The sequence below is a fragment of the Rathayibacter sp. VKM Ac-2926 genome (assembly GCF_022815565.1).
GTDB lineage: Bacteria > Actinomycetota > Actinomycetes > Actinomycetales > Microbacteriaceae > Rathayibacter > Rathayibacter festucae.
In genome coordinates this window covers 57,244-113,563 of sequence record NZ_JALGRS010000006.1, presented here as the reverse complement: position 1 = coordinate 113,563, position 56,320 = coordinate 57,244, and the positions used below count along the sequence as shown (strand labels likewise).

Genomic DNA, 56,320 nt, shown 5'->3' with positions numbered 1-56,320 from the left:
GCGTAGGTCGAGATCGCCTCGGCGCCGCGCATCACGTTGATCGCGTTGACGTAGAACTCGCCGGCGACGCGGGCGGTCTGCTTGTTCGCGCCGTAGGAGAACATGCCCACGCCGGGCACGAGCACGATCAGCGGGTCGGCGCCGCGGATCGCGGGGCTCTCCGGCGTCGCGTGCGCGTCGTAGTAGGCCTGGTAGTCGGCGCGGTAGGCCTCGTGCAGCGCGGGGAGGCGCTCGACGATCTCCTCGACCGTGGCCGTGGCCGGCAGGTCGACGAGCAGCGGCTTCACCTTGGTGCGGAGGAAATGGTCGGGGCAGGAGGTGCCGAGCGCGGCCAGGCGCGGGTGCTCGGTGCTCGCGAGGAAGTCGAGGACCTCGGCGGAGTCGGTGAAGTGGCCGACCTGGGGGCGGTCGTGCGAGGCGATCGAGCGCAGGTGGGCGGCGAGGGCGGCGGCCTTGGCGCGGCGCTCCTCCTCGGGCAGGGCGGCGTAGCCGTCGAGGGCGGGACCGAAGGGCTCGGGGCGGCCGTGCTCGGCGATGTACGCGCTGGCCGTCTCGATGATGCGGAGCGAGTTCGCCTCCGCCTCCTCGCTGGTGTCACCCCAGGCGGTGATGCCGTGGCCGCCGAGGATCGCGCCGATGACCTCGGGGTTCGCCTCCTTGATCGCGGCGATGTCGAGGCCGAGCTGGAAGCCCGGGCGGCGCCACGGGACCCAGGCGACGGTGCCGCCGAAGGCCTCCGCGGTGAGGCGCTCGCCGTCGGCGGCGGTCGCGAAGGCGATGCCGGAGTCGGGGTGCAGGTGGTCGACGTGCGCGGCGTCGACGAGGCCGTGCATCGCGGTGTCGATCGAGGGGGCGGCGCCGCCCTTGCCGTGCAGCGTGTAGTCGAACGCGGCGACCATCTCGTCCTCGCGGTCGACGCCGGGGTAGACGTTCACCAGCGCGCGGAGGCGGTCCATGCGGAGGACCGCGAGGCCCGACTCCTTCAGGGTGCCGAGGTCGCCGCCGGAGCCCTTGACCCAGAGCAGCTCGACGGGCTCGCCGGTGACCGGATCGGTCTCGAGGCCCTTCGCGGAGGTGTTGCCGCCCGCGTAGTTCGTATTGCGCGGGTCGGCCCCGAGGCGGTTCGAGCGGGCGATGAGCTCTGCGGCGGTCGAGGCTGCCATGACTTCTCCGTCTGATTGAACGAGTGTGTTAACTATCACAGAAGCTAACAGGCCGACTCGTTCCGGTCAATGCTCGTCAGCGCAGGTCGGCGAGGCCGCGGAACGGGTCGAGTCGCTCGTCCGCGGGGTCGAGCTCGGTCACGAGCACCGCGATCGCGTCCCAATCCAGCGCGCGGGCGAGGGCCGTGCGCTCGAGCTTGGAGGAGTCGACCAGCAGCACCGTCTCGGCGGAGGCGGCGACGAGCACGCGCTTCACCTGGGCCTCCTCGAGCGTCACCTCGCTGGTGCCCGCGCGGGTGACCGCCGAGGCGGAGGTGAAGAAGCGGTCGTAGTGCAGCTCGGCCGCGCCGGCGCAGGCGAGCGGGCCGACGAAGCTGTCGGTCTCGGCCTGGAGCTCGCCGCCGATCAGCACGACCCGGGCGCGGGTGGCACGGGCCGAGGCGTGGTTCTCCAGCGAGTTGGTGGCGATCAGCAGTCGCGGCGACTCCGGAGCGGCGGCGAGCAGGGTGCCGGCGGTCGAGGAGGCGTCGACCGCGATCGCGCCGGAGTCGGGCAGCAGGGCGACGGCTTTGCGCGCGATCTCGCGCTTGGCGGCGGCGCCCGCGGCCAGGCGCTCGGCGAAGGGGCGGGGGCGGAGCGCGGCGACCGCGCCGCCGCGGACCCGGCTGAGTCGTCCCTCCGCTTCGAGGTCGGCCAAGTCGCGACGGACGGTCATCGTCGAGACGTCCAGCTCGGTCGCCGCGTCGTCGAGGCGGATCGCGCCGTCGCGCTCGAGCAGCTCGATCAGGCGCGCGCGCCGCTCCGCGGAGTCCACCGTGGCCATGCCGCTCCCGTTCCGCCGGCGCGTGGGCGCCCGCGCGATCGAGAGTAACGGTGGGCGCGCGGGCGGGGCGCCGGTCCGGCGGGCCTCAGCTCTCGCCGTCGCGGTCGCGCCGCACCTGGGCGGACGGGTCGCGACCGGTCACCGGGAACGGCCCCGTCACTCCGTCGCGCAGCTCCGCGATCCGCAGGATGCGGCCGCGCTGCAGGAACCAGCCCGCCACCAGCAGCGGGACGATGATCACCAGCGAGGCGATGGTGAGGGTGCCGACCGGGAAGTCGATCGCCATCAGCACCAGCACCACGGCGAGGAAGACGAGGGTCAGCCAGGAGGTGACCGGAGCGCCGGGGAGCTTGAAGGACGGCTCCTTCGCGAGGCCCTTCTTCGCCCACTGCCGCAGTCGCATCTGGCAGAGGATGATCGTGCCCCACGCCGTGATGATGCCCAGGCTCGCGATGTTCAGCGCGATCTCGAAGGCCTGGCTCGGCACGAAGTAGTTCAGCACCACGCCCGCGACCGTGAAGGTCGCGGTGAGCAGGATGCCCGCGTAGGGCACGCCGCCCTTCGACATCCGCGTCGTCCACTTCGGGGCGGAGCCGTTCATGCCCATCGAGTGCAGCGCGCGACCGGTGGAGTAGAGGCCGGCGTTGAGGGAGGAGAGGGCCGCGGTGAGGACCACGAAGTTCATGATCGAGCCGGCGATCGTGCCGACCTCGGGCCCGCCGATCGAGGAGAAGAAGGTGACGAAGGGGCTCTCGCCCTCCTTATAGGCGGTGTACGGCAGCAGCAGTGAGAGCAGGACGATCGAGCCGACGTAGAAGATCGCGATCCGGAAGATCACCGAGTTGATCGCGCGCGGGATGACCTTCTCGGTGTCCTGCGTCTCGCCGGAGGCGGTGCCGACCAGCTCGATCGCGGCGTAGGCGAAGACGACGCCCTGCATCACCAGGACCGCGGGGAGCAGGCCGTTGGGGAGGATGCCGCCGTTGTCGCCGAGGATCGAGACGCCGGTCTGCACGGTCTCGCCGCCCGCCTGCACCGGGAAGGCGAAGACGAGCCAGATCAGTGCGACGACGAGGAAGGCGACCAGCGCCGTCACCTTGATCAGCGCGAACCAGAACTCGAGCTCGCCGAAGACCTTCACCGCGACCATGTTCGCGGCGAGGACGACGAGCAGCGCGATCAGGGCGAGGAGCCACTGCGGCGCCGCAGTGAAGGCCGACCAGTACTTGAGGTAGACGGCGACGGCGGTGGTGTCGACGATCGAGGTCATCGCCCAGTTGAGGAAGTACATCCAGCCGGCCGCGTAGGCGAACTTCTCGCCGTAGAACTCGCGGGCGTAGGAGATGAACGACCCCGACGACGGGCGGTGCAGGACCAGCTCGCCGAGAGCGCGGAGGATGAAGAACGCGAAGACGCCGGCGACGAGGTAGGCGATCGCGAGGGCCGGGCCGGCGGAGTTGAGGCGGCCGCCGGCGCCGAGGAAGAGCCCGGTTCCGATCGCACCGCCGATCGCGATCATCTGGAGCTGGCGGGGCTTCAGACCGTGCTGGTAGCCCTCCTGCTCGTGCGAGAAGTCCTTCGCGGGCGCCTGCTCCGCACCGATGTCGTCCTGCGCTGTCATGGCGTCACGGTACTCCCGCGCGGGGGTGGTTCCGGCCGCCGAGCGCGGGGAGGGGGCGGGTATGCGCTTGCCCGGCCGGTCGGAGGGGTGCGGAGAGGTGCACGGAGGCGTTGAGGCTCCTCCACAGGCACTGAAACGTGCCGAGTTGTCCGGATGCCTCGTCGATGTGATCAGATCAGTATGGGTTCGGGCATACGGTTCCCTCGCTGCCGCAGCGCAGCCCGCCTCGCCGGTCTCGGCGACGGCGGTCCGAAGTACAGAGAGGTCTCACCATGTCCTTCCGAGCACCCGGCTCCCGCCGGTCCTTCATCACCGGTCTCGCCCTCACCGGAGCGATGCTGATCGCGCCGGTCGCAGCGGCGTACACCGTGTCCCACCCCGAGGAGGGAGGGACGTGGATCCACGGGACGACCGGCGGGACCGTGCTGTCGTCGTATCAGCACGACTCGCGGTCACACCGGGCGACAGTGTTCAACGGCGATTACCACCGCACGAAGTGCAAGGACCCCGGGAAAGACGCTTCTGTGAGTGCACCCGCTCGCACGTTCGAGGTCGACTCCGCGTACTACGACGTCTGCTGAGTCCTGATCGATAGGCGGGCGGGGCTTCGGCCTCGCCCGCCCTGACAGCGGGAGAGCTGTGAGAAGCAAGAGTGTGGTCCTCGGCTATGTGCTGGCCGTCGTCCTGGCGGCGGTGCTCGCCGTCCTGTTCATTCGCGCCTTCGATGCGCGTGGCCCGGTGTGGAACGGGGGCTGGCAGCTCGTCGTGTCGCAGGACGCGACACCCCGGGTCTCCGCGAGCGAGGTCTACCGTGACCTCACGGCGCTGGCGGACGATCGTGGTGTCGACATCGTCCGCTACGCCGAGGATTCGGTGGATCCGGCGACCGTGCGCCACCTCTACGTCGCAGGCGAGGGGACCGCGGCGGAGCTGCTCCGCGACGGCTACGGCGCTGTCGACACCGCGATCACGACGACGGTCGCGCCGCTGCAGGACCTCGGCCTGCTCGATCCTCGCGGGGCCTGGCTGGTCGGGGGTGATCGAGCGGATGCGGAGGCGGTGCTCGCTGTCATCGAGAACGGCGGCTGGTCGGGCCGGGTCGCGCCCTACGCCTCGGGCATCGACGTCGACACGTACCGCGAATACGGCGATCTGATGCGCTCGTTCGCCGTCGCGCTGCTCGCCGTCATCGTCCTGGTCGGAGCGGGAACGCTGCTGCGGAGCCGGGCGCACGGGGTGCAGCGGCTGCATGGCGCGGGGCTTCTCAAGATCCTGCTCGCGGAGTGGCGCTTCCTCGCGCTCCCGGTGGTCGCCTTCTCCGTCGGCGGAGTGGCGGCGGTCGCTCTCGCGACGGCCGCTCTGAACGGCCTCGCGCAGCTGCCGACGGTCCTCGCGCTCTCCGGCCGGCTGCTCGCGCTCCTCCTGCTCGCCGCGGTCGTCGCGCAGATCCTCGCGATCGCCCTCACCGACGGCCGCCGGCTCGTCGACCAGGTGAAGGGTGAGATCGACGGCTGGTGGGTGCTGCTCGGCGTCTACGCGGTCCGGGTCCCGGCGGTGCTGGTGCTCCTCGCGATCGTCGCCGCGCTCGGGCAGAGCGCCCGGGTCGCCGAGGTCGAGGGGCGCAGCCGCGAGCTCCGGAGTGTCGCGCAAGACGCGGTCACGATCGGCATCGGCGGTTACTTGAGCCCGTCCGAGTACCACGCCGCTGATCGGCGACTGGCCGATCTGGCCGTCTCGCAGGAAGCCTCCGGCGGGGTGATCTTCGTCACGCCGGGACTCAGCGACCAGGGAAACGTGCTGCTCGCCAATGAGGGATACCTCCGGAGGGTCGAGGTGCTCGGCGACGACGGGCGCCGGATGACTGAGGTCCCCGACGGCGTCCTCACTGTCCTCGAGCCGGAGGACACGTCTGCTGAGTACCGGCTGTCCGTGCTGGCCGACTTGCACTCCTGGCAGGACACGCAGTCGAGCGTCTTGGATCCGGCACCCGCGACCGTCGGTCTTCCCGTCGCGGAGCACGTCGTGCCGTCGGGGCAGGTCCTCGTCACCCTGGGCTCCGGTGAGCACAGCTTCCGCCCGGAGCCCGAGCTCGTCGATCCGGTCGTCGTCGTTCTGCCATCGGTCGGGGTGCTCGCCGCCTCCGAGCTGGTCGCGGTGATCACCCAGGGAGGAGTGATCTTCACCGAACCCGCGGCGCTCCCGGCCGCCATCGAGGTGGGCGGTCTCTCCCCCTTCGTGGCCTCCATCACTCCAGTGGCGTACCAGGCGAACGAGCAGTACCGGCGGGCGCTCGGTGCCCACGTGATCAACGTGATCGGGTTCGTGAGCGGCGGGATCGTCGTGCTGCTCACCGGACTGGTCGCGGCGGTGGTGCTGGTGGAGAAGGACCGCAAGCGGGCGTTCGTGCACCGGCTGTCCGGGCTCGGACCGCTCACGGCGCACCGCAGCGGGCTCCTGCTGGAGGGTGTGCTGCTGACCGCGACGCTGGCGCTCGCCGTCGTCCCGCAGTGGTTCCGCGATCCGAAGGACGTCCGCACGGTGATCGACCTCGGCACGGTCGACACCGAGAACTTCCTGCTCGAGCAGACGGCGCTGGACATCGGCGTGGTCGCGGCCAGCGCTGCGCTCCTCGTCGCGTGCCTGGCCCTCGCGCACCGGAGGGCGAGCCGCTCGCCCGTCGTCGACACCTGATGCGCTCGCCGCTCCACTCCTCCCTCCCGACCGAACGGAAAGGCCTCCCGTGATCCTCGCCACCCACCTCGCCAAGGGCTACGGCCGACGCACGCTGTGGAGCGGACTCGATGTGACCGTCGCCTCGGGCAGCACCCTCGCCCTCACCGGCGCGAGCGGCAGCGGCAAGTCGACGCTCCTCAACTGCCTCGGGCTCCTCGACGCCCCCGACTCGGGCTCGATCGAGGTCGACGGGGAGGAGCTGACCCGCCTGCGGGCGCACGGCCGACGCCGCTTCCGGCGGGACCGGCTCGGCTACCTCTTCCAGAGCTACGCCCTCGTCGACACCGCGACCGTCGAGCAGAACCTCGCGATCGCGCTCGGCGAGCGGCGCGGCCGCAGCGACCGGTTCGAGCGCGCGCTCGAGCGCGTCGGCCTGGCGGGGCGGGGCCGCGAGCGCGTCGCCAGGCTGAGCGGCGGCGAGCAGCAGCGGGTCGCGCTCGCCCGGCTGCTGGTGAAGGGCCCGACCCTGGTCCTCGCCGACGAGCCGACCGGCGCCCTCGACGCCGAGAACAGCGAGACCGTGCTCGACGTGCTGACCGAGCTGGCCGGTCACGGCGCGAGCGTGGTCGTAGCGACCCACGACCCCGCGATCGCGAGCTGGTGCGACGACCGGCTCCACCTCGCTGCGCCCTGAGTCGAAGAGCCCCGGCCGAACGTTGCGGGTCGGGGGTCTCGATACGCCCGCTGCGCGGGCTGCTCGACCGGCAGAAGAACCCGCTGTGCGGGCGGCTCGCCAGCAGGGGAGGTCTCCAGCGGGAGTGCTCAGCCCGATCATGCTGGTCGAGTAGCCCCGCGGGGGCGTATCGAGACCCGGCCCCGTCAGCACGTGCGTTCTGCAGACTTGGCTCCTGACGAGGGTGGGTCTCGATACGCGCGCTGCGCGCGCCGCTCGACCAGCAGGGGAGATCAGGCGGGGGCGCGGTGGGTGGCGAAGGCGAGGTCGAGGAGGGGGAGGCGGTCGCGCTCGACGACGGCCGTCAGGACGCGGTCGCCGAGGTCGGCGCCGACGCCGAGGACGTGCGCGTCGGTGTCGATCCGGAGTCCGGGGACCGGGCGGCCGTCGAGGAGGAGCGGGACGTCGTGCTCGACGCACTTCTCGGTCGCGGGGCCGAGCAGCTCGCCGGGGAGCCGGCCGCGGACGCGCTCGGCGTGGAACCGGTTCCTCAGGATGTGGTTCACGTGCTCGACGAGCACGCTCTCGGCCGAGTGCCACGGCGGGGCGGGCTCGTGCGCGACGGTCGTCCGCACCGCCTCCCACAGCCACGGGTAGCGCATCCGGGCCTTGATCGCGGTCATCCAGTCGGGCAGCGGGCGTACCGGCGGGGCGTCGAGCGAGGCGCGCTGCTCGTCGTCGAGCTCCGCGAGGTTGGCGGGGTCGTCGTGGTCGTCCGGGTTGAGCCAGAGCGTGTAGCCGATCGCCACGGACTCGATCTCGACGCGTCCGCCGGAGGAGCTCGACGACGTGCCGGACGTCCACGGCTCGAGCGACGGCTGAGGAACGAAGCCGTACAGCGGGCCCGGGAAGGCTCGCGCCACCTCGTCGAGGGTCGGCGGGACCGGGACGTCCTCGAGGCGGGCGCTCTCGTCGTAGAACATCCTCCGAGGGTGCCGCGGCGGCGCGGCGGGCGCAATGGCGGGCGGTGAGCCGGCGCGAAGCGGGGGAGGCGAGCGGCGGTCCGGCGATGGCGGGTCTCGATACGCCCGCCGCGCGGGCTACTCGACCAGCAAGGACTTCCGTTGCGCGGGCCGATCAACCAGCGAGGAGGACCGCTGCGCGGGCTCCTCGAAGGGCGGAGGGGGGCGGGTCGCTCCGCGGTGCTCGGCGGAAGCATGCTGGTCGAGTAGCCCCGCCAGGGGCGTATCGAGACCCGACGCCATCAGCACGTGTGTTCTGCAGACTCGGCTCTCGGTGATGGTGGGTCTCGATACGCCCGCGGAGCGGGCTACTCGACCAGCATGAGGGGGGCCCGCTGCGCGGGCTGCTCGACCAGCAACGGTGGTCAGGCGGGGGCGTGGCGGGTGACGAAGGTGAAGTCGAGGAAGGGGAGGCGGTCGCGCTCGACGACGGCCGTCAGGAAGCGGTCGCCGAGGTGGGCGCCGACGCCGAGGACGTGCGGATCGGTGTCGATCCGGATGCCGGGGACCCACCGCCCGTCGAGGAGGAGCGGGACGCCGTGCTCGACGCCGAGGTCCATCGCGGGGCCGAGGAGCTCGCCGGGGTCGCTCCCACCGGCGCGCTCGCTGCGGAGGCGGCTCCTCAGGACGCGGTTCACGTGCTCGAGGAGCGCGAACTCGATGCTCTGCCACGGCGAGTGCTCCTCCGCCACGCTCGTCCGCACCGCGTCCCAGAGCTGGGGGTACGGCATCCGGGCGGCGATCTCCGCCATCCACTCGGGCACGGGGCGCGTCGGCGAGACGTCGAGCGAGGGCCTCGGCTCGCCGCCGAGCTCCTCGAGATTCGCGGGGTCGTCGTGGTCGTCCGGGTTGCGCCAGAAGGTGTAGCCGATCGAGGCCTCGTCGAAGAGGATCACCCCGCCCGCATCGCGCGCCGAGGCCGAGGACACCCACTCCTCCAGGGACGGCTGCGGCGTGAGGGTGAAGAGCGGACCTCGGAAGAACCGCGTCACGACGTCCAGCGTCGGCGGCTCGGGAAGCTCCTCGGGGGACACGTACTCGTCGGCATGCATCCGTCCAGCCTCACGCGACGGCGGCGCGGTGGGCGACGCCGTTCGGCGAACCGGCGCGAGGCGACGCACCGGGGCTCAGGTCGGCGTCGAGACCGACGTCGCCGTGTCACCGCGTGCAGCTCGCGCCCGCGCCTTGATCGCCTCGATCACCTCGGTCTTGGCGTCCGAGTAGGCGTTCATGTCGGCCCAGCTCCGCTCCATCAGCGAGCGCTTGGTCGCCTCGTAGAGGGAGCGGTCGGCCGCGTCGCGCCGGAGGTGGTCGCGGAGCAGGAGGTACTCCTCGATCGCGGCGTCGCCCCGGGCGTAGAGGTGCACGTGCACGTCCCGCTCCGGGGTGCGGACGAGGCGGTGGCCGGGCTCGCGGACCCGGAGCGCGTAGCCGGCTGCGAGCAGCGGGTCGAGGTAGTCCTCCTCCGCGGTGATGTCGGGGACGGCGACGGCGATGTCGATGATCGGCTTCGCCGCGAGGCCGGGCACCGCGGTGGAGCCGATGTGCTCGATCGCGACGTCCAGCGCGGCGAGGGCCTGCGCGATCCGCCGCTGGTGCTCGCGGAACGCCTCCGGCCAGCCCTCGTCGTACGCGTGCAGTCCGACCGCGAGCGGCTCGGCGCCGCCGACGATGTCGACGGTCGTGACGTCCGGCCGGGGGTGCTCGCTGCTGTCCATACCGGAATCCTCGCAGTGCTCGCGGCCCCTGATCGCGGCGGGCGAACGTCCGGGGCAAGGGCTTGCAGCCCGCCGATCGGAGGGATTGTCTGGAGGGAGGAGAGAGAGGTGTCACCATGACGCAGACCTTCCCCGCGTGGTTGCGGGACCAGGAGAAGAGGGACGACGAGGTCGGCGAGCTCGCCCAGACCTACGCCGGCCGCGGCGACCTGCCGGAGCACGGCGGACGCGCCATCTACGACGGCTACTTCGCGAGCGAGCCCGCCTCGGCGCAGGCCTCGCTCGACCGGGCCTGGATGGAGTTCGAGGCGCACCCCGAGCCGTCCGCCACCTCGGACGAGCCGGAGGGACTGCGATGAGCGACCAGACCCCGAGCCCCGTCGAGGACCCGGACGACCAGGCCGACAAGCCCTCGCAGGCCGAGGGCGAGGATCCGCGCGACACCCCGGTCGAGGTGCTGCCCGCCGAGGGCAAGCCCTCGAAGGCCGAGGGCTGAGCCGAAGGCTCGGAGGTGGAGGGGCGTTCCCGGTGGGGGGCGCCCCTTTCCGTTGCCTGCGGTGGGGGGATCTCGATACGCCCGCTGCGCGGGCTACTCGATCAGCATGGGGTGCCTGCTGCGCTGGCTTCTCGATCAGCAGGGGGTGCCCGCTGCGCGGGCTTCTCGCCCGCATGATCCGGCGACGGCAGTCCATTCAGCAGAAGTTGCGGTACTCGCTGGCGACTACCGCAACTTTTGAGGAGGGGGGGGCGACGGCGGGTGGGTCAGCGGCCGACGGCGGCCATCAGCTCGTGGGCCTCGGCGCTCTCGGGGTACTGGGCGAGGACGCGCTCGAGGTCGCGGCGGGCCGGGGCGCGCCGGCCGTCGGCGAGGTGGGTGCTGGCCCGCTCGTAGAGGGCCTCGATCCGGAGCTCGACGGGTCGGGCGGTCGTGACGTTGGGCCGCACCACGCGGTCGAAGGCCTCGAGGGCGCTCTCGATCAGGCCGAGCTCGCGCAGGGCGACGCCGCGGCGGATGAGGACCGCGGCGGACGGGGCGTCGACGTTGACCACCGGCGCCGAGAACTGCGCCATGTCGCCCCAGCGCCGCCGGGCGGAGTAGAGCGAGGCGAGCGTCGAGGCGGCCAGCGTCGACGGCGGCAGGGTCTCGACGGCGGCCGTGGCGCCGGCCGGGTCGTCGACGGCGGCGAGCTCGGCGAAGAGCAGGCGCAGCGCGGTCGCGTCGAGTGGGACGTCGATGTCGAGTCCGGCGCTGAGCGGTAGATGGGCCGTGAGGACGATCCCGTAGCGGCGAAGGAACGGATCGGCGGCCGGGTCGTAGCGCATCCGCACCAGCCAGCCGGCGAGGCGGAGGGCGCGGTCGTCCTCCCGGCGCGAGAGCGCGTCGCGGACCAGCTCGATCACGGCGGCGAGCTTCGAGCCCTCGGGGGAGGCGGCGGTCGCCTCGTGCAGCTCGGCGGCGGGGGCGCCCGCGCGGATCAGGCGGATGAGCGGCGCCTCCCACGGCTGCGCCAGCGGCGAGGGCCGGACGAGACCGGGGCCGCTGGGCATCGACAGCCCGGCCGAGAGCCGGGAGCGGCTGAGGGAGCGGCTGAGGGTCGGGCCCACGACGGGGTGCAGGCGAGCACCCGCGAGGACGCGCAGCTCTCCTGCGGTCCGGAAACCGATCCCCACTACAGCACTCCCCCACTCGGGGGACCCACTCGACCCCCCAGGTCCCCAGTTTACGGGGTCCCCCGGCCTCCCTCCCCCCGAAAGGGGTCCGCGGCCGTGTCGGGAATCGGAGGAGGGCCGACGCGGCAGGGCGGACGGCCGCGAGCGGCCTCGACGGAGGGTGCGATCGGGCGGCGTCTCCCCGAGCGGTGACCCTTCGGCCACCGCCCGCGGAGGCGTCTCCGTCAGGACGCCCCGGTCGGGACGCCCCGGTCGGGACGCCCCGGTCAGGATGCCCCGGTCAGGGCGCCCCGGTCAGGCGACGGCCGTGAGGCGGGAGCCGTCCGCGGCGCTGCGCTCGACGGCGTCGAGCACCTGCTGCACCTGCAGGGCGTCGGCGAACGAGGGCGTGGGCTGGACGCCCTCGGCGATCGCCGTGACGAGGTCGACGACCTGGTGGCTGAAGACGTGCTCGTAGCCGAGCCCGTGCCCGGTCGGCCACCAGGCGGCGGCGTAGGGGTGCACCGGCTCCGTCACCTGGATGGTGCGGAAGCCCTGGGCGTCCTCGGGGTCGCGGGCGTCGTAGTACTCGAGCTCGTTGAGGCGCTCGAAGTCGAAGGCGATCGAGCCGGTCTCGCCGTTGATCTCGATGCGGTTGGCGTTCTTGCGGCCGGTGGCGACGCGGGTCGACTCGAAGACGCCGACGGCGCCTCCGCTGAGCGTCGCGGTGAACAGCGCGGCGTCGTCCACGGTGACCGGGCCGCGCTCGGCGCCCTCCTCGGCACGACCGCCGAGGCCGGCCTGCGCGGAGAGGACCGGGCGCTCGGTGACGAAGGTGCGCAGCATCGCCGAGACGCCGTCGATCGTCTGCCCGGTGAGCCACTGCGCGGTGTCGATGCTGTGCGCGCCGATGTCGCCGAGGGCGCCGGAGCCGGCCCTCTCCTTGTCGAGGCGCCAGGTCAGCGGGCCCTCGGAGTCGCTCAGCCAGTCCTGCAGGTACTGCGCGCGGACGTGCCGGATCTCGCCGAGCCGACCCTCCTCGAGGAAGCGCTTGGCCAGCGCGAGCGCCGGGGTGCGGCGGTAGCTGAAGCCGCACATCGCGAAGCCGGTCGCCGCGGCGGCCGCCTCGGTCATCGTCCGCGCCTCGGGGACGGAGCGCGCGAGCGGCTTCTCGCAGAGCACGTGCTTGCCGGCCTCGAGGGCGGCGATCGCGATCTCGGCGTGCTGGTCGCCCGGGGTGCAGATGTCGATCAGGTCGATGTCGTCGCGGGCGATCACCGCGCGCCAGTCGATCGAGGACTCGGCCGCGCCGAAGTTCTCGGCGGCGGCCCGCGCGCGGCCCTCGTCGCGGCCGACGACGACGGCGAGCTCGGGCCGCAGCGGCAGGTCGAAGAAGCGCGGCGCGGTCCGCCAGGCCTGGGCGTGGGCGCGGCCCATGAAGGCGTGGCCGATCATGGCGACGCGGAGGGGTGCTGTCATCGGGGGTCTCCTCGGAAGGGGCGCGCCGGCCGCGACCAGGGAGAGGTCGCGGCCGGCGCGGGACGGGTCGGGTGGTGCCTGCGGGCGCGGGCGGAGTCAGGCGCGGACGGGGTCGCCGACCGGCTCGCCGGCGGCCGTCCGCAGCGGGAGCAGCTCGGGCCGCTCCACCCTGGACTCGATCTCGACGACGGCCTTCTCGGCGCTCGAGCGGAGGATCGCGTCCATGATCTCGAGGACGTGCAGCCCGAGGCGGCCGGAGGCGCGGTGCGGCCGGTCCTCCGCGATCGCCTCGGCGATGTCGGCGAGACCGACGCCGCGCCCGGTGTCGACGACGCCGGCGGAGTCGGGGACGACCCGCCAGTCCTCGTCGCGCACCGCGACCTCGACGGGATCCGAGAACATGTTCGGGTCGGGGACGGCGATGGTGCCCTCCGTCCCGAAGATCTCGAACTTCGGCGCGCGGGTGCGCCAGACCTCGAAGCTGACCATCACCGTCGAGGTGACGCCGTTCTCGTGCTCGAGCAGCGCGCTGATGTGCGTGTCGATCGAGACGGGGATGGGCGTGCCGGCGCGCGGGCCGGACTCGATGGTGCGCGGGCGGTCCGAGCGGGTCGCGAGACCGGTGACCCGGACGACGGGGCCGAAGAAGTGCACCAGCGCGGTCAGGTAGTACGGGCCCATGTCCAGCAGCGGGCCGCCGCCGGGCTGGTAGTAGAACTCCGGCGCCGGGTGCCAGCGCTCGTGGCCGGGAGCGGCCCAGTGCACCTGCGCGGCGATCGGCGTGCCGATCACTCCGGAGTCGAGCGTCTGCCGCGCGGTCTGCACGCCGGTGCCGAGCACGGTGTCGGGGGCGCTGCCGAAGCGCAGCCCCAGCTCCTCGGCGAGGTCGAGCATCGGAGCGGCCTCGGCGGGGTTCAGGCCGAGCGGCTTCTCCGCGAAGACGTGCTTGCCGGCCTTCAGCGCGCGGGTGCCGATCTCGACGTGCGCGGCGGGGACGGTCAGGTTGAGCACCGCGTCGACCTCGGGGTCGGCGATCAGCTCGTCGACCGAGAGGGCGCGGACGCCCTGCTCGTCGGCGACCTCCTGCGCACGCGCGGTGTTCAGGTCGGCGACCGCGACGAGGCGGAGGCCGGGGAAGGTCGGGAGGTTCGCGAGGTACTGCTCGCTGATCTTCCCGACTCCGATGATGCCGACTCTCAGCGGGAGGCCCACAGCAGTCCCCTCTCGATGATGGTGCGGACGTTGGCGTCCTGGAGGACCTCGACGCGGTGGCCCGGGGTCGAGACGAAGATGCGGCCCTCGCCCCACTGGCGGGTCCAGACGGCGGGGGAGGTGATCGGGCGGTGCCACGGGTCCCACTCGCGGACGGCCTGCGTGGTGGTCGCGAGCACGTCGTTGTAGTCGTCGTGCAGCACCCAGTACTGCTCGGTGGTGAGCTCGAAGTCGCTGATGCCCTGGGTGATCGGGTGGTCGGCCGCGAGGGCCGTCATCTCGATCGTGTGCGGGACGTAGTTGTCCGACTGCTCGCCGGTGCGCTCGTCCGGGTGCTTGCCCGGGTGCGAGACGAACTGGCCGCCGATCAGCTGCAGGTAGTCGGAGTTGCTGCGGTACGAGTCGGCGATGCCGCCGTGCCAGCCGGCCAGGCCGGTGCCGCGCTCGACGGCCGCGCGCAGGCCGAGGAACTCGGGCCACTCGATCGAGGTCATGGTGTTGGACTGCACGATCAGGTCGACGGTGCGCAGGTAGTCCTCGTCGGCGTAGACGGCGGTCGACTCCTCGACGCGCACCTCGAAGCCGTTCTCGGCGAGGAAGGGGAGGAACAGCTCGGTCGCCTCGACGGGCTGGTGGCCGTCCCAGCCGCCGCGGACGACGAGCGCCCTCTTGGCGGGAGTGGACGGGGGGAGGTCGGTCATCGGTGTCCTCGGGGTGCTCGGCGGATCGCTCCGCGGTTCGTCATCGAACGGTAGTTGCGCAACTCTGTTGCCGTTGCCGCCCGTGTGCGTCCAGTCTGCACCCGAGGAGAGTCGTGAGCAAGGCGGTATCCGGGTGTCTGCAATGGTCGTCTCCCCGCTGGGTTTCGCAACTCGTTCTGCTCTACAGTGGGGGCATGGACGACAGCGGTGCCGCTCCCCGGCCGACGATGGCGCGCATCGCCGAGCGCGCGGGGACGAGTGTGCCGACGGTCTCGAAGGTGCTGAGCGGCGGGACCGACGTCTCCGAGGCGACCCGGCTGCGGGTGATGGAGGCCGCGCACGAGCTCGGCTACCGGCGCCGGCCGCGGCTGCGTCCGCCGGCGGAGGACCCGCACGTCGCGCACATCGTCGACGTCGTGGTCGGCCACCTCGACGGCACCTGGATCGGTCCCGTCCTCGGCGGGATCGAGGAGGAGGCCGCGGCGGCCGGCGTCGACCTGGTGCTCACCCGCGCGCGGCCCGATGGGGAGTGGGTCAACCGGCTCCTGCGCCGCTCGTCCCTCGGCGCGATCGTCGTCCTCGTGGACGTCACGGCGGCGCAGCTGCACCTGCTCACCACGGCCGAGCTGCCCGTGGTGATCGTGGACCCGATCACCCGTCCGCCCGCCGACGTGGCGAGCGTCGGCGCGACCAACTGGGACGGCGGCCGGATGGCGGCGGAGCACCTGCTCGCCCAGGGTCACACCCGCATCGGCGTGATCGCGGGCGCTCGCGGGCAGCTCTACAGCAGCGCCCGGCTCGACGGATTCAGCACGGCGCTGCGCGATGCGGGGGTGCCGCTGCCGCGGGAGCGCGTGGTCTACGGCGGCTGGAACCGCGACCGCTCCCGGGTCGTCGCCTCCGCGATGCTGGCGGACGCGCTGATCCGGCCCACGGCGCTCTTCGCGCTCTCGGACACCATGGCGCTCGGCGTCTACGACGCGGCCGACCTGGCCGGCCTGCGCATCCCGGACGACCTCAGCGTGATCGGCTTCGACGACGTCCAGGAGTCGGCGTGGGCGACGCCGCCGCTGACCACGATCCAGCAGCCGATCGCCCAGATGGGGGCCGCCGCCTTCCGGATGCTGCACCAGGCGCACCGCGCGGCCCGGCCGCTGTCCTCGAGCGCGACGCGGCTGGAGCTCGAGACGCGCCTGATCGAGCGCGCGTCGGTGGCGCGTCCGCGCTGAGGGCGGTCCGCCGGGTGGGCTGCGTACTGCTCCTCTGAGGTGTCGACCGCGCCGTTCCCCGCACCGCGGTCGAGGCGAGTAGATTATGTCTCTGGAGACATGATCGTGGAGGTGTGCTGATGACGGAGAGCTCGACCGCCGTGCGCTCCGCTCGCTCCAGCCGCGGCTTCACGCAGCAGCAGCTGGCGGACCTGACCGATGTCGATCAGGCCCGGATCTCGCGCATCGAGAACGGCCGAGACGCGGACTTCAGCACGGTGCAGCGCGTCCTGGCGGGCGCGGGGCACCGGCTCTACGCGCTGCCCCTCCAGCGGGACGATGCCGCGGCCGCCGCTGTCGAGATCCGCGGACGGCTGCGAGTGGGGGATCGGGATCGCGCCCTGCGGGCACTCCTGCAGCTCAACGACAACCTCGTCGCTGAGCACGGGCTCCTCCGAGGTGTGCTGGGGCTGGCGGAGCCCGAGCCGACGCGGAACCGCGCGTGGGACGCGGCGATCGCCGCGCTCGTCGCCTGGCGTCTGGGCGAGGAGGGGCTGCCTCTCCCGGCCTGGGTGACCCGGCCCATGCGCTACCTCCCTGTCGCCGTCGTCCTCGAGATCGACCCCGCGGATCCGGCGCCGCCCGAGTCGGAGGTGCCCGAGGAGTTCCTGCGGCGCGGCGTGCACGTGTGGCGAGACACCTTCGCGAGCGTGTGATCGTGGCCGTCTCGCTCGACCGCGACGACATCATCGCGGGTCTCGCGGAACTCGTCGCTGAGCTCCATCAGCTGCGGGAGACGGCGGGCATCCGGCTCGTCGGCGGTGCCGCCCTCGCCCTCCGCTACTTCGACAGGGGCACGACGCAGGATCTGGACTCGCTCCACGTGAACCCGGGCAGTGATGACGTGGTGACAGGGGCGGCTGCGAAGGTGGCACGCAGGCACGGGTGGAGCGACGACTGGCTGAACTTCGCGGTGGAGCAGACCGGATCGGTGCCGACTCTCGGCGAGCGGGTCGTCGAGTGGGAGACGGTGTACGACCGTGCGGGGGTCGTGATCCAGGTCGCATCAGCTGATGCTCTTCTCGCGATGAAGCTTCGCGCCAATCGACCCGGTCGCGATACCAACGACATCCGTCAGCTTCTGAGTCTCTGCGAGGTCGGCACTCTGGAGGCCGCTGAAGACCTGTTCGAGAGCTTCTACCCCGGCGACGCGCTCGCCGACCGCGCCGTCGCGATCGTGACCCGGATTCTCGAGGCGGGGCTGCCGGAGAAGCCGCCCTCGCCAGGGCCGATTCTTCTCTGAGTGCCGGGAGCGCGCCGAGTCGCCCGAGAAGGCGCGTTCTCGGGGTGGAGAACGAGCCTTCTCGGGCGAGTCGATGCGGCGGGTGGCTAGAGGGCGCCCTGGGTGGCGGTGCCGGCGGGGATCGGGGAGAGGCGGGTGACGACCGGGGGCGCGACGACGAGGCCCTTGATGGCGGCGTTCAGGCGGACGACGGGGTCGCCGGCGCCGTGGGCGTCGAGGGCCTCGGCGCTGGTCCACTTCTCGAGCATGACGATGGTGCCGTCGGGGGAGTCGTGGATCGCGTAGAGCTCGCAGCCCTCCTCGCCGTGGACCTCGGCGATGGCGGGGGAGAGGGCGGCGACGAGGGCGTCGCGCTGGCCCTCGGCGGGGGTGAAGATCGCGGTGACGACGACGGGGTCGGACATGGCAGTGCCTTTCGTGGAGGGGTGGTGGGGCGGAGTCAGCGCTGCGCCGGGGCGGCGCAGCTGGAGCGGATGACGAGGTCGGCCTGGACCTCGATGTGCTGGGGGGTGTCGGGGATCCGGCCCTGCATCCGGGCGAGCACCAGGTCGACGCTGTGCCGGGCGAGCATGTCGATCGGCTGGCGGACGACGCTGAGCGGCGGGGTGACGAGCTCGCTCCACGGGTTGTCGTCGAAGACGACCACGGAGAGCGCCTCGGGGATCGCGACGCCGAGCTGGAACAGGCGGTGCACGGCGCTGCGCACCTGCGCCGTGTTGGCGACGATCAGGGCGGTCGGCGGCTCCGGAAGCGCGAGCAGCGCGGCGACGGCCTCGCCGCCGATGTCGCCGCGGAACGGGACCTCGCGGATCAGCGTCCCGTCGATCGGCAGCCCGGCGGCGGTGAGGGCGGCGCGGTAGCCGGCGACGCGCGCCTGGCCGGTCGAGGTGCGCAGCGGCCCCGAGACGATCGCGATCCGGCGGTGGCCGAGCGCGAGCAGGTGATCGGTCGCGCGGGCGGCGGAGGCGGAGTTGCCGATGCTGACCACGTCGACGTCGTCGAGACCGGGGGTGGTGCGGTCGACGAAGACGACGTCGATCCCGGCCCGGCGCAGCCGCGACCACTTCTCGAGGTTCTCGCCGGACGGGGTCGCGATGACGCCGCCGACCGAGCGGTCGAGCAGGCTGGTGAGCGACTCGCCCTCGACGTGCGAGTCCTCCTGCGTCGTCATCAGGAGAACCTGGGCGCCGCGGGCGCGCGCCTCCCAGACGACGCTGTCGGCCAGGCGGGCGAAGAACGGGTTCGTGAGGTCGGGCAGGACCAGACCGATGGACAGGGTCTGACCGTGGCTCAGCTCGCGGGCCGCGGCGCGCGGCCGGAAGCCGAGCTGCTCGATCGCCTCGACCACACGGCGCCGGGTGTCGACGGCGACCGGGCCGGTCCCGTCGTTGAGCACGCGCGACACCACGGACACCGAGACGCCCGCACTGCGCGCGACGTCGCGGATCGTCGGTGCTTTCTGCACGGTTCCTCCCCAGCTGTCGGGCAATCGTATCGGCGCGGGACCGGGCCGCCGCGCCCGCTGTTGACACACTCTAATCGTTGCTGGTACAAAACTGGTACCGGTTCCACTGGGAGCCGGCGAGCAGCACTTCCCCGACGAAGACTGCGCACGACGACGACGTCCTCCGCCCCCGAGGCGGCCCTCTGCGTCCGTGCGCCCCCGGACCAGAGAGGCCACCGTGAACCTGTACAAACTCCTCGGCGATCGCGAACGAGAGGGCCGCCCCATCCGCATCGGGCTGATCGGTGCCGGGCGCTACGGCACCATGTACCTCTCGCAGGCGCGCAACATCCCCGGCGTCCACGTGGTCGCCATCGCCGACGTCAACGTCGCCCGGGCCCGCGGGGCCTTCGAGCTGGTCGACTGGCCGGCCGAGGCGATGGCCGCGGACATCCCCGAGGCGCTCGCGAACCGGACGACCACCATCGTCGACAACGCCGCCGTCCTCTTCGAGCACGACATCGACGTCATCGTCGAGGCGACCGGAAACCCGATCGTCGGCGTGCACCACGCGCTCCGGGCGATCGAGACCGGCAAGCACATCATCATGGTCACCGTCGAGGCCGACGCGCTGGCCGGCCCCGCGCTCGCCAAGCGCGCCGAGGCCGCGGGCATCGTGTACTCGATGGCCTACGGCGACCAGCCGGCCCTGATCATGGAGCTCGTCGACTGGGCCCGCACCAGCGGCTTCGACGTCGTCTGCGCCGGCAAGGGCGCCAAGTACCTCGAGCACTACCACCAGATGAACCCCGACAACGTCTGGGAGAACTGGGAGTTCAGCAAGGAGCTGACCGACTCCGGCCAGCTCAACCCGTACATGCACACCTCGTTCCGCGACGGCACGAAGGCCGCGATCGAGATGGCGGCGGTCGCGAACGCGGCGGGCCTGGTGCCCTCCGACTCCGGCCTCACCTTCACGCCCGGCGATGTGGAGGAGATCGCGACGATCAGCCGGCCGAGCTCGATCGGCGGCGCCCTCGACCACGAGGGGACGGTCGACGTGATGTCGAGCGTCCGGCGCGACGGCTCCCTCATTCCGCACAACACGCAGGAGGGCGTCTACGTCGTGGTCAAGGCGACGAACCCCTACGTGTCCACCTGCTTCGACGAGTACCCGTGGCACCCGGACCCGACCAAGCAGTACGCGGCGCTCTACCGGCCGTACCACTACGTCGGCCTCGAGCTGAACGTGTCGATCGCCAACGCGGCGCTGCGCGGCATCTCGACCGGGCACCCCGAGGGCTTCTACGGCGACGTCGTCGCGACCGCGAAGAAGGACCTCAAGGCCGGCGAGTTCCTCGACGGCGAGGGCGGCTTCACCGTCTACGGGAAGCTCGTCTCCGCGAAGCACTCGGTCGCCATCGGAGCGCTCCCCGTCGCCCTGGCCCACCACGTCGAGCTGCGCCACGACATCGCGCAGGGCGCGACGGTCGGCTGGGACGACGTGATCATCGACGAGTCGCTCGCCGAGGCGCTCGAGCTGCGCCGCGAGACCGAGGCGCTGCTCGCCTCCTGACCCCCTCGGGCCGGGCGCGTCCTCCGCCCGGCCCGCCTCCGCACCACCCTCGCGATCCGCGACCCCGCACGACCCCGCCCCACCTTCCGATGACGAAAGGCCCCCTCCCATGTCCTTCCCCACCCGCGCCACCCGCGCCACCCGCGCCACCGGCGCCGCCCTCGCCGGGCTCGCCTCCCTGACGCTCCTCGTCGGCTGCTCGGCCTCGCCCGACGGCGACGGCGGAGGTGCCGCCGCCGGCGGCTCCGGCGCCGACATCGTGTCGCTCGTCGACTCGTCCGCGCAGACCCCGGTCGACGAGGTCACCTCCTCGCTCGGCGACCCGGCCGTCCCCGACGGCGCCAAGCTCTGCTACATCACCCGCACCCTCTCGAACGAGTTCTGGGGCTACGAGCGCGACGGCTTCGAGAACCGCGCGAAGGAGCTCGGCGTCGACTACCAGACCTTCGACGTCACGGACGAGTCCTCGATCACCGAGCAGCTCGACAAGGCCAAGAGCGCGATGAACCAGGGCTGCACCGCGATCCTCGCCTCGCCCATCTCGGCGACCGGCCTCGACTCGGTCTTCGAGTCCGCCCTCGCCGACGGCATCCCGGCCGTCGTGCTGAACGACGCGAAGAGCGACGTCCCCGGCGTCGTCTACGTCGGCCCCGACGCGACCACCATCGGCGCCACGGCCGCGGACTACATCGCCGACCTGCTGCCGGACGGCGGCCAGGTCGCGATGATCGAGGGCGACCCCGGCTCCTCCAACGCGATCAATCGCGGCGACGGCTTCACGGCCGCGCTCGCGAAGCACGAGAACCTCGAGCTCGTCGCCTCGCAGACCGCCTCGTGGGACCAGACCAAGGCGCAGGAGATCGCGACCACGATGCTCACGGCGAACCCCGACATCAAGGCGTTCTACTCCCAGAACGACGGCATGGCACTCGGCGTGCAGGCCGCCATCGACGCGAAGGGCCTCACCGGGAAGGTGATCCTCGTCGGCACCGACGGCATCCCGCAGGCCAAGAAGCAGATCCTGGCCGGCGACTACACCGCCACCGTCAGCGAGCTGCCGACGACCGAGGGCGCGACCGGCGTGGACGCCGCGCTCTGGCTCCTCGCCGGCAAGGAGGTCCCGGGCTGGATCGACGTGCCCGCCTTCATCATCGACAGCGAGAACGTCGCCGACTACGAGACCGGGATGCCGTGACCCGCGGCTGACCCCCGCGCTCCGCCGGAGACCCTCCGGCGGAGCGCACTCCCGGCAAGGCCCCTCTCGATCAGGAAAGAAGACGGAACATGGCCGAGCATCTGCTCGAGGTCCGCGGCATCGCGAAGTCGTTCCCCGGCGTCCGCGCCCTGGACGGCGTGAGCTTCACCCTCGAACGCGGGGAGATCCGCACGCTCGCGGGCGAGAACGGCGCGGGGAAGAGCACCCTGCTCAACATCCTCGGCGGCGCCCTCCGCCCCGACCGCGGCTCGATCACCATCGACGGCGTGCGGCGGATGGAGTACACCTCGCGCCAGGCGCTCGCGGAGGGGGTGCGGATCGCGCACCAGGAGCCGGCCATCGTGCCCCAGCTCACGGTGACGCAGAACCTGCTGCTCGGGCGCACGCGCACGCAGCGCGCCTCCGCTCAGGACGACCTCGACCAGGCCCTCCAGGACGTCCACCGGATGGGCTTCCCGATGGACGGGCGGACGCCGGTCGGCCGGCTCAGCCCGGCACAGCGGCACGCGCTCACCATCGCGCGGGCCTTCGCCTTCGGGGCCAAGATCGTCGCTCTGGACGAGCCGACGACCAGCATGCTCGAGCACAACGTCGAGGGCGTGCTGACCCGGGTGCGCGAGATCGCGCACGGGCGGGGCGTCGGCGTGATCTACGTCTCGCACAAGATGCCGGAGGTGATGAGCGTCTCGGACACGGTCGTCGTCCTCCGCGACGGGCGGCCCGCCTACGACGCGCCGATCACCGAGACGTCCTCCGAGGACATCGTCCGGCGGATGGTCGGGCGCGAGCTGCTCTCGTTCGAGCGGCGGCACCCGGTCGCCGCGGACGCCGAGGTGCACTTCGAAGCCTCCGGCGTCACGCACCCGAGCGGCGTCGGGCCGGAGTCGATCCAGGTGCGGCGCGGCGAGGTCGTCGGCATCGCGGGCCTGGTCGGCTCGGGGCGCACCGAGTTCCTCCGCGCGCTGATCCGCGCCGACGAGGGCAGCGAGGGCACGGTCCGGCTCGCCGGCCGCACGCTCAAGGTGCGCTCGCCGCGCGACAGCCGCGACGCGGGGATCGCCTTCATCCCGGAGGACCGCAAGCACCAGGGACTCGTGCTGCAGACCCCGGCCTACGCGAACGTCGCCCTCACCTCCGATCGGCAGCTCAACGGCTTCGGTCCGTTCATCAGCACGAAGCGGCAGATCGCGACGGCGGAGGAGATGGGCCGGCGGATGTCGCTGCGCCCGGCCGACGTCCGGCTGAACGCCCGCCAGTTCTCCGGCGGCAACCAGCAGAAGATCGTGATCGCGAAGTGGATCTGGCTCGGCGCGAGCGTCTTCCTCTTCGACGAGCCGACCAAGGGCGTCGACGTCGGCGGCAAGGTCGAGATCTACGAGCTCATCGACCAGCTCGCCTCCGAGGGGCACGCCGTGATCGTCGTCTCGAGCGACCTGCCCGAGATCATCTCCCTCAGCGACCGGGTCCTCGTCATGAGGGCGGGCCGCTTCGTCTCCGAGCACGTCGGCGACGACATCACCGAGCACAGCATCGTCACCAACGCCATGGGCGTCGCGAAAGGAATCTCATGACCTCCCCCGAGACCGGGGGCGTCGCCACGCCGCCCCGCCGCTCCTTCAATCTCCAGGCCTTCGGCATCTACCTCGCCGCGGTCGTCCTCTTCGTCGTCCTCGGCGTCCTGAACCCGAACTTCCTCACCCTCGGCAACCTCCGCGACGTCGCGGTGTCGGCGAGCGTGAACGCGATCATCGGCATCGGCCTGACCTTCGTCATCATCACCGGCGGCATCGACCTCGCGGTCGGCGCGATGGCCAGCTTCGTCGGCATCGTCAGCGCGTCGCTGCTGGTCAACGGCGGGGTGCCGCCGCTGCTCGGGCTGGCCGCGGGCATCGTCCTCGGCCTCGTCTGCGGCGGGATCAACGGGCTGCTGGTCACCAAGCTGAACCTGCCGCCGTTCATCGCGACGCTCGGCACGATGAGCGTCTTCCAGGGCGGCGCGTACGTCGCCACGAACGGCAAGCCGGTCTACGACGTGCCGAAGGAGTTCATCCTGCTGCTCAACAGCTACGTCGGCGGTGTGCCCGTCGTCGTGCTGATCGTGGCGGTCGTCGGCATCGCGGCCTGGCTGCTGCTGCGCAAGACCGTCTTCGGCCAGAACGTGATCGCGGTCGGCGGCAGCGAGGAGACCGCCTGGCTCTCCGGCGTGCGGGTGCACCGGGTGAAGATCGCGGTGTACTGCATCTCCGGCGGTCTCTCGGCGCTGGCCGGCCTGGTGATCGTCGCCCGGATCAACGCGGCGCAGCCGGACGCGGGCAGCCCGTACCAGCTGACCGCGATCGCGGCCGCGGTCATCGGCGGCGCGAACCTGATGGGCGGCGAGGGCCGCATCGCGGGCACCCTGGTCGGCGCGCTGATCCTCGGCGCTCTCACCAACGGCCTGGTGCTGCTCAACGTTCCGAGCTTCTACGAGCAGATCGTGACCGGACTCGTCGTCCTCATCGCGGTCACCCTCGACCAGGGCAGCAAGGGCTGGCCGATGCTCTCGCGGGGAAGGAAGAAGCAGCGCGAGGACGTCGCGGCGCCGCCCACCGAGTCGACGCCGTCCGTGCGCGCATGACGGCGCGCCGGAGCGCGACGGCGCGGCTGACCACGCTCGACGGGGCCCGCGTCCTCGTGACGGGCGGCTGCGGCCTGATCGGCCGCCCCACGGTCGCGGCGCTGCAGGCGGAGGGGGCGGTGGTCACCGTCCTGGACCGGGTCGCGTCGGACGCGGACGTCCGCTCGATCGTCGGCGACGTGACCGACCCGGCCGTGCTGGCGGAGGCGGTGGCCGGGCAGGACGCGGTGGTGCACCTGGGCGGCTACGCCGGGCTGGGCATGGCGGACGCGGTCGAGACCTACCGGGTGAACGCGGTGGGCAGCTTCGCGCTGTTCGCCGCCGCCGCCGGGGCCGGGGTCGCGGAGGTCGTCTACGCCTCGAGCATCAACGCGAACGGCTACCCGCTCGGCGCCGAGCAGGTGCTGCCGCCCGTCTTCCCCTACTCCGAGGACGCGCAGCCGCGGATCTCGGACGAGTACTCGCTGTCGAAGCTCGCGACCGAGGACGCGGCGCGGATGGCGCACGCGACCTGGGGGCTGAGCCTCACCGGGCTGCGCTACCCGCTGGTCCGCGACATCACCGTGGACGGCGGCCGCGTGTTCGGCGCGCACCTGCGGGCGGTGCTGGCGGCCGACCCGCGACGGCAGGCGGCGGAGGGCTGGAGCTATCTCGACGCCGCGGACTCGGCGCGGGCCGTGCTCGCGGCGCTGCTGCACGAGACGCCGCCGGCGCCGGGGATCCTGGTGGCCGCTCCGCTCACCTATCTGCGCGGGAGCACCGCGGACGCGCTCGACGCGATCGCCCCGGACGTCCCGCGCGGGCGGCTCGAGGGGCGCGCGGTCGGGCTCGACCTGACCCGCTCGCGCGAGCTGCTCGGCTTCGAAGCGCGGGTGCTGCTCGACGACGTCGCGCCGCAGGAGCTCGCCGACGTGGCGCTCGCGGGGTCCGGCGCGTGAAGCTCTCGCTGCTCGGCCTCGGACCGATGGGCGCGCCCATGGCGCGGAACCTGCTCGCGGGCGGGGCGCTCACGGTGTGGAACCGGACGGCGTCGCGGGCCGCGCCCTTCGCGGAGCTCGGCGCCGTGGTCGCGCCGACCCCTGCGGCGGCGGCCGGCGACGTCGTGCTGACGGTGCTGCCCGATCTGGTGCAGGTGGAATCGCTGCTCGAGCGCGAGGACGGCCTGCTCGCGGGCTGGCGCGCGGCGGGGATCGCCGCTCCGGTGCTCGTCGTGCACGGCACGATCTCGCCGGTCGCGGTCGCGGTGCTCGCCCGCCGCCTCGCCGCGGAGCACGGTGTGCAGGTGGTCGACGCCCCGCTCAGCGGCGGAACGGTCGGTGCCCGCGACGCGACGCTCAGCATCATGGTCGGCGGCGCCGACGAGCCGGTGGCCCGCGTGCTCCCCGTCTTCGAGCGGCTCGGGCGCACGGTCCGCCACCTCGGGCCGAGCGGAGCGGGCGCCACCGCCAAGCTCTGCAACCAGATCGTCGTCGCCGGCACCGTCGCCGTGGTGTCGGAGGCGCTGCTGCTCGCCCGGAGCGCCGGTCTCGACCCCGCCACGGTCGTCGAGCTCCTGCAGGGTGGACTGGCGCGCACCGAGGTCCTGGAGCAGAAGAGCCGCAAGTGGCTCGACGAGGACTTCGCCGAGGGCGGCAGCGCCCGCAACCAGCTCAAGGACCTGCGCTTCGTCGCCGAGTCCGCCGCCGCCGAGGGCGTCGCACTGCCGACCACCGCCGCGGTGACCGCGCTGTTCGAGAGGATGATCGCCGAGGGCGACGGCGACCTCGACCACACCGGCGTGCACCGCACGCTCGCCGGGCTCGCCCGCCGACCGGAGGAGCCGCATGCCTGACCTCGTCGTCATCGACGCGCACCACCACCTCACCGACCTGCGCCGCTCGTACCCGTGGCTGGAGGGACCCGCCGAGCCGTTCCGCTACCACGGCGACGACCGCCCGCTCCGCCGTTCCTACAGCGTCGACGACTACCGCGCGGACGCCTGCGACGTGACGCTGCTCGCCTCGGTGCACGTCGAGAACGGTGCCGCCGACGCGCTCGCCGAGACCGCGTGGATCGACGCGCTCGCCCGGGAGAGCACGGTGCCGACCGTCCACGTCGCGCACGTGTCGCTGCTCGATCCGGAGGCGCCGCGGCTGCTCGAGGAGCACTCCGCGTTCGCGGTCACCCGCGGCGTCCGCGACATCCTGAACTGGCACCAGGACCCGGTCTACAGCCACCGGGACCGGGGCGACGTCCTCGGCGATCCGGTCTGGCGGGCGAACTTCGGCCGGCTGCAGGGGCTGGGGCTCTCGTTCGATCTGCAGGTGTTCCCCTCGCAGCTCGCGGAGGCGGCGGCGCTCGCCGCGGACTTCCCGGAGACGGCGATCGTGCTCGATCACCTGGGCATGCCGATCGGGCGCGATCCGGAGTCGGTCGCCGAGTGGCGCGCGGGCCTGGCCGCGGTCGCCGCGCAGGAGAACACCGTCGTCAAGATCTCGGCGCTCGGCACCAACGACCACTCCTGGACCCGGGAGTCGATCGCGCCGTTCGTCCTCGAGACCCTGGAGGTGTTCGGGCCGGACCGGTCGATGTTCGGCAGCAACTTCCCCGTGGACGGGCTCTACAGCTCCTTCACCGAGCTGTACGCGGCGTTCGACGCGCTGACGGCGCAGCTCTCACCGGCTGAGCGGCTCGCGGTGTTCGCGGGGACGGCGGACCGGTTCTACCGGATGGGGGTGGCGCTGCCGCGAGCGGAGTGACGCGACGGCGTCCGCGGGGAGGTCGCGTTGCTCGCCCGGTCGCCTCTCGACCGGTCGGCGGCGCGGGCCTACAGTGGCTGCGACGGCGGTCCGGGACGACTCCGGACAGGCCGTCGCCGAGCGGAGGGAAGCCATGTCCTCGACCGTCCCCGACGCCGCCGGCGCACCCGCCGCGGAGCCGAGCGCGGCGAGCCTGCGCACCTTCGGCTGGATCCTCGTCAACACCGCGGTCGCGAACGTGACGACGAGCTTCCTCTGGTTCGCGCTGACCTTCTGGGTGTACCTCGAGACGCGGTCGGTGCTCGCCACCGGGATCATCGGCGGCGCGTACATGCTGCTCGTCGCGGTCTTCGCGATGGCCTTCGGCACGATCGTGGACCGGCACCGGAAGCACCGGGTGATGGTGTTCGCCGGGGCGGTGACGCTGGTGTCGTTCGGCGTCGCCGGCGGCCTGTACCTCGCGCTGCCGGAGGCGGCGCTGCTGGACTTCGGCGGGCCCTGGTTCTGGGTCTTCTCCGGCACGGTCCTGTTCGGCGCGGTGATCGAGAACATGCGGAACATCGCCCTGTCGACGACGGTGACGCTGATGGTGCCGGTGGAGCGCCACGCGAACGCGAACGGCCTGGTCGGCACGGTGCAGGGGCTCGCGTTCGTGGTGACGAGCGTGTTCAGCGGGCTGTCGATCGGCCTGCTCGGCATGGGCTGGACGCTGCTGATCGCGATCGGGGTCTCCGCCGCGGCGCTCGTGCACCTGCTGTTCCTGCGGATCGCCGAGGCGATCCCCGCGGCGGCCGGCTCGCGGGCTCCGCTGATCGATCTGCGGGGGAGCATCACGGCGGTGCGCGCGGCGACCGGCCTGTTCGCGCTGATCGTCTTCTCGACCTTCAACAACCTGATCGGCGGCGTGTACCTCGCGCTGATGGATCCCTACGGACTCGAGCTGTTCCCGGTGGAGCTGTGGGGCGTCGTGCTCGGCGTGACCGCGACCGGCTTCATCATCGGCGGGCTGCTGGTGGCGAAGCTCGGTCTCGGCCGGAACCCGATCCGGACGATGCTGCTGCTCGTGATGGCGATGGGCGTGATCGGCGCGGTCTTCACCCTCCGCGACTGGTGGTGGCTGTACGCCGGCGGCATCTGGATCTACATGACGCTGATCCCCGCGGTGGAGGCGGCGGAGCAGACCGTCGTGCAGAAGGTCGTCCCGTTCGAGACCCAGGGACGCGTCTTCGGCTTCGCGGCGGCGCTGGAGTCGGCGGCGGCGCCGATCACCGCGTTCCTGATCGCGCCGATCGCGGAGTTCGCGCTGATCCCGTACATGGAGTCGGCGGACGGGCGGGCGGCGTACGGCTGGCTGCTGGGCGACGGGGTCGGTCGGGGGATCGCGCTCGTGTTCCTGATCGGCGGGGCGGTCATGGTGGTCGCGGCCGGCGTCGCGATGCTCACCCGCTCGTACCGCACGATCTCGGCGCAGTACCTGCGCGCGGAGCCGCCGGAGACCGGCGCCCTTCCGGGACCGCCGTCGGTCGACCTCGAGCCCGCGCCGGGGGAGAGCTCGGTCGAACAGCAGCGCTGACGGCCGACGTGAGAAGAGGGTCCCTCCGCTGACGGGGAAGGCCGGGCGGTGTCGGCTGATGATGGGCGCGGCCCTGTCCCGAGCGAGGTGGATCTCAAGACGCCCGCTTCGAGGGCTACGCGATCAGCATGCTGCGGACGCCCTGCGGGCGCTGCTTGTTCAGCGCGCTTCGGTCGGTGTGCTGCCGTGGGGCGCCCCCCTCATGGTGGTCGAGTAGCGGCGCAGCCGCGTATCGAGACCCGGTGTCCCCAGCGCAGTGGACGCCGAGGACGACAGCGCGGGAGCCGCTCAGACGCCCCGCGGCGTCTTGTCGCGCAGCGACCACACCGCCGCGCTCGCGACGAGGAGCAGGAGGGCCCCGCCGCCGAGGGCGAGCGCGCTCAGCGGAACGCCGAGGTCGCCGACGGCCCGCGGCTGGAACCCGCCGTGGAAGACGAGCCACGGCGCCGCGACGCTCGGGACGAGGTTCCGCGGGTCGCCCGGCCCCAGGATCGGCAGCAGGTAGTAGGCCAGGGCGAAGACGGTGAGCGAGAACGCGCGCTCCCGTGTCAGCGTCGCGACGAGGAAGCCCAGCGCAGCGAACGCGACCCCGATCAGCACGAAGGCGGCCGCCACTGCGCCGATCGCCGCGGGATCCGCGGATGGCGGCGCCGACGATCCGTCGACGGGGAACGGCCTCAGCTGCGCGGTGATGAGCCCGGCGACGGCCGCCGTCAGCACGAGCGCCGCGCCGAAGGCCAGGACGGCCACGACGAGGAGCGTCGCTTTCGCCGCGACGAAGGTGCGCGCCCGGCGGACCTGCGGCCATCGCACGATGATCGACCCGCCGCGGAGATCCGTGGTCGCCGCGAAGAGCCCCGTCGCGTAGCCGAGGAGCGGGGTCACGAGGAACACCGCGAGGCTCAGCCCCGTGCCGACCGCACCGAGCGGAGTCAGCGCCGCCGAGGCCGCCGTCGCCGCCTCGAAGTCGTAGCGCAGCGGATTGTCGATCTCCGTCCGCCCGTCCTCGTCCGTGGTCACGCTCACGGGCTCCGCCAGTGCCTCCTCGACGGAGTGCCCGGCCGAGCGGTACTCCGCGGCGGTCCTCTCGAACAGCGCCGCCGTCGACCGCGCGTTGCCGACGTCGGTCACCGCGCTCCAGACCGCGAAGACGGCACCGGCGAGCAGGACGACGAGGAGGAGCCGGGAGGCGACCGCACCGCGCAGCTCCCTCCGCACCTCGCCGCCCAGGGACCTCATCGCTCCTCGTCCGTCCTCTGCATCCGTCTCCTCCTCGTCGAAGTAGGACCGCCCGGTGATCTCGCCTCATCGACATGGCCTTCTGTGTATGGCCATAAGCGTCCCCCAAGCCATCAGGGTCGACAAGGGCGTGACGCGGAACGAGGGGCCGCAGCCGCGCCGCGTCGCGTCAGCGGCTCAGGGTGCGAGGGAGCAGCTGCAGGTTTGACTCGCCGTGCCCGGAGGGGCGGATCTCGATACGCGCCCTGCGGGCGCTACTCGATCAGCATGCTGCGGCCGGCGGGCTGCCGGCGGGCTGCCGTGGGGCGGCCGGCGGGCTGCCGTGGGGCGGCCGGCGGGCTGCCGTGGGGCGGAGCGGGCCGTTCATGCTGGTCGAGTAGCGGCGCAGCCGCGTATCGAGACCCCACGTCTCCAGGCAGGTGGATCTCGATACGCCCTCTGCGAGGGCTACTCGATCAGCATGGCTCTGTCGGCCCGGCAGGGCGGCGCCTCCTCCATGCTGGTCGAGGAGCGGCGCAGCCGCGTATCGAGACCCGCCGCCCCGGCGCCGCTACAGTGACCGGCATGACCCCCTCGCGCGTCCTCGCACCGGAGCCCCCCGCCGACGGCTCGAAGCCCAAGGGACCCGCGTCGTACTTCCCGAGCATCGAGACCACCTACGGCCGTCCGATCCAGGAGTGGCTCGACCTCGTGAACGAGCGGCTCGACTCCGAGACGCACATGCAGGTCGTCTCCTGGCTGAAGACCGAGCACGGTCTCGGCCACGGGCACGCGAACGCCCTCGTCGCGTACGTCAAGGCGGCTCGCGCCTGACCGTGGCCCCGTCTGCACCCGATCCGGCTGCTGCTCTGCCGCCGAAGTCGCGCACAACATCAGCTGAGACGGGGGTCCCTCCTCTGACAGGGGAGGCCCTGTGCTCTCAGCTGATGTTGTGCGCCGGAGGAGATGCCGTCGCCGGTGAGAGGTCCTCGAACGGCCGAGGCGTCCCCGTGCAACGGGCGGCCTCGGCTCCTCGGAGACGTCTCGCGGACGGCCCAGCACGGGCCGGTCAGCGGCCGGCGCGGCCGAACTCGAGGAGCTTGGCGAAGAGGTCCTCGAGGAGCCAGCGGGTGTCGAAGGACTCGCAGACGCGGATCGAGTGCGGGCCGACGCCGGGCTGGAGGTCGCCGGCGGCGGTGAAGCGCGGGGCGGGGACGGCGCGCCAGCGGCCGCCGGCGGGGTTCATCACGGCGCCGATCGCGGGGCTGTCGCCGAGGGAGCGGAAGTCGAGCGGGCCGTAGGGGATCGTCGCGTTGAAGGCGATCAGCTGGTCGACGAGGTAGTCGCCGAGCGGGCTCGTGCCGCCCAGCCGCGTGCGCAGCTCGGCGTGGCCGACGCCGACCATCGTGTAGACGGGCATCGGGATCTGCCAGACGGCGACTCCGGAGGCGAGCACGGCGTTCGCGGCGGCGACGTCGTTGATCAGGTTGAACTCCGGGTGGTAGGCGGCGATGCCCTCGTAGGGCGGGCCGCCCACCCAGACCACGACGACGTCGCGCTCGGCGATCGACGGCTCCGCCAGCAGCGCCGCGGCGACGTCGGTGAGCGGGCCGAGCACGGCGATCCACAGCCGGCCCTCGCCGTGCAGTGCCTCCTCGACGATCACGCGCGAGCCCTCGGACGCCACGGACTCCGCGGAACCGCCGGCGACCAGCGCCGCCGACGCCCCGTCCAGAACCCGCACCTCGGCGCCCGCGAGGGCGACCACGCGATCGATCTCCGCGCGCGACTCCCGCAGACTGCCGGGCCGGCCGAAGTGCGCGGCCACGAGCGCCCGGACGTCGAGCGTGGCGCTCAGCAGCGCCTGCACGATCGCGAACTGGTCGTCGGCCTCGTTCGCGGCGTCGGTGCTGACGATCACGCGGTGCGGCGGCGGCGTCACGCCGACTCCCGCTGCACGAGCGTCGTCGCGAGGATCGGCTGCCGGTCGACCTCGCGGCCCGCCACCACGGCGACCACGGTCTCCGCGGCGACGCGCCCCATGTCCTCGAGCGGCTGGCGGATCGTGGTCAGCGTCGGATCCGAGGTGGTCGCGATGACCACGTCGTCGAAGCCCACGACCGAGATGTCGGCGGGCACGCGCCGGCCGGAGGCCTGCAGCACGCGGATCGCGCCGTTGGCCATCAGGTCGGAGGAGGCGAAGACGCCGTCGAGGTCGGGGTGGCGCTGGAGCAGCCGCGCCATCGCGGCCGAGCCGCTCTCGAGGGTGAACTCGCCGTGCACGATCGGGCTGTGATCCAGCCCCAGCTCGGTCAGCTCGTCGCGCCAGCCGCGGATGCGGTCGCGGGCCGGCTCCATGTCGTGCGGGCCGGCGATGATGCCGAGCCGGCGCCGGCCGGAGTCGGCGAGCGCGCGGGCGGCGAGCCGGCCGCCGCCGTAGTTGTCGGAGTCGATCACGATGGCGTCCTCGGCCAGCGCGACCCGCGGCCGGCCGACCCAGGCGATCGGCACGGGGGAGTCGGCGAGCGCCTGCGCGAGGTGCGTGATCTCGTGCTGCAGGATCACGATCGCCCCGTCGACCGCGCGCGAGCGGAGGAACTTGGGGATGCGGTCGCCGTCGTCGTGGTCCGCGGGCAGCAGCACCGGCTGCACCTCGGCGGCGTAGAGCCCCTTCGCGGCGCCCTTGAGCACCGAGGTGAAGAACGTGCCGGTGAGGCTGTCGAGCTCGTTGAAGGCGACGATCAGCGCGATCGCGCCGGAGCGGCCGCCGCGCAGCATCCTCGCGGCGCTGTTGGCCTCGTAGCCGAGCTGCTTCGCGGCGTGCTCGACGGCGGCCGACATGCGGACGTCGACGTTCGTGCCGCCCGCGAGAACCCGGGCGGCGGTGGCGCGGGACACGCCCGCGGCCCGTGCGACGTCCACGAGCGTGGGTCGGGTCATGGCTGCATCCTTCTGAACGAGGAGGGGAGCCGGCCGGGGCGCCGGATGCTCGATCTCCAGAGTCCCACGGAGACGCCTCCCCCGGGGCCGTGGCGGTCCGATTTGCGAAACTTCTTACAGATACTAGGGGAGATCGATATCTCACGCTGCGATAACGACTCCGAGATCGCGCTTGCACGAGGGGGAAAGGCCAGCTACCTTGGCGTCCAAGAGATCGTTCTCTTGCTCCGGGTCTCCTCCAGCGAGACCCCCCGCGAATCCCCGACGAAGAGGAACAATCGTGAAAAGAAGACTGACGGCCGTGGCCGCAGCAGCCGCCGCCGTGGCCCTCGCCCTCACCGGATGCTCGTCCGGAAGCGGTGGCGGCGCGTCCGACGACCCGAACGCCGAGGCGACCTTCTGGTCCTTCACCGGCATCAACGCCAAGGACAGCGTCGACGAGTACCTCGCGAAGATGCCCGACGCGAAGATCAAGCTCTCCGAGGTCGGCAGCACCACCGAGACGGCGACCGCCCTCACCGCGGCGCTGGCCGGCGGCAAGGTGCCCGACCTGGTCATGATCCAGAACGACGACCTGCCCCAGTTCGTCGCCAACAGCTCGAACTTCCTCGACCTGCGCACCCTCGGCGGCGACGACGTGGCCTCGGCCTACCTCCCGTGGGCCGCCTCCGCGGCGACCGCCGACGACGGCTCCGTCGTGGGCGTGCCCACCGACGTCGGCGGACTCGGCTTCGCCTACCGCGCCGACCTCTTCGAGGCCGCCGGTCTGCCGACCGACCCGGCCGAGGTCGCCGCGATGTGGAAGGACTGGCCGTCCTTCATCGCCATGGGCGAGAAGTACACCGAGGCCACCGGCAAGCCGTTCGTCGACAACATCGAGACCAGCGTCTTCTTCTCGACCGTCAACCAGGTCTCCGAGAAGTACTACTCGCCCGACGGCGAGCTCGTCTACGACACCAACCCGCAGGTGAAGGACGCGTTCCAGGTCGCCGTGGACGCCAAGGACGCCGGCATCAGCGCCGGCATCGCCGCCTGGTCCTCGGGCTGGGCTCCCGGCCGCGCCAACGGCGCCTTCGCCGTGACCATCGCGCCGTCGTGGATCCTCGCCGGCATCAAGACCGACGCCCCCGACACCGCGGGCAACTGGCGCGTCACGAGCGTCCCCGGCGTCGGCGGCAACTGGGGCGGCAGCGTCATCGCCATCCCGGCCCGCGCCGAGCACCCCGAGGCCGCCTGGCAGTACATCGAGACCATGATGTCCGCCGAGGGCCAGACCGACCACTTCGCGGCCTCGGGCACCCTGCCCGCCGCCACCGAGGCGGTCGCGAGCGACGAGGTCCGCAATTACACCGACCCGTTCTTCGGCGACTCGAAGATCGGCGAGGTCATGGCCACCTCGGTCGAGCAGTTCCCCTCCTTCTACAACGGTCCCGACACGACGCCGATCAACGGCGCCCTGCTGAACACCCTCGTCGAGCTGGAGGCGGGCAACGTCACCTCCGACAAGGCGTGGACGACGGCCCTCGACACGGCCAAGCAGGCCATCGGCGGCTGATCGCCCCACCCACCCGAGCGGCCCGGCGCCTCGCGCGCCGGGCCGCCCCTTCGACGGAGGTAACCCACGTGTCAACGGCGACAGCCATACGTCCCCCCAGGCAGCGCAAGCAGCCCAGCGTCCCGGTCCAGAAGGCCGCGAAGATCCGCAACTCCCTCTCGGAGCGGATCGCCCCCTACGCGTACGTCGCGCCCTTCTTCCTCATCTTCATCGTGTTCGGGCTCTTCCCGCTGCTCTTCACGTTCTACGTCTCGCTGTTCGACTGGAACCCGATCGGCGAGCAGACCTTCGTCGGCCTCGCGAACTTCCAGCAGCTCTTCGCGGACAGCCGGTTCTGGAACGCCCTGGTCAACACCTTCGGCATCTTCATCATCTCGACCGTGCCGCAGCTGCTCTTCGCGCTCTTCCTGGCGCACCTGCTCAACCACGCGCGGCTGCGCTGGGCGAACTTCTGGCGCATGGCGCTGCTGGTGCCCTACATCACCTCCGTCGCGGCGACCGCGATCGTCTTCGCGCAGATCTTCGACAAGAACTTCGGCCTGATCAACTGGTTCCTCGGCATCTTCGGACTGCCGTCGATCAACTTCCTGGCCACCAACTACGGCTCATGGATCGTCATCTCGACGATGGTCTTCTGGCGCTGGTTCGGCTACAACACGCTCCTCTACCTGGCGGGGCTCCAGTCGCTCCCGCGCGAGATGTTCGAGGCCGCCTCGGTCGACGGCGCCTCCAGCTGGCAGCAGTTCCGCCACCTCACCATCCCGGCGCTGCGCCCGATCATCGTCTTCACCGTGATCATGTCGACCATCGGCGGTCTGCAGATCTTCACGGAGGCGCTCCTGGTGGCTCCCGAATCGGGCCTCACCTGCGGCGCCGGCCGGCAGTGCCAGACGCTCGCGCTGTTCCTCTACGAGCAGGGCTTCGGCCAGTTCAAGTTCGGCTACGGCTCCGCCATCGGCGTCGTGCTGTTCGTGATCGTCGTGGTCGTCTCGCTGATCAACTTCTACCTGTCCACCCGCACCCGGAAGGCGGCCGTCTGATGTCCGATGTGATCGATCAGGCCCTCCCGCAGGCCCGGGCCGTCGCCACCGGCGACACCCCGAAGACGCTGCCGAAGCGCCGCGGCAAGGGCGGCGGGGTCGGCTGGCCGACGTACGTCTTCCTCGTCGTCGCCGTGCTCGTCTCGGTGTTCCCTCTCTATTACATGTTCGTCATCGCGTCGGTCGGAGCGACCGCCGTCACGTCGATCCCGCCGCGCCTGTACCCGGGCACGAACTTCTTCGCCATCGCGGAGAAGGTGTTCGACACCGTCCCGTTCATCGCGTCGCTGTTCAACTCGCTGATCGTCTCGCTGAGCATCGCGGTCCTCTCCGCGATCCTCTGCGCGATGGCCGGCTTCGCCTTCGCGAAGCTGCAGTTCCCGGGCCGCAACGTGCTGTTCCTGATCGTGCTTCTGACCATGACGGTGCCGGCGCAGCTGAGCATCATCCCGCAGTACCTGATCGTCTCGGCCCTCGACTGGGTCGACACCCTCCAGGCGATCATCGTCCCGGGTCTGGCCAGCGCCTTCGGCATCTTCTGGATGCGCCAGCACATGTCCACGACGGTCAGCGACGAGCTGATCCAGGCGGCCCGCATCGACGGCGCCAACTCCTGGCAGCTGTTCTGGCGCATCGCCTTCCCGGTGGTCCGCCCTGCGGCGTTCGTGCTCGGGCTGATCACGTTCACCGCGGTCTGGAACGACTTCATGTGGCCGTTCATCGTGCTGAAGTCGCCGGAGCTGTTCACGGTGCAGATCGCGCTGAAGCAGCTGCAGGCCAACCGCTCGATCGACGTCGCGCTGGCGATGGGCGGGTCGTTCATGGCCACGCTGCCGCTGCTGATCGCGTTCTTCTTCGTCGGCCGCCGCATGGTGTCCGGGATCATGGACGGAGCGTTCAAGGGCTGATGCACGACGCCTCCACCACTCTCGTCCCCTCCGACCGCACCGACGAGACCGGGGATCGGAGCGGTGGTCGCGACTGGCGGGACCGCTCCCTCTCCGCGAGCGAGCGGGCCCGTCTCCTCACCGCCGAGCTCACGCTCGAGGAGAAGGCGGCCCAGCTCGGCTCCGTCTGGCTCACCGACTCCGCCGACGACTTCGCCCCGAAGCTCGAGGGCGGCCCCGAGACCGCGGCCGACCCGTTCGACGGCGGCCTCGGCCAGCTCACCCGCGTCTTCGGCACCGAGCCCGTCTCGGTGCCGGAGGGCGTGCGCCGGCTCCGCGAGCTGCAGGAGCGGGTCGTCGGCTCGCAGCGCCTCGGCATCCCGGCGATCGCGCACGAGGAGTGCCTGACCGGGCTCGCCGCGTACGGCGCGACCGCGTTCCCCACTCCGCTCGCCTGGGCGGCCACCTTCGACGAGGACCTCGTCGGTGAGATGGCGGAGGCGATCGGCTCCGACATGCGCGCCCTCGGCATCCACCAGGGGCTCGCGCCCGTGGTCGACGTCGTGAAGGACTACCGCTGGGGCCGCGTCGAGGAGACCCTCGGCGAGGACCCGTACCTGGTCTCGCAGCTCGGCACCGCGTACGTCGCCGGGCTCGAGTCGGCGGGGATCATCGCGACGCTCAAGCACTTCGCCGGCTACGCGGCCTCCCGCGGCGCCCGCAACCACGCTCCCGTGAGCATGGGGCCGCGCGAGATCGCGGACACCGTGCTGCCGCCGTTCGAGGCCGCGCTGCGGCACGGCGGCGCGCGCAGCGTGATGACCTCGTACACCGACATCGACGGCGTGCCCAGCAGCGCGAGCCGGCACCTGCTGACCACGATCCTGCGGGAGAAGTGGGGCTTCGAGGGGACGGTCGTGGCCGACTACTGGGCCGTGCCGTTCCTCCAGGCGATGCACCACGTCGCGGTCGACACCGCCGACGCGGGGCGGCTGGCGATCCGGGCCGGCGTGGACGTCGAGCTGCCGCAGACCGCGGCGTACGGCGAGCTGCCGCGGCTCATCCGCGAGGGCGTCGTCGACGAGCGCGACCTCGACCGCTCGGTCGAGCGCCACCTGCGCCACAAGTTCGAGGCCGGGCTGCTCGACGGCGGACCGCTCGTCCCCGAGGGCGCCGAGTCGGTGGACCTCGACAGCGCGCGCAACCGGGCCATCTCGCTCCGGATCGCGGAGGAGTCGGTCGTGCTGCTGCGCGACGACGATGTCCGCGGACTGCTCGCCTCCGGCACGGTCGCCGTGGTGGGCCCGGCGGCGGACCAGTTCCGCAGCCTGGTCGGCTGCTACGCCTTCCCGAACCACGTGCTCTCCAAGCACCCGGGGCACGACCTCGGGATCGAGATCCCGACCGTGCTGACCGCCCTGCGCGCCGAGCTCGGCGAGGAGCGGGTGCGCTTCGCGGCCGGCGGGTCGATCACCTCCGCGGACACCTCCTCGATCGCCGAGGCGGTCGCGACGGCGCGCTCCAGCGACGCGGCCGTGGTCGTCGTCGGCGACGTGGCCGGGCTGTTCGGCGACGGCACCTCGGGCGAGGGCTGCGACGCCGCCGACCTGCGGCTGCCGGGCGCTCAGGACGAGCTGGTCGCGGCGGTGCTCGCGACCGGCGTGCCGACAGTGCTCGTCGTGCTCTCGGGTCGGCCCTACGCGCTCGGCGCCTACGGAGCGGCGCGCGGGGTCGTGCAGGCGTTCTTCCCCGGGGCGGACGGGGCGGCCGCGGTCGCCGGCGTGCTCTCGGGGCGGGTCTCGCCGACCGGGCGCCTGCCCGTGCAGATCCCGCGGCTCCCCTCGGCGTCGACGACGTACCTGCAGCCGTCGCTCGGGCTCTCGAACCCGGGGATCACCGCGCTCGACAACACGCCGCTGCACCCGTTCGGATTCGGGCTCACGCGGGGCGCGATCACGTACGAGGCGCTGTCCGCACCGGCCGTGCTGGCGGTGGACGGGGCGCTCGACGCCGCGGTCACCATCCGCAACAGCGGCGAGGACACCGTCGAGGTCGTGCAGCTGTACGCCGCCTACCCGACCTCGCCCGTCGTGCGGCCGGCCGCGCAGCTGCTCGGCTACGCGCGCGTGCCGATCGCCGCGGGGGAGTCGCTGACCGTGCACTTCCACGTCGAGGCGGCGCGGCTTGCGGCGACCGGCGAGGACGGCGCGCTCAGCGTGGACCCGGGCCCGCTGCGCCTGACCGCCGGCCCGTCGGCCGCCGACGCGGCGCAGACCGCCGACGTCGCGCTGACCGGCGAGCGCCGCGTGCTCGCCGAGCGCGCCCTCCGCACCCCCTGGTCGGTGACCCGCGGCTGACCCGCCGCCTGCTGGCCGAGCAGCCACCGAGCGGCGGCCGCACATGCTGGTCGAGTAGCCCCGGAGGGGCGTATCGAGACCCACCCTCCTGGTGGCGCCGGATCTCGATACGCGCCCTGCGGCCGCTACTCGATCAGCATGAGGCGGAGCGCCCCCTCCATGCTGGTCCGGCATCGCGGAGCGGCGTCCTTTCATGCTGGTCGAGTAGCCCCGGAGGGGGCGTATCGAGACCCACCCCTCCTGGTGGCGCCGGATCTCGATACGCGCCCTGCGGGCGCTACTCGATCAGCAGGAGGCGGCTCCGCAAGGGGCCTGCGCCCGCCGCCCCGCGCGCCTACCGTGAACAGCAGCACCCCCGGCGCGAGGACGCGCGCGGGGCCGGACTTCTCGAGGAGAGACATGCCTGCACTGACCGACACCTTCACCCTGTCCAACGGGGTCGAGATCCCGAAGATCGGCTTCGGCACCTGGCAGATCGAGGACGGCGCCGACGCCTACGACGCGGTGACCACGGCGCTCGAGGCCGGCTACCGCCACATCGACACCGCCCGCGGCTACGGCAACGAGGCGAGCGTCGGCCGGGCGCTGCGCGACAGCGGGATCCCCCGCGACGAGGTCTTCATCACCACGAAGCTGCCCGCCGAGGTCAAGGATCACGCCGGCGCGAAGGACAGCTTCGAGACGACGATGGCGGCGCTCGAGCTCGAGCACGTCGACCTCTACCTGATCCACGCCCCGTGGCCGTGGTCGGACATGGGCTCGGACCACCGCGACGGCAACATCGCGGCCTGGAAGGCGATGGAGGAGATCTACGACTCCGGCCGCGCCCGCGCGATCGGCGTCTCCAACTTCTCCGTCGACGACCTGGAGTCGCTGATCGCGGCGACCGACGTGAAGCCGCACGCCAACCAGATCCGCTGGTTCGTCGGCAACACCCAGGACGAGACGACCGACTACTGCCGCAGCAACGGCATCCTCGTCGAGGGCTACTCGCCGCTGGCGACCGGCGGCCTGCTCGAGAACTCCGACCTCGCCGACATCGCGAAGGTGAACGGCGTCTCCGTCGCGCAGCTCTGCATCCGCTACCTCCTCGAGAAGGACGTCCTGCCCCTGCCGAAGTCGACCACCCCCGCGCGCATCCGCGAGAACGCCCAGGTCGACTTCCCTCTCTCCGCCGACGACGTCGCCCGCCTCGACGCCCTCACCGACACGGAGTCCTGACCCGCGGAGGAGCCGCGCTGCCCATTCTGGCCGAGTAGCCGCGCAGCGCCCCCATGCTGGTCGAGTAGCCGCGGAGCGGTGTATCGAGACCCCGCGTCCTTGCGGTGGTGGATCTCGATACGCGCCCTGCGGGCGCTACTCGATCAGCATGGAGTGCGCGCACGCGTCCATGGCGGTCGAGTAGCCGCGGAGCGGCGTATCGAGACCCGCACGCCTGCCCGCGTCACTTCCGCTTCTTCGGAGTGCTGATCTCCTTGTCGTCGAGAAGCCGGTCAGCGTTCCAGCGGAGGCGCTCGACGAGACCGGGGGAGCACTCGGACGGAGCGGGCACCGCGTCGAGGGCCGCGCGCAGCCGCTCGATCGTCTCGCGCACGAGGAGTTCGGCCGGCCTCTCACCGATCACTCGCCAGGAGGCGATCTCGGCGAGGATCCGTTCCGCGGAGATTCTGCGGTGATCGAACTGCCCGTCCACGGCCAGTGCCAGGTCCCAGGAGATGAGGCCGTCCTGGAAGAGATTCGGCAGCGCGTCGTAGATCGGCGCCAATCGCGATCCCTCAGGCAGATGGAGGAGTGCGACGTTCTTCGCGTGCGCGTCGTTGTCGCCGATCGCCATCGTGTAGGCGAGCCTTCGGATCCAGCCCCGGACAGCGGCCGCCCCATCCGGGATCGATCCGAGCAGCTCGGCGATCCGCGCGGCTGTTGCCCGTCGGGGATCGTTCGGCCACTCGGGATCCTGGAACTTGACCGCTGAGTCCCGCCAGTCGAGCCCGAGGGCCTGTGCCAGGTCCTCCTGGTGGAGAAGGAGGACCTCGCCGTCGCGGACCTCGCGATCGAAGCGCTCGATCGCGAGGTAGGTGGTCGCTCCGGCGGAGTGGACAGAGCTCTCGAACTCCGCGAGCCCTATGTGCTGCGCGAGGAGGTGGCTGTAGTGCTCGTCGAAGAGGCGGTGCGGTCGGGCGGGGATCTGAGGTTTGAGGATGTGGGTCGAGTGCGCACGTCCGTGGGGAGCGGCCCAAGCTCCCTCGACCTTCGCCACCAGCACCTTGGGTTGGAACCCGGGCAGCGTCGAGCGACTGTCATCGGGAATGCCCTGGTCGCTGTCCTCGAGGGCCTGCTTGAGCCTGGCCGCTAAGGACGCATCGTCCAGCCGCTCGTAGAACGGGCGGCCGGCAGGATCCTCGTCCTGCCGGCGGAGGGTGACCGCGCCGGCGACCGAGCCGCCGAACTCGCTGAGGAGCGCGAAGAGATCGTCCTTGTCGACCCTGCGCTTGGCGGCCATCCGCTCGCGATGATTTCCTTCCGGGACGTAGCCGCCGAGGAAGTCGGAGACGAGAGGAGAAGCCGGTCTGCGACCGGGGATCGTCGCGAAGGACTCGGTGAGGACGATCTCCTCCTCATAGTCGCGGGCGATCCGCAGGTCGACTCGTCGACCGCCCTCCGCCGGTGACACCGAGCCGACGAGGCGGTCGTGGAGGAACAGGTCAAGCGCGGGCATCGTCGTCACGGTATTCCAGGGAGACCGTGATTCCGAGCTCGTGCAGGATGCGGAAGAGCCGCTTGGCGTAGAGCGTCGGCTGCCCGGTCTCCAGGTTCACGACGTACTCGCGCGACAGGCCGATCCGTTCCGCGAGCTCGGTCTGACTCAGGCCGGACTCCTCGCGTACAGCGCGGACGATCGAGGCGAGATCGCTCGCCTTGCGCGCCTTGATGGTCGGCACTGCTCCTCCTGAGGTCTCGAGTGCGGCTCGTATCGCGCCTCGACTGTGGGTATTTCCTCACAATACGCTCATGTGAGGAAAAATGCACAGTCGGGCTCTGTGTGGAAATCCTCACACCGTGGTTCTGCGAGGACTTTCCGGCGTGAGGTCGCTCTCGATCCGTGCCCTTCGGGTGCTGGTCGAATCATCAGGGAGTGCGCGCGAGCTGCCAGGGAGGTCGTGGAGCCGCGCAGCGGCGCCCTGCTCCTGCGGGGTGGAACAGCCGCGGAGCGGCCCTCTCACGCCGGTCCAGCAGCCGCGCAGCGGCTCCCTCTCATGCCGGAAACGCAGCCGCGAAGCGGCTTCCTTCTTGTTGGTCGAGTAGCCGCGGAGCGGCGTATCGAGACCTCGCGTGCTTGCGGTGGTGGATCTCGAGACGCGCCCTGCGGGCGCTACTCGATCAGCATGAAGGGGCGCGGCGGGTCAGGCGAAGCGGAGCAGGTGCGCGCCGTGGGGCTCGAGGGTCAGGGTGACCGCGCCGTCGGCGACGGGGAGGGGCTCGCCCGTCCAGGCGTCGACGGGGGTGCCGGTGCAGCCGAGGTCGGCGAGGTGCGCGGAGTACTCGCGCGGGGAGTCGCCGAGCCAGAAGACGCCGCGCCACTGCACGTCGCCCTGCCAGGCGCTCCAGACGACGAGGTCGCCGTCGCGGACGATCTCGCGGCTGCCCTCGCTGGACAGCAGGGCCAGCACGTCGTCGTTCGTCAGCAGCGCGAGCGTCTCGGGCGGGGTGTCCGGGAGGTGCCCGCCCATCATCAGCGGCGACCGCAGCAGGCACCAGAGCGTCACGAGCGTGCGCTGCTCGGCGGGGGTGAACCGCGACAGGCGGTCCTCGCCCACGTGCGCCCGCACGCCGATCCGGCCGAGCGGCAGCATGTCGGCGTCGGCCCAGGCGCCCGGGCGCTGGTGCGGCGCCCAGCGGGCGGCGCGCTGGAACTGCTCCTGCAGGTGCGCCCAGTCGTCCCAGAAGTCGTCCGAGATCCGCCACATCTGCGCGGTGTCCCGGAGCAGCTCCAGGTTCTCCAGCGAGAGCTGCTTGCCCGGCGATAGGCTCAGCACCATCGGCCGGCCGGTCGCGTCGATCGCACGGGAGAGCGCGGCGATCTCGTCGGCCTGGATCGGCGGGTAGAGCACGTCGTCGAGCTTGACGAAGTCGACGCCCCACGAGGCCAGCTGCGCCATCACCGAGTCGTAGTACTGCTGCGCGCCCGGCACCGTCATGTCGACGCCGAAGTTGTCCGGGTTCCACGGGCAGACGTTCCCGCGGTCGGCGATGTCGGCGCAGGTCGCGTCGGAGCCGAGCACCGGCAGCCCGAGCTCGGCGGCCCGGCGGGGCACGCCGCGCATCAGGTGCACGCCGAAGCGCAGCCCGAGGGCGTGCACGCGCGCGGCGAGCGCGGTGAAGCCTCCGGTCGCCGCGGAGGGGAAGCGCCCCACCGCGGGCTGCGGCCGGCCCCAGTCGTCCAGGACCGGCTCCGACACCTCCTGGTAGTCGCTCGTGCCGGGGTCCGGCTCGTACCACTGGATGTCGACGACGACCGTGTCCCAGCCGTGCGGGAGCAGGTGCTCGGCGAGGTACTCGGCGTTGGCCAGCACCTCGTCCTCGGTGACGGAGGAGCCGAAGCAGTCCCAGCTGTTCCAGCCCATCGGCGGGCGGCGGGCGGCCTCGGTGCGCGTCGCGATCATGCCTCCGACCCTGCCACGAGCGAGCCCGCCACGTCGTCGGGCAGCTCCAGCGACACCGTCGCGAAGGAGTGCGGCGGCAGCGTCACCCGCAGCCCCGTCGCCGTGGTCTCCAGCCCCTCGAGCGCGACCGGGCTGACCGCGTCGGCGTCGCCCGGCCGGTTGTGCGCCTGGGGCGAGTCGGCGGTGAGGAGCCGCCCCGTCGCTCCGGTCACAGAACCGCCGCGGAAGGACAGCTCGATCTCCAGCGGCTCGTCGAGGTCGACGTTGGTCATCGAGACCAGCACGCGCCCGTCCTTCACCGAGGCGGAGGCCGAGGCCAGCGCGATCTCGCGCCCGTCGACCGCGTGGGTCGGCCCGGCGACCGTGGTCGGCAGCACCGTCGCGTCCTGGTGCCCCTTGTTCATCTCGAACACGTGGTAGGTGGGCGTGCGCACCATCTCGCCGCCGTCGGGGTCGGTGAGCAGCATCGCCTGCAGCACGTTGACGGTCTGCGCGATGTTCGCCATCGAGAGCCGGTCGGCGAAGGCGTGGAAGACGTCGAAGTGGATTCCCGCGACCATCGCGTCGCGGATGGTGTTCTGCTGGAAGAGGAAGCCCGGGTGCGTGCCCGGCTCGACGTCCCACCAGGTGCCCCACTCGTCGAGCACCATCCCGTACTTCTTCTCGGGGTCGTGCACGTCCATCACGGCGGCGTGCGAGCGCAGCAGCTCCTCGATGCCCTGCGCGGCGACGATCGTGCTCCAGTAGGTGTCCGAGTCGAAGTCGGTGGCGCTGCCCTTCGCGTGCCAGCTGCCGCCGATCGTGTAGTAGTGCACCGAGACCGACTCCCAGGGCACGGAGGAGAAGGGATGCCCCTCGATCTCGGGGATCACCTCCATCAGCGTCTGCGTCCAGTGCGTGTCCGCGCCGTCGGCGCCGGCCGCGATGCGGTGCAGCGGCACGTCGTTGCCGCTCTGCACGAAGGTGCCGAACTGGCGGGCGAGATCGGCGTAGGCGCCGGCGCGCATGTTGCCGCCGCAGCCCCAGGTCTCGTTGCCGAGGCCCCAGTAGCGGACGGTCCACGGCTCCTCGCGGCCGTGCGAGCGGCGGAGGTCGGCCATCGGCGACTTCCCGGCGCCGGTGAGGTACTCGACCCAGTCCGCCATCTCCTGCACGGTGCCGGAGCCGATGTTGCCGGAGATGTAGGCGTCGGCGCCGAGCAGCTCGCAGAGCGCCATGAACTCGTGGGTGCCGAAGGAGTTGTCCTCGGCGACCCCGCCCCACTGGGTGTTGATCAGGCCGGGGCGCTCCTCGCGCGGGCCGATGCCGTTGGTCCAGTGGTAGCGGTCGGCGAAGCAGCCGCCCGGCCAGCGGAGGTTGGGGATGTCGAGGGCGCGCAGGGCCTCGACGACGTCCAGGCGGATCCCGCCGGCGTTCGGGACGGGCGAGTCCTCGCCGACCCAGAAGCCGTCGTAGATGCAGCGGCCGAGGTGCTCGGCGAAGTGGCCGTAGACGTGCTTGCTGATGGTGGCGCCGGGCCGGTCGAGGTCGACGGTGACGGTGGTGTTCACGGGGTGCTCCAGGGTGGTGGCGGGCGAGTCGGCAGTGGTCGGGGCTGCGGCGCTCACGCGTCGACGCGGACGAGCCGCAGGACGATCGCGCGGTCGGCGTGGAAGGTCGGCAGGTCCAGGCCCGCCTCGCCCAGCAGGCTCCCCGAGTAGGCGGGGGCCGGGGCGTCGGAGTCGAGCGGCACGGTCGCCTCCAGCCAGCGCGGGCTCTGCCAGGGCGGGCCGAGCGAGCCGGGGCGCGCGGCCTCGACGCGGTAGCGGGCGAGCGGGTCCAGGCCCGGGAGGCGGACGCGGCGGCGCGAGTCCGCCGTCAGTGACGGCGTGACCAAGGTGTAGAGCGCCTCGGAGCCGTCGGTCGCGACGACGCCGCGCAGCGACGGCGCGTCGGGGTCGGAGTCGCCGCTCCCGACGACCCGGCCCGTGGCGATCAGCCCGCGGTGCTCGCGGTACGCCGCGATCCAGCCGGCCAGCACCGGCTCCTCCTCGGCGTCCAGCTCGCGGAGGTCCCACTCGAGGCCGAAGTGGCCGAGGAAGGCGATCGCGCAGCGGGTGTGCAGGTCGCTGGTGCGGCCCGTGACGGAGTTGACCGGCGAGGCGACGTGCGAGCCGAGCATCTCCGGCGGCACGAGCAGCCCGGTCCAGCGCAGCATCCGCGAGCGGTCCAGCGGGTCCTGGTTGTCGGAGGTGTGCACGCGGTCGGTGCGCTCGAGGATCCCGAGGTCGACGCGGCCGCCACCGGAGGCGCAGCTCTCGATCTCGAGCTCGGGGTGCCGCTCGCGCAGCTCGTCGATCAGCCGGTAGAGCGCGAGCGTCTGCTCGTGCACGGCGGCGGTGCCGGTGGCGGGGTGCCCGGCGTCGATCAGATCGCGGTTGTGATCCCACTTGAGGTACGCGACGCCGAGGTCGGCGACCAGGCCGTCGAGCACGCCGAGGATGTGCGCGAACGCGTCCGGGTTGGTCAGGTCGAGCACCTGCTGGAACCGGAAGCGCGGCGGCAGCTCCTCGCGGGCGCGCAGGATCCAGTCGGGGTGCGCGCGGGCGAGGTCGGAGTCCTCGTTGATCATCTCGGGCTCGACCCAGAGGCCGAACTCCATGCCCCGGCCGCGGACGTGCTCGGCCAGGGGGAGGAGGCCGTCCGGCCAGGAGACGGGGTCGGGCGTCCAGTCGCCGAGGCCCGCGCGGTCGTCGCTGCGGCCGAGGAACCAGCCGTCGTCGAGCACGTAGCGCTCGACCCCCAGGGCGGCGGCGCGGTCGGCCAGCTCGGCGAGGGTCGCGAAGTCCTGCTCGAAGTAGACCGCCTCCCAGACGTTGAGGGTGACCGGGCGCGGGCGGAGCGAGGAGCGCGAGACTCCGCGGAGGTAGGCGTGGAAGCGGGCGGCGGCGGCGTCGAGGCCGTGGCCGAAGCTGCCGGAGATCCAGGGGGAGGAGTAGCTCTCGCCGCTCGCGAGGCGGACCTCGCCGGGGAGGAGCAGCTCGCCGCCGCGGAAGGCGAGCCAGCCGTCGCCGCGCTCCACGGCGTGCTCGTGGTTGCCGCCGATGCCGACGTGGCAGAGCCAGACCTTGCCGTCGGCCGCGTCGAAGCCGGGGGTGCCGATCGCGACGACCGTCGTCGCGTCCAGGCCCGTGCGGCCGCGCCGCGAGGAGCGCGAGTGGCTGCCGGTGACGACGGGGTGGCGCTGCGGGATCTTCTCAGTGCCCCAGCGGCCGGAGAAGTCCAGGATCTCGCGGGCCTCGTTCGGGATCCGCAGGGCGGGGTCGGCGCCGATCACCTCGAGGTGCCCGGTGCCGTCGTTGCGGACGGAGACGCGCGTCCGGAGCAGTCCCGCGGGCGAGAGAACGATCTCCAGCACGACCCCGATTCCGGCCTGCGCGTCGTGCGCCTCGACGGTCACGGCGGCGCTTCCGGGCTGCACGACAGTGCCCTCCGCGAGGGCCTCGCCGTCCACCGAGACGGCGTCCACGGTGAGCCGCGGCGACCAGCCGGCGCCCTCGCGGTGCACCCGGAGACCGGGCAGACCGGCCCAGCCGAAAGTGTGCTCGGGGAGGATCCCGGGCTCGTAGGGCACGTCCGAACCGCCGTCCATCCCCGTTCTCACGGGGGTGGTTGCGAAAAGGGCGAGGTCGTCGTCGCTCGCGTCGATCCGCGGACCCCAGTGCAGCAGGACGGGCAGGTCGCCTCCCGACTGAGTGAGGAGGGCGGACACGTCATCGGCGACGAGATGGATCACTCTCGGGGATTGCATGATGACATTCCTACCGTCGATCCTGGTCTGAGTACAGTGAGAGATCGATCTCGACCACCGGCGATCCCGTCGTCCTCCCGCTCACTGCAGATCCACCCCGCTTCGATCCGCCCACCCCGATCACTCACCGCCGAGGAGCATCCATGCCGCTGACCCACCCGGCCCCGCACGAGTCCCGCCTGGAGCGCGGAGTGCTCGACGCGCGGCGGCGGCTCAACCGCGACTACCTGCTCTCGCTGAGCGACGAGGGGCTGCTGCAGAACTTCCGCATCGAGGCCGGGATCGGCGACCAGGGCTGGCACCTGCACCCCTCGCAGGACTCGCGCGAGGCTCGCGGACTCGACCGGCACTGGGGCTGGGAGACGCCGGGCTCGCAGCTGCGCGGGCACTTCCTCGGCCACTGGCTCTCGGCCGCGGCGCGCGAGGTCGCCGTCACCGGCGATCCGCTGCTCCGCGCCCGGATCGGCTCGGTGCTCGACGGTCTCGAGCGCTGCCAGGAGGAGAACGGCGGCGGCTGGATCTGGGCCATCCCGCGCGGCTACCTCGACCGCCTCGCGACCGGCCGCCCGATCTGGGCGCCGCAGTACGCGATGCACAAGCTGCTGATGGGCCTGGTCGACCTGCACCTCGACCTCGGCGACGAGCGGGCGCTGCGGATGGCGCGGGCGGCGACGACTCCGCTGCTGGAGTGGGTCCGTGGCTTCGACGACGACGCGTTCCAGGAGATCCTCGAGGTGGAGACCGGCGGCATGCTCGAGGTCTGGGCCGACCTCCTCGCGATCACCGGCGACCCCGTCTACGCGGAGCTGCTCGAGCGCTACGACCGCCGCTCGCTCTTCGAGGGCCTGCTCGCGGGCCGCGACGTGCTCACCAACATGCACGCCAACACCACGATCCCCGAGGTGCTCGGCGCCGCCCGCGCCTACGAGGTCACCGGCGACGAGCGCTGGCGGCGGATCGTCGAGGCCTACTGGGAGCAGGCGGTCGTGCTCCGCGGCACCTTCTGCACCGGCGGCCAGACCTCGGGCGAGATCTGGACGCCGCCGTTCGAGTTCGCCGCCCGCCGCGGCGAGAAGACGCAGGAGCACTGCACGGTCTACAACATGATCCGGCTGGCCGACGTGCTGCTGCGCTGGACCGGAGACCTCGCCTACGCCGACTACATCGAGCGCAACCTCTGGAACGGCCTGCTCGCCCAGCAGAACCCGAGGACCGGGCTGGTCGCCTACTTCCTGCCGATGGAGGGCGGCGCCCGCAAGGACTGGGGCAGCCCGACCGAGGACTTCTGGTGCTGCCACGGCACGCTGGTGCAGGCGCACACCCGCCACTCCGGTCTCGTCTTCTACCGCGGCGGCGACGCCGAGCTGACGATCGCGCAGCACGTCGACGCGAGCGTCCGCGTGGCGACCGCCGCGGGCGAGGCGGCCGTGCGGGTCGAGGTGCTCGACAACGCCGGCTACGTGGGCCCGGACGCGAACGCGGGGGAGGCGGGCGATGCGCACCGGCCGTCCGCGTCGCGGATCCGGGTCACGGTGGAGTCGGCGGAGGGGGTCGCGCTGCGGGTGCGGATCCGGGTGCCGGAGTGGACCGTCGGCGAGCCGAGCCTCGCGGGCGACACCGCGCGGGTCCAGCGCCGCGACGGCGCGCTCCTGCTGACGCACCCCGGCGGCCGCACCGGCGTCGACCTCGCCTTCGGCACCGAGATCCGCGCCGTGCCGATCCCGGACGAGCCCGGCACCGTCGCGTTCGTCGAGGGGCCGGTCGTGCTGGCCGGCCTCGTCGACCGCGAGGTGAGCCTCCGCGGCCGCCTCGAGGACGCCCCCGCGCTGCTCGCCCCCGACAACGAGCGGCAGTGGACCCAGTGGCTCCGCGGCTACCGCACCCTCGGCCAGCCCGCCGCGATCCGCTTCCGGCCTCTGCACGAGGTCGTCGACGAACCCTTCTCGCTCTACTTCCCGGTCTCGGCCGGGAGCTGATGGACAGGACTCCCTCCGTGACCTGCGCTCCGCGCTCATGACCGCCTCCGCCACCACCGCCTCCGCCACCCGGGCGATGCCCCGCGGCCGGCTGCTGCTGCCGATCTTCGCGATGCTGGTCGGCTTCGGGCCGCTCACCATCGACCTGGTGCTGCCCTTCCTGCCGACGCTCCAGGACGACCTCGGCGTCTCGGTCGCGACCGCCCAGCTGGTGGTCACCGGCGCGACCTTCGGCTTCGCGGCCGGCCAGCTGATCTCGGGTCCGCTCAGCGACGCGGTCGGCCGCAAATGGCCGCTCGGCGTCTCGGCGGCGCTGCACATCGCGGCGAGCCTCGTCGCGGCGATGACCTCCGACACGGCGGTGCTGCTCTCGGCGCGCTTCGTCCAGGGTGCGGCCTGCACCGCGGCCGGAGTGGTCGTCACCGCGATCGTCCGCGACCTCTACAGCGGCAAGCGGCTCGTGACGATGCTCGCGAACCTCGCCGTGATCGTCTCGGTCTTCCCGATCCTGGTCCCCTCCGTCGGCGCACAGCTGACCAAGGTGATCGACTGGCGCGGCTCCTTCCTCGCGGTCGCCGCCTGGGGAGCGCTCGCCACCGTGATCGCGCTGCTGGTGCTGCCCGAGACGCTGCCCCGCGAGCGGCGGCACCAGGGCGGGCTCGGCCCGTCGCTGCGGAACTCGTTCGGGATGCTGAGGCGGCCACGGGTGCTGGCGCTCGCCGCCGCCTCGGCGGCCGGCTGGTCGGTCGGATTCGCCTACCTGGCGACGGCGCCGTTCCTCTACACGAACGTCTACGCGGTGGGGCCGGACCTCTACGGGCTGCTGTTCCTGGTCACCTCGCTCGTGACCATCGCGGTCGGGCAGACGACGGGCCGGGTGATCGTGCCGCGGTTCGGGCCCCGCTTCGCGATGTTCGCGTCCGCGATCGTCACGGGTGTCGGCGCCGTGGTGGTCGCGGTGCTCGCCCTCACCGGGACGCAGCCGCTGCTCGTCGTCGTCGGCGCGCTCACCTTCGCGCTCGCCGGGCGCTCGCTCGGCTTCGCGCCGGTGCAGTACCTCTCGCTCCAGGGCCCGTCGAGCGAGGCGGGCAGCGTCACCGCGATCCTCGGCACGGTCAGCTTCACGGCGGCCGGCCTGGTGATGCCGGTGATGGGCGCGTGGGCCGAGATCTCGCTGATCCCGTTCGCGATCCTCCTGCTCGTCGCGGCGCTCGTGGAGGGCGGAGTCGCGCTGCTGTTCCGGCCGGGCTCGCGGCGCTTCGATCCGGGCGCGCGGCGGCTCGAGGACGAGCCGGGGCCGGCGGACGCGTCCGCGGCCGACCTCCGCACGCACGACGAGAAGCACTGACATGACCCTCCAGGAAGGATCCACCGTGGAACTCCGCTCCGGCGACTACACCCTGCGCGCCCGTGCGGGCGGCCTCGAGGTGCTCGCGGGCGAGCACGTCCTCTACGCCAACGACCGCCCGCTGCGCGTCACGGTGAAGACCGTCACCGCGATCAGCGAGTACTCCGGCGCGCCCTACGACGACGTCTCGATCGCGGACGGCGCGCTCACCGCCACCGGCACGATCACCGCGCGCTCGGGCTCGTCCTTCGCCGTCACCGACGTCTGGCGCGTCGCCGGCGCCGGCTTCTCCGTGCACCGCGAGGTCGAGGTGCTCGCGGCCGGCGGCGACCTCGGCTTCGCCACGGCGATCTCGCTCGGGCTGACCGGGTCCGACGACCTCCGCGACTACGAGTGCTTCGCGCCCGGCGCCTGGTACCGCGACAACGCCTTCGGCCCGGCCGACGCGATGGGCCGCGACCCCGGCAGCGAGTACTTCTGGCGCACCGAGACGCACTACGCGCTGCCGCTGTTCGCCGCGCAGAGCCTCGCCACCGGCGAGACCGTGGCGCTCTCGCGCTGGGCGGCCGACGTCACGCTGCCGCGCCTGGACGTGGTGCGCTCGGAGAACTTCACCGACCCGGAGTGCACCGTCGGCTCGATCGGCCTGAGCCGCCCGCAGGGCACCACGCTGAACTACCTCTACTACGGCTTCGGCGTGCGGACGCCGCTCGACGAGGAGCCCGCCGGCCTGTCGATCGACTACGTCTACCCCGGCGCCGACGGCGAGCGCCCGGTCGACAACCCCTACTCCGGGCTCGACTACGACGCGGCGCCGAAGTCGCTGCAGCGGGTCAACCACCCGGTCGAGGTCGGCTTCCGCCAGCGCTACGCCGTCGCCGTCGACCTCGGCCGCCACGACGACTTCGCGACGATGATGCGCGCCACCTGGCGCAGCGCCTACGCGCGCCTCCGCGACGACCTGTTCGAGGTCGACAACGAGCGGCACTTCCACCACGGCATGGCGATCCTGCAGCGCCTCACCCGCCGCTACGGCGACTCCTGGGGCCTGCCGTTCGCCTGCCAGCTGCCGGACCTGGACGTCTCGAGCGTCTCGTTCCAGTTCGGCTTCGTCGGGCAGCAGCCCGGCATCGGCTACCAGCTGCTGCGCTACGGCGACCGCGAGGGCGTGCCCGAGGCGTTCGAGCAGGGCGTCGGTATCGTCGACTTCTGGGCGCGGACGGCCCTGCCCGAGTCCGGTCCGCCGCGGATGTGCTTCAACCCCTCCCTCGGCGGCTTCGAGCCGTACCCGCACTACCTGCGGATGCTCGCCGACGGTGTCGAGGCGATCCTCGACGCCTACCTGCACCTGCGCGGCCTCGGCGACGAGCGGCCGCTCTGGCTCGAGGTCTGCCGGCGGACCGCCGACTGGCTGCTCGAAGTGCAGGACGCCGACGGCAGCTTCCACCGCGCCTACAACGCCGACGGCTCGGTGCGGATGGACTCGCGCTCGAACACCCCGAGCGTCATCCGCTTCCTCGTGCAGCTGCACCTGGTGACGGGGGAGGCGCGCTACCGCGAGTCCGCCGTGCGCGCCGGCGAGTGGTCGTTCGCGAACATCCACCGGACGCTCGAGTACCGCGGCGGCACCTGCGACAACGCGGACATCCAGGACAAGGAGGCCGGCATCTACGGGCTGTTCGGCTTCCTCGCGCTCTACGACCTGACCGAGGAGCACCGCTGGCTGGAGGGCGCCGTCCGCGCCGCCGACTACACCGAGACCTGGACCTACGCCTGGTCCTTCCCGGTGGTCGCGCCCTGGCCGCATCCGTTCAACCGGTACTCGATCAGCGGACAGAGCATCATCACCCTCGGCGGCGGGGCGGACGTCTACCTGGCGGCCTGCTCGTACAGCTACTACCGGCTGTCCCTGATCACCGGCGACGACCACTACCGCGACGTCGCGGAGTTCCTGCACCGCAACACCCGCCAGTCGACCGACGTCGACGGCAGCATCGGCTACGCGATGCCCGGCCTCGGCCACGAGAGCGGCGACTTCGCGACCCAGACCCTCCGCAGCCACCACCACTGGCTGCCCTGGTGCACCTTCGTCGAGGTCGACCCGTCCTCGCGCCTGCGCGACACCTTCGGCGTCTACGAGATCGCCGACGCCCAGCGCCTGCCGCCGGCTGAGCTGGCGGCCCGCAACCGCATCTACGACCGCTACGGGCGGCGGGACGCCTGAGCGCGGGCGGCGTCCGGCAGCACCTCCGGCAGCACCTCCGGCGGCACCTCCGGCGGCATCTCCGGCTCGCGGAACCGCCTCCGGCTCGCCGGATCCGGCTGTTCCCGCGTGCCGAGGCGCGTTCCACGTGCCGGAGGTCACCCCGGTCGACCTCCGGCCGATCTCCGGCTCGCGGTTCCATGTCCGGCTCGCTGGATCCGCGTGTCTCAGCGTGCCGAGGCGTGTTCCGCGTGCCGGAGGTCGCCGCGGCTGGCCTCCGGCCGATCTTCGGCTCGCGTTTCCGCGTCCGGCTCGCTGGTTCCGTCTGTTTCGGTGTGCCGAGGCGCGTTCCGCGAGCCGGAGGTCACCCCAGCGGCCTCAGTCGCGCCACTCCACGTCCACGCGCACCGGCTCCGTGCCGATCGGCAGCCCGCCCGACACCCCGCGCCCGTCGACCCGCAGCACCGCGTCGCGGGGCGTCCGCAGCCGCGTCCCGTCCGCCGGCACCAGCCACTCCGCGCCCGGCACCCGCCGCGCCCACAGCGACGCCCGCCCCGGCGACCACTCCAGCCGGTCAACCACGGTCCCGCCGCGCGCCCGCAGCCCTGTCACCGCATCGCGCGCCCACACCGCCGGCAGCGCCGGCAGCGCCGGCAGCGTCTCGTCGTCCGACCCGAGCAGCATCGCCGCGTGGAGAGCGCTTGTGAGTGCCGGATGGTGCGGGCGTTCCTCGATGTGAGGGGACGCGAAGGGCACCTCGTTCGAGCCGGGGCCTCCCGCTCCTGGAACTCGGAGTATCGACCGTTCGAACGGCGACGCGGCTCTACACGCGGGTCGCGGAGGAGACTCTGTTGCGCAGGGCTTCGACGAGGGCCGTCACGGACTCATCGGGTGAGGCTCGAGTGATGGCCAGAACGGTGCGCTCGAGTGGCGGTCGCAGTCCGACGGCGACCGTTCCGGCCGAGAGGGCACTCCGCGGGACGGGGGCGATCCCGAATCCGGCGGACGCCAGGGCGGCGGCCTGCTGCACGGAGCGGGTCTGCAGGCGGTAGGAGACGACCACTCCCGCGCCGGCGAGGCGTTCCGCCAACCAGGCGCTGTAGCCGTTCGACGCGTCCACCCCGATCACGCCCGCCTCGTCGCCGAGCGCCGCGATCGGGATCCGACCCGGCGAGTCCTCTCCGGCGGTCCGGCCGACGACGACGATCTCCTCGATCCCCAAGCGCTCCACGAGCAGTCCGTCGAGCGTCGCCGGCCCGGGGACGACGACGAGGTCGAGGAGGCCGGCGCGCAGGTCCTCGATCGAGGCGGAGGCGCTGGTCGTCTCGACGAGCTGCAGCGGCGTGCGTCCGTCGGCGTTCCACCGGGTGACCACAGGGACGAGGAAGGGCAGCGTGAAGCTCTCGGCGACGGCGAGCCGGATCGGCTGCTCCGCGTCCGCCGTCCGCGCGGCCGCCACGGCGCGCTCGGCGGCGTCGACGGCGAGGCGGGCGTGATCGACGAGCGCTCGGCCGTACCGGGTGAGGGTCGCGCCGGCAGGGTTCCGGTCCACGAGGGGCACTCCGACTTCGCGCTCGAGGGACGCGACCTGGTGGGAGACCGCGGGCTGCGAGAGGTGCAGCTCGCGAGCGGTCGCGCCGATCGATCCGACCCGCGCCAGCACCACCATCACCTCGAGAGCTCGAAGACTGGGCATAGACGAACTCTATGCCTGACCTCTGATATACGACGGTCGTTTATGGACTGAGCGCGTCCTTCCCCTGGTTGTCTCGAAGGAAGGAGCCGCACCGGCTCCCCGACAGGAAGGCCACCATGAACGAGAAGAAGAACCGCGTGCTCGTCGTCGGCGGGGGATCCGGCATCGCCCGCGCTCTCGTGCGCGAGCTGCTCGCGAAGGGCGATGAGGTGATCGTCGGCGGGCGTCACCCGGAGGCCCTCGGTGATGACGCGACGGAGTTCGGAGACCGGTTCCGGTCCCTTCGGATCGACCTCGCCGACGAGGCGAGCATCGCCGCGGCCGCGCACCTCGGGCCGCTCGACTTCGTCGTGTCGTTCGCGGCGGCGCACGCGAACGGCCCGGTCCGCGAGCTGGAGCGCGACGCCGTCCTGACGGCGTTCGACGCGAAGGTCATCGGGCCGATCCTGCTCGCCAAGCACCTCGCCTCCTCGATCCGGCCGGGTGGCGGCTTCCTCTTCTTCTCCGGCGTCGCGGCGTGGAAGCCGTCGGCGGGGCTCGCGGTGATGGCGACGACCAACGGAGCGGTGTCCTTCCTCGTCGAGGCGCTCGCGGTCGAGCTCGCTCCGGTCCGCGCCGTCGCGATCTCGCCGGGGATCATCGACTCCGGCGCCTGGGACGCGCTGGGCGAGCAGGAGAAGTCAGCGATGTTCGCCGAGACTGCGGCCGGGAACCCCGCTCGCCGGATCGGCTCGGTCGGCGACATCGTCTCCGCCGTCCGCTTCGCCATGGACAACACGTTCGTGACCGGGACGACGCTGCACGTCGACGGCGGCGGGCGGCTCTCGTGAAGCGTCGCGCACCCCTGCTCGCCGTCGGTCTCGCCGGACTCCTCGCCACCGCCGGATGCGCCGGCACGGTCCCGACAGAGGACCCGGCGGCGGCGGTGAGCCGCGACGACGGCCTCGTGCAGCCCGGCACGGTGCATCTGGGCGGCTCGAGCGTCGACGAGAGCCGGCCCGTCGTCCTCCGCGCGCAGCAGCTCTACGCCTTCTGGAACACGGGCGACGCGTCCTGGCTCGAGCTCGCCGTCGACGACTCCTTCCTCGACCGCACCCTCCCCGAGGGGCGACCCCAGGGGCCCGAGGGGCCGATCGCCGCCTCGGAGCAGTTCCGCGCGGCCGTCCCCGACCTCGCGTGCTCACTCGACGACCTCTACGTCACGGGTGACACCTTCACGGCACGCCTGACCTTCACGGGCCACTTCACCGGCGTCTCCGGCGGAGTCCAGGGCGAGGGCCGGCCGATCGAGTTCGGCGCGATCGACATCCAGCACGTCGGCGCGAGCGGGCGGATCGTCGAGGACTGGCACCTCGAGGACGACCTGACCTTCCAGCAGCAGGCAGGCCTGCTGCCGGAACCGACCTCTTGACCTCTCCTCTGAGAGGCGCACTGGTCTGAGAGGCGCACTGGGGGTTCGTCGGCGAGGACGTCGACGACGGTTCCGACGATGCCCGGGTGCTCGGCCGACTGCCTGCCCGCATCAGGACGAGTTCGACGAGACCCGTGGCGTCGGAGGGAAGGCGCCGACCAGGCGTCAGTTCGCGGCGGAGCGGCCGCACTGTGTGCCGCCGTCTTCGGCGCGATCACTGCACGTGGGGTGGGCCGCCAGTGTCATACCGTGCGAGGACGTCCGCGGCGCTGATCGCGGCCGTCTCGATGTCCGGCTCGCCGACTCCGACGAGCCGCAGGCACCCGCGTGCGATCGACCGGCCGTAAGCCGCGCGGTCCTCCTGCTCACCCCAGTAGCGCTGGGACACGATGCTCTCCACGAGCCCGAAGACGAGGTCGACGTCCTCCGCCCGCGCCCCCTCCGGGTCGGTGACCTCGAGTGCGTGGAGTGCGAAGCGCCGGTGGCGCTCGTGCAGCGGGTCGAGACCGCGGCGGATGCCCTCCCGCTGCGGCTCGTCGGAGGTCCGCATCGCCGACGCGGTCCGGGCCGTCGACCCCGGCGGGCCTGTCCTGGTCTCCCGCAGTTCGAGCTAGCCGCTCCCGCGCGACGCTCCGGCGACGACGACGAGCAGTGCGGCCGTTCCCGCGAGGAGTGCGGCTGCGGCGACCAGTGCGGGGAGCCGGCCGTCGGGGAGGGGGACGCGGTCGGTGCTGCTGGTGGTGAGAACGCGGTGGTGGGTCCGGTAGCGATGGTGCGACTGGACGAGGATCAGGAGCGCGAGGAGCAGTCCGCCGCCGGCGGGCAGGA

51 protein-coding genes (2 of these 51 running past the window's edge) are annotated in these 56,320 nt (G+C 72.2%); 27 read left to right on the top strand and 24 right to left on the bottom strand.

The window, feature by feature from the left end:
- The 3 genes from MT351_RS10085 to MT351_RS10075 form a co-directional block, all read right to left on the bottom strand.
- On the bottom strand, positions 1 to 1,163 hold the 5' portion of the coding sequence (locus MT351_RS10085; RefSeq protein ID WP_243582098.1) for a bifunctional aldolase/short-chain dehydrogenase. The gene continues 874 nt to the left of window position 1, outside the view; 1,163 of the gene's 2,037 nt are visible here — the first part of the coding sequence; the start codon lies at positions 1,161 to 1,163; its stop codon lies off the left edge, out of view.
- Positions 1,164 to 1,239: 76 nt separating this feature from the next.
- Complete coding sequence (locus MT351_RS10080; protein ID WP_123732613.1) at positions 1,240 to 1,986, bottom strand: DeoR/GlpR family DNA-binding transcription regulator; 747 nt, start codon at positions 1,984 to 1,986, stop codon at positions 1,240 to 1,242.
- Between the two features lie 85 nt (positions 1,987 to 2,071).
- Positions 2,072 to 3,607 (bottom strand): amino acid permease, encoded by a 1,536-nt coding sequence (locus MT351_RS10075; RefSeq protein WP_132436827.1) that lies wholly within the window; start codon positions 3,605 to 3,607, stop codon positions 2,072 to 2,074.
- Positions 3,608 to 3,879: 272 nt separating this feature from the next.
- Between MT351_RS10075 and MT351_RS10070 the strand changes: the two genes are divergently transcribed.
- The 3 genes from MT351_RS10070 to MT351_RS10060 all read left to right on the top strand — a co-directional run bounded on the left by MT351_RS10070 (position 3,880) and on the right by MT351_RS10060 (position 6,974).
- Positions 3,880 to 4,188 carry a lactococcin 972 family bacteriocin gene (locus MT351_RS10070; protein ID WP_123736359.1) on the top strand — a complete coding sequence of 103 codons (309 nt, stop codon included), beginning with the start codon at positions 3,880 to 3,882 and terminating at the stop codon, positions 4,186 to 4,188.
- A 73-nt stretch (positions 4,189 to 4,261) separates the two neighbouring features.
- The gene (locus tag MT351_RS10065; protein WP_123736358.1) at positions 4,262 to 6,298 is read left to right on the top strand and encodes a hypothetical protein; all 2,037 of its coding nucleotides are present in this window, start codon (positions 4,262 to 4,264) and stop codon (positions 6,296 to 6,298) included.
- A gap of 49 nt (positions 6,299 to 6,347) precedes the next feature.
- On the top strand, positions 6,348 to 6,974 hold the full coding sequence (locus MT351_RS10060) for an ABC transporter ATP-binding protein (protein ID WP_123736357.1): 627 nt from the start codon (positions 6,348 to 6,350) through the stop codon (positions 6,972 to 6,974).
- Between the two features lie 272 nt (positions 6,975 to 7,246).
- Here the strand turns inward: MT351_RS10060 and MT351_RS10055 are convergent, their stop codons facing one another.
- From MT351_RS10055 to MT351_RS10045, 3 genes are all read right to left on the bottom strand, one after another.
- Entirely contained in the window at positions 7,247 to 7,936 is a 690-nt protein-coding gene (locus MT351_RS10055) for a hypothetical protein (RefSeq protein ID WP_123736356.1), read from the bottom strand.
- A gap of 404 nt (positions 7,937 to 8,340) precedes the next feature.
- Positions 8,341 to 9,027: a hypothetical protein gene (locus MT351_RS10050; RefSeq protein WP_123736355.1), complete on the bottom strand. Its 687-nt coding sequence runs from the start codon at positions 9,025 to 9,027 to the stop codon at positions 8,341 to 8,343.
- A gap of 75 nt (positions 9,028 to 9,102) precedes the next feature.
- Complete coding sequence (locus tag MT351_RS10045) at positions 9,103 to 9,693, bottom strand: GrpB family protein (RefSeq protein WP_123736354.1); 591 nt, start codon at positions 9,691 to 9,693, stop codon at positions 9,103 to 9,105.
- Between the two features lie 116 nt (positions 9,694 to 9,809).
- On the opposite strand from MT351_RS10045, the gene MT351_RS10040 reads away from it, so the two are divergent.
- Both MT351_RS10040 and MT351_RS10035 read left to right on the top strand, forming a co-directional pair.
- Positions 9,810 to 10,052, top strand: coding sequence for a hypothetical protein (locus MT351_RS10040; RefSeq protein WP_123706469.1), 243 nt, complete (start codon positions 9,810 to 9,812; stop codon positions 10,050 to 10,052).
- Entirely contained in the window at positions 10,049 to 10,189 is a 141-nt protein-coding gene (locus MT351_RS10035) for a hypothetical protein (RefSeq protein WP_159421935.1), read from the top strand. The genes MT351_RS10040 and MT351_RS10035 overlap by 4 nt, the downstream gene beginning before the upstream one ends.
- A gap of 266 nt (positions 10,190 to 10,455) precedes the next feature.
- Here MT351_RS10035 and MT351_RS20290 read toward each other — a convergent pair whose 3' ends face one another.
- The 4 genes from MT351_RS20290 to MT351_RS10015 form a co-directional block, all read right to left on the bottom strand.
- Positions 10,456 to 11,364 carry a tetratricopeptide repeat protein gene (locus MT351_RS20290; RefSeq protein ID WP_243582097.1) on the bottom strand — a complete coding sequence of 303 codons (909 nt, stop codon included), beginning with the start codon at positions 11,362 to 11,364 and terminating at the stop codon, positions 10,456 to 10,458.
- Between the two features lie 294 nt (positions 11,365 to 11,658).
- On the bottom strand, positions 11,659 to 12,822 hold the full coding sequence (locus tag MT351_RS10025; protein WP_243582096.1) for a Gfo/Idh/MocA family protein: 1,164 nt from the start codon (positions 12,820 to 12,822) through the stop codon (positions 11,659 to 11,661).
- A 96-nt stretch (positions 12,823 to 12,918) separates the two neighbouring features.
- On the bottom strand, positions 12,919 to 14,034 hold the full coding sequence (locus tag MT351_RS10020) for a Gfo/Idh/MocA family protein (protein ID WP_243582095.1): 1,116 nt from the start codon (positions 14,032 to 14,034) through the stop codon (positions 12,919 to 12,921).
- Positions 14,019 to 14,735, bottom strand: coding sequence for a ThuA domain-containing protein (locus MT351_RS10015; RefSeq protein ID WP_243582094.1), 717 nt, complete (start codon positions 14,733 to 14,735; stop codon positions 14,019 to 14,021). The genes MT351_RS10020 and MT351_RS10015 overlap by 16 nt, the downstream gene beginning before the upstream one ends.
- Before the next feature lie 194 nt (positions 14,736 to 14,929).
- Here MT351_RS10015 and MT351_RS10010 point away from each other — a divergent pair, with 194 nt between their 5' ends.
- The 3 genes from MT351_RS10010 (at position 14,930) to MT351_RS10000 (ending at position 17,246) form a co-directional block, all read left to right on the top strand.
- A complete protein-coding gene (locus MT351_RS10010; RefSeq protein ID WP_207901695.1) occupies positions 14,930 to 15,964 on the top strand; it encodes a LacI family DNA-binding transcriptional regulator in 1,035 nt (344 codons plus the stop codon).
- A gap of 119 nt (positions 15,965 to 16,083) precedes the next feature.
- Positions 16,084 to 16,659, top strand: coding sequence for a helix-turn-helix domain-containing protein (locus MT351_RS10005; RefSeq protein WP_132436846.1), 576 nt, complete (start codon positions 16,084 to 16,086; stop codon positions 16,657 to 16,659).
- A gap of 2 nt (positions 16,660 to 16,661) precedes the next feature.
- Positions 16,662 to 17,246, top strand: a complete 585-nt coding sequence (locus tag MT351_RS10000) for a hypothetical protein (RefSeq protein ID WP_132436848.1) — start codon at positions 16,662 to 16,664, stop codon at positions 17,244 to 17,246.
- 86 nt (positions 17,247 to 17,332) lie between these two features.
- On the opposite strand, the gene MT351_RS09995 is transcribed toward MT351_RS10000, so the two are convergent.
- Together MT351_RS09995 and MT351_RS09990 are read right to left on the bottom strand one after the other, a co-directional pair.
- The gene (locus MT351_RS09995) at positions 17,333 to 17,650 is read right to left on the bottom strand and encodes a putative quinol monooxygenase (protein ID WP_243582093.1); all 318 of its coding nucleotides are present in this window, start codon (positions 17,648 to 17,650) and stop codon (positions 17,333 to 17,335) included.
- Positions 17,651 to 17,685: 35 nt separating this feature from the next.
- A complete protein-coding gene (locus MT351_RS09990) occupies positions 17,686 to 18,711 on the bottom strand; it encodes a LacI family DNA-binding transcriptional regulator (RefSeq protein ID WP_123736347.1) in 1,026 nt (341 codons plus the stop codon).
- A 217-nt stretch (positions 18,712 to 18,928) separates the two neighbouring features.
- Here MT351_RS09990 and MT351_RS09985 point away from each other — a divergent pair, with 217 nt between their 5' ends.
- The 8 genes from MT351_RS09985 to MT351_RS09950 all read left to right on the top strand — a co-directional run bounded on the left by MT351_RS09985 (position 18,929) and on the right by MT351_RS09950 (position 28,410).
- Entirely contained in the window at positions 18,929 to 20,266 is a 1,338-nt protein-coding gene (locus MT351_RS09985; protein WP_123446901.1) for an NAD(P)H-dependent oxidoreductase, read from the top strand.
- A 109-nt stretch (positions 20,267 to 20,375) separates the two neighbouring features.
- Positions 20,376 to 21,461: a substrate-binding domain-containing protein gene (locus tag MT351_RS09980; protein ID WP_243582092.1), complete on the top strand. Its 1,086-nt coding sequence runs from the start codon at positions 20,376 to 20,378 to the stop codon at positions 21,459 to 21,461.
- A gap of 89 nt (positions 21,462 to 21,550) precedes the next feature.
- The gene (locus tag MT351_RS09975; RefSeq protein WP_132436854.1) at positions 21,551 to 23,053 is read left to right on the top strand and encodes a sugar ABC transporter ATP-binding protein; all 1,503 of its coding nucleotides are present in this window, start codon (positions 21,551 to 21,553) and stop codon (positions 23,051 to 23,053) included.
- Positions 23,050 to 24,099: an ABC transporter permease gene (locus MT351_RS09970; RefSeq protein WP_123446898.1), complete on the top strand. Its 1,050-nt coding sequence runs from the start codon at positions 23,050 to 23,052 to the stop codon at positions 24,097 to 24,099. The genes MT351_RS09975 and MT351_RS09970 overlap by 4 nt, the downstream gene beginning before the upstream one ends.
- Positions 24,096 to 25,037, top strand: coding sequence for an NAD(P)-dependent oxidoreductase (locus MT351_RS09965; protein WP_243582091.1), 942 nt, complete (start codon positions 24,096 to 24,098; stop codon positions 25,035 to 25,037). The genes MT351_RS09970 and MT351_RS09965 overlap by 4 nt, the downstream gene beginning before the upstream one ends.
- Positions 25,034 to 25,930 (top strand): NAD(P)-dependent oxidoreductase, encoded by an 897-nt coding sequence (locus tag MT351_RS09960; RefSeq protein ID WP_243582090.1) that lies wholly within the window; start codon positions 25,034 to 25,036, stop codon positions 25,928 to 25,930. The genes MT351_RS09965 and MT351_RS09960 overlap by 4 nt, the downstream gene beginning before the upstream one ends.
- A complete protein-coding gene (locus MT351_RS09955; RefSeq protein WP_243582089.1) occupies positions 25,923 to 26,837 on the top strand; it encodes an amidohydrolase in 915 nt (304 codons plus the stop codon). Before MT351_RS09960 ends, MT351_RS09955 begins: the two co-directional genes overlap by 8 nt.
- Positions 26,838 to 26,970: 133 nt before the next feature.
- Positions 26,971 to 28,410 carry an MFS transporter gene (locus tag MT351_RS09950; protein WP_279398227.1) on the top strand — a complete coding sequence of 480 codons (1,440 nt, stop codon included), beginning with the start codon at positions 26,971 to 26,973 and terminating at the stop codon, positions 28,408 to 28,410.
- 288 nt (positions 28,411 to 28,698) lie between these two features.
- Here the strand turns inward: MT351_RS09950 and MT351_RS09945 are convergent, their stop codons facing one another.
- Positions 28,699 to 29,649 carry a hypothetical protein gene (locus MT351_RS09945; protein WP_243582088.1) on the bottom strand — a complete coding sequence of 317 codons (951 nt, stop codon included), beginning with the start codon at positions 29,647 to 29,649 and terminating at the stop codon, positions 28,699 to 28,701.
- A gap of 564 nt (positions 29,650 to 30,213) precedes the next feature.
- On the opposite strand from MT351_RS09945, the gene MT351_RS09940 reads away from it, so the two are divergent.
- Complete coding sequence (locus MT351_RS09940; protein ID WP_123447064.1) at positions 30,214 to 30,462, top strand: DUF4287 domain-containing protein; 249 nt, start codon at positions 30,214 to 30,216, stop codon at positions 30,460 to 30,462.
- 235 nt (positions 30,463 to 30,697) lie between these two features.
- Here the strand turns inward: MT351_RS09940 and MT351_RS09935 are convergent, their stop codons facing one another.
- Positions 30,698 to 31,570 carry a nucleoside hydrolase gene (locus MT351_RS09935; protein ID WP_243582087.1) on the bottom strand — a complete coding sequence of 291 codons (873 nt, stop codon included), beginning with the start codon at positions 31,568 to 31,570 and terminating at the stop codon, positions 30,698 to 30,700.
- Positions 31,567 to 32,568 carry a LacI family DNA-binding transcriptional regulator gene (locus MT351_RS09930; RefSeq protein WP_123446870.1) on the bottom strand — a complete coding sequence of 334 codons (1,002 nt, stop codon included), beginning with the start codon at positions 32,566 to 32,568 and terminating at the stop codon, positions 31,567 to 31,569. The genes MT351_RS09935 and MT351_RS09930 overlap by 4 nt, the downstream gene beginning before the upstream one ends.
- Before the next feature lie 301 nt (positions 32,569 to 32,869).
- Here MT351_RS09930 and MT351_RS09925 point away from each other — a divergent pair, with 301 nt between their 5' ends.
- From MT351_RS09925 to MT351_RS09905, 5 genes are all read left to right on the top strand, one after another.
- Positions 32,870 to 34,123, top strand: coding sequence for an extracellular solute-binding protein (locus MT351_RS09925; RefSeq protein WP_123706486.1), 1,254 nt, complete (start codon positions 32,870 to 32,872; stop codon positions 34,121 to 34,123).
- 68 nt (positions 34,124 to 34,191) lie between these two features.
- Positions 34,192 to 35,163, top strand: coding sequence for a carbohydrate ABC transporter permease (locus MT351_RS09920; protein ID WP_243582086.1), 972 nt, complete (start codon positions 34,192 to 34,194; stop codon positions 35,161 to 35,163).
- Entirely contained in the window at positions 35,163 to 36,071 is a 909-nt protein-coding gene (locus MT351_RS09915; protein WP_243582085.1) for a carbohydrate ABC transporter permease, read from the top strand. The genes MT351_RS09920 and MT351_RS09915 overlap by 1 nt, the downstream gene beginning before the upstream one ends.
- Positions 36,071 to 38,407, top strand: a complete 2,337-nt coding sequence (locus MT351_RS09910; protein ID WP_243582084.1) for a glycoside hydrolase family 3 N-terminal domain-containing protein — start codon at positions 36,071 to 36,073, stop codon at positions 38,405 to 38,407. The genes MT351_RS09915 and MT351_RS09910 overlap by 1 nt, the downstream gene beginning before the upstream one ends.
- A 399-nt stretch (positions 38,408 to 38,806) precedes the next feature.
- Positions 38,807 to 39,628, top strand: a complete 822-nt coding sequence (locus MT351_RS09905; RefSeq protein WP_243582083.1) for an aldo/keto reductase — start codon at positions 38,807 to 38,809, stop codon at positions 39,626 to 39,628.
- Positions 39,629 to 39,851: 223 nt separating this feature from the next.
- Here MT351_RS09905 and MT351_RS09900 read toward each other — a convergent pair whose 3' ends face one another.
- From MT351_RS09900 to MT351_RS09880, 5 genes are all read right to left on the bottom strand, one after another.
- Entirely contained in the window at positions 39,852 to 41,123 is a 1,272-nt protein-coding gene (locus tag MT351_RS09900; RefSeq protein ID WP_243582082.1) for a type II toxin-antitoxin system HipA family toxin, read from the bottom strand.
- A complete protein-coding gene (locus MT351_RS09895) occupies positions 41,110 to 41,346 on the bottom strand; it encodes a helix-turn-helix domain-containing protein (protein ID WP_243582081.1) in 237 nt (78 codons plus the stop codon). Before MT351_RS09895 ends, MT351_RS09900 begins: the two co-directional genes overlap by 14 nt.
- A gap of 462 nt (positions 41,347 to 41,808) precedes the next feature.
- On the bottom strand, positions 41,809 to 43,068 hold the full coding sequence (locus MT351_RS09890) for an alpha-galactosidase (RefSeq protein WP_243582080.1): 1,260 nt from the start codon (positions 43,066 to 43,068) through the stop codon (positions 41,809 to 41,811).
- Positions 43,065 to 44,675, bottom strand: coding sequence for an alpha-N-arabinofuranosidase (locus tag MT351_RS09885; protein WP_374204762.1), 1,611 nt, complete (start codon positions 44,673 to 44,675; stop codon positions 43,065 to 43,067). Before MT351_RS09885 ends, MT351_RS09890 begins: the two co-directional genes overlap by 4 nt.
- Entirely contained in the window at positions 44,672 to 46,858 is a 2,187-nt protein-coding gene (locus tag MT351_RS09880) for an alpha-galactosidase (protein WP_243582079.1), read from the bottom strand. Before MT351_RS09880 ends, MT351_RS09885 begins: the two co-directional genes overlap by 4 nt.
- A 143-nt stretch (positions 46,859 to 47,001) precedes the next feature.
- Here MT351_RS09880 and MT351_RS09875 point away from each other — a divergent pair, with 143 nt between their 5' ends.
- Genes MT351_RS09875 through MT351_RS09865 form a run of 3 tightly spaced genes read left to right on the top strand, consistent with a single transcriptional unit; the run spans position 47,002 to position 52,406 of the window.
- Positions 47,002 to 48,834: a beta-L-arabinofuranosidase domain-containing protein gene (locus tag MT351_RS09875; RefSeq protein WP_243582078.1), complete on the top strand. Its 1,833-nt coding sequence runs from the start codon at positions 47,002 to 47,004 to the stop codon at positions 48,832 to 48,834.
- Between the two features lie 37 nt (positions 48,835 to 48,871).
- Entirely contained in the window at positions 48,872 to 50,182 is a 1,311-nt protein-coding gene (locus tag MT351_RS09870; RefSeq protein WP_243582077.1) for an MFS transporter, read from the top strand.
- 25 nt (positions 50,183 to 50,207) lie between these two features.
- Entirely contained in the window at positions 50,208 to 52,406 is a 2,199-nt protein-coding gene (locus tag MT351_RS09865; RefSeq protein WP_243582076.1) for a hypothetical protein, read from the top strand.
- Positions 52,407 to 52,763: 357 nt separating this feature from the next.
- On the opposite strand, the gene MT351_RS09860 is transcribed toward MT351_RS09865, so the two are convergent.
- Both MT351_RS09860 and MT351_RS09855 read right to left on the bottom strand, forming a co-directional pair.
- Entirely contained in the window at positions 52,764 to 53,069 is a 306-nt protein-coding gene (locus MT351_RS09860; RefSeq protein ID WP_243582075.1) for a glycoside hydrolase family 95-like protein, read from the bottom strand.
- 139 nt (positions 53,070 to 53,208) lie between these two features.
- The gene (locus MT351_RS09855; RefSeq protein WP_243582074.1) at positions 53,209 to 54,081 is read right to left on the bottom strand and encodes a LysR family transcriptional regulator; all 873 of its coding nucleotides are present in this window, start codon (positions 54,079 to 54,081) and stop codon (positions 53,209 to 53,211) included.
- 116 nt (positions 54,082 to 54,197) lie between these two features.
- Here MT351_RS09855 and MT351_RS09850 point away from each other — a divergent pair, with 116 nt between their 5' ends.
- Both MT351_RS09850 and MT351_RS09845 read left to right on the top strand, forming a co-directional pair.
- Positions 54,198 to 54,911: an SDR family oxidoreductase gene (locus MT351_RS09850; protein WP_132436890.1), complete on the top strand. Its 714-nt coding sequence runs from the start codon at positions 54,198 to 54,200 to the stop codon at positions 54,909 to 54,911.
- Positions 54,908 to 55,492 (top strand): ester cyclase, encoded by a 585-nt coding sequence (locus tag MT351_RS09845; RefSeq protein ID WP_243582073.1) that lies wholly within the window; start codon positions 54,908 to 54,910, stop codon positions 55,490 to 55,492. Before MT351_RS09850 ends, MT351_RS09845 begins: the two co-directional genes overlap by 4 nt.
- Positions 55,493 to 55,706: 214 nt before the next feature.
- On the opposite strand, the gene MT351_RS09840 is transcribed toward MT351_RS09845, so the two are convergent.
- Both MT351_RS09840 and MT351_RS09835 read right to left on the bottom strand, forming a co-directional pair.
- A complete protein-coding gene (locus tag MT351_RS09840; protein WP_243582072.1) occupies positions 55,707 to 56,042 on the bottom strand; it encodes a hypothetical protein in 336 nt (111 codons plus the stop codon).
- Positions 56,043 to 56,102: 60 nt separating this feature from the next.
- Positions 56,103 to 56,320, bottom strand: partial view of a DUF202 domain-containing protein gene (locus MT351_RS09835; protein WP_132436896.1) — the 3' portion only. Its footprint extends 151 nt past the window's final position; only the last 218 of its 369 coding nucleotides appear in the window; its start codon lies beyond the right edge, outside the window; the stop codon is at positions 56,103 to 56,105.

Bases quoted from the DNA above. Each gene is read 5' to 3' on its own strand.
- MT351_RS09915 (WP_243582085.1), top strand. From the start codon at position 35,163: ATGTCCGATGTGATCGATCAGGCCCTCCCGCAGGCCCGGGCCGTCGCC.
- MT351_RS09950 (WP_279398227.1), top strand. From the start codon at position 26,971: ATGTCCTCGACCGTCCCCGACGCCGCCGGCGCACCCGCCGCGGAGCCG.
- MT351_RS09995 (WP_243582093.1), bottom strand. From the start codon at position 17,650: ATGTCCGACCCCGTCGTCGTCACCGCGATCTTCACCCCCGCCGAGGGC.
- MT351_RS09970 (WP_123446898.1), top strand. From the start codon at position 23,050: ATGACCTCCCCCGAGACCGGGGGCGTCGCCACGCCGCCCCGCCGCTCC.
- MT351_RS10055 (WP_123736356.1), bottom strand. From the start codon at position 7,936: ATGTTCTACGACGAGAGCGCCCGCCTCGAGGACGTCCCGGTCCCGCCG.
- MT351_RS10035 (WP_159421935.1), top strand. From the start codon at position 10,049: ATGAGCGACCAGACCCCGAGCCCCGTCGAGGACCCGGACGACCAGGCC.
- MT351_RS09860 (WP_243582075.1), bottom strand. From the start codon at position 53,069: ATGCTGCTCGGGTCGGACGACGAGACGCTGCCGGCGCTGCCGGCGCTG.
- MT351_RS09930 (WP_123446870.1), bottom strand. From the start codon at position 32,568: ATGACCCGACCCACGCTCGTGGACGTCGCACGGGCCGCGGGCGTGTCC.
- MT351_RS09910 (WP_243582084.1), top strand. From the start codon at position 36,071: ATGCACGACGCCTCCACCACTCTCGTCCCCTCCGACCGCACCGACGAG.
- MT351_RS10040 (WP_123706469.1), top strand. From the start codon at position 9,810: ATGACGCAGACCTTCCCCGCGTGGTTGCGGGACCAGGAGAAGAGGGAC.
- MT351_RS09975 (WP_132436854.1), top strand. From the start codon at position 21,551: ATGGCCGAGCATCTGCTCGAGGTCCGCGGCATCGCGAAGTCGTTCCCC.
- MT351_RS10010 (WP_207901695.1), top strand. From the start codon at position 14,930: ATGGACGACAGCGGTGCCGCTCCCCGGCCGACGATGGCGCGCATCGCC.
- MT351_RS09940 (WP_123447064.1), top strand. From the start codon at position 30,214: ATGACCCCCTCGCGCGTCCTCGCACCGGAGCCCCCCGCCGACGGCTCG.
- MT351_RS10075 (WP_132436827.1), bottom strand. From the start codon at position 3,607: ATGACAGCGCAGGACGACATCGGTGCGGAGCAGGCGCCCGCGAAGGAC.
- MT351_RS10050 (WP_123736355.1), bottom strand. From the start codon at position 9,027: ATGCATGCCGACGAGTACGTGTCCCCCGAGGAGCTTCCCGAGCCGCCG.
- MT351_RS09955 (WP_243582089.1), top strand. From the start codon at position 25,923: ATGCCTGACCTCGTCGTCATCGACGCGCACCACCACCTCACCGACCTG.
- MT351_RS09905 (WP_243582083.1), top strand. From the start codon at position 38,807: ATGCCTGCACTGACCGACACCTTCACCCTGTCCAACGGGGTCGAGATC.
- MT351_RS10070 (WP_123736359.1), top strand. From the start codon at position 3,880: ATGTCCTTCCGAGCACCCGGCTCCCGCCGGTCCTTCATCACCGGTCTC.
- MT351_RS10025 (WP_243582096.1), bottom strand. From the start codon at position 12,822: ATGACAGCACCCCTCCGCGTCGCCATGATCGGCCACGCCTTCATGGGC.
- MT351_RS09880 (WP_243582079.1), bottom strand. From the start codon at position 46,858: ATGCAATCCCCGAGAGTGATCCATCTCGTCGCCGATGACGTGTCCGCC.
- MT351_RS09870 (WP_243582077.1), top strand. From the start codon at position 48,872: ATGACCGCCTCCGCCACCACCGCCTCCGCCACCCGGGCGATGCCCCGC.
- MT351_RS09900 (WP_243582082.1), bottom strand. From the start codon at position 41,123: ATGCCCGCGCTTGACCTGTTCCTCCACGACCGCCTCGTCGGCTCGGTG.
- MT351_RS09980 (WP_243582092.1), top strand. From the start codon at position 20,376: ATGTCCTTCCCCACCCGCGCCACCCGCGCCACCCGCGCCACCGGCGCC.
- MT351_RS09840 (WP_243582072.1), bottom strand. From the start codon at position 56,042: ATGCGGACCTCCGACGAGCCGCAGCGGGAGGGCATCCGCCGCGGTCTC.
- MT351_RS09875 (WP_243582078.1), top strand. From the start codon at position 47,002: ATGCCGCTGACCCACCCGGCCCCGCACGAGTCCCGCCTGGAGCGCGGA.
- MT351_RS09890 (WP_243582080.1), bottom strand. From the start codon at position 43,068: ATGATCGCGACGCGCACCGAGGCCGCCCGCCGCCCGCCGATGGGCTGG.
- MT351_RS09945 (WP_243582088.1), bottom strand. From the start codon at position 29,649: ATGAGGTCCCTGGGCGGCGAGGTGCGGAGGGAGCTGCGCGGTGCGGTC.
- MT351_RS09965 (WP_243582091.1), top strand. From the start codon at position 24,096: ATGACGGCGCGCCGGAGCGCGACGGCGCGGCTGACCACGCTCGACGGG.
- MT351_RS09855 (WP_243582074.1), bottom strand. From the start codon at position 54,081: ATGCCCAGTCTTCGAGCTCTCGAGGTGATGGTGGTGCTGGCGCGGGTC.
- MT351_RS10045 (WP_123736354.1), bottom strand. From the start codon at position 9,693: ATGGACAGCAGCGAGCACCCCCGGCCGGACGTCACGACCGTCGACATC.
- MT351_RS10015 (WP_243582094.1), bottom strand. From the start codon at position 14,735: ATGACCGACCTCCCCCCGTCCACTCCCGCCAAGAGGGCGCTCGTCGTC.
- MT351_RS10080 (WP_123732613.1), bottom strand. From the start codon at position 1,986: ATGGCCACGGTGGACTCCGCGGAGCGGCGCGCGCGCCTGATCGAGCTG.
- MT351_RS10005 (WP_132436846.1), top strand. From the start codon at position 16,084: ATGACGGAGAGCTCGACCGCCGTGCGCTCCGCTCGCTCCAGCCGCGGC.
- MT351_RS09850 (WP_132436890.1), top strand. From the start codon at position 54,198: ATGAACGAGAAGAAGAACCGCGTGCTCGTCGTCGGCGGGGGATCCGGC.